Source organism: Enterococcus sp. AZ011 (assembly GCF_050548355.1).
GTDB lineage: Bacteria > Bacillota > Bacilli > Lactobacillales > Enterococcaceae > Enterococcus > Enterococcus faecalis.
The window spans coordinates 618,701-676,371 of the sequence record NZ_CP172959.1 but is presented as its reverse complement, the minus strand read 5'-3'; the positions used below and the strand labels follow the sequence as shown (position 1 = coordinate 676,371).

Annotated in this window: 45 protein-coding genes (2 of these 45 running past the window's edge); 16 read left to right on the top strand and 29 right to left on the bottom strand. The window is 37.0% G+C overall.

Going from position 1 to position 57,671, the window contains the following annotated elements; translation table 11 throughout:
- The 4 genes in view from mvk to fni are tightly spaced (at most 2 nt apart) and all read left to right on the top strand, a layout consistent with a single transcriptional unit that may run on beyond the window.
- Positions 1-926, top strand: the 3' portion of a protein-coding gene (mvk, locus tag IGL36_RS03275; RefSeq protein ID WP_002397947.1) for a mevalonate kinase. The gene continues 19 nt to the left of window position 1, outside the view; the window shows 926 of its 945 coding nt (coding positions 20-945); the start codon falls outside the window, past its left edge; its stop codon occupies positions 924-926.
- On the top strand, positions 926-1,921 hold the full coding sequence (gene mvaD, locus IGL36_RS03270) for a diphosphomevalonate decarboxylase (protein ID WP_002355778.1): 996 nt from the start codon (positions 926-928) through the stop codon (positions 1,919-1,921). The genes mvk and mvaD overlap by 1 nt, the downstream gene beginning before the upstream one ends.
- Positions 1,922-1,923: 2 nt before the next feature.
- Positions 1,924-3,030 carry a phosphomevalonate kinase gene (locus IGL36_RS03265; protein ID WP_002355777.1) on the top strand — a complete coding sequence of 369 codons (1,107 nt, stop codon included), beginning with the start codon at positions 1,924-1,926 and terminating at the stop codon, positions 3,028-3,030.
- The gene (gene fni / locus IGL36_RS03260; RefSeq protein ID WP_002381302.1) at positions 3,014-4,057 is read left to right on the top strand and encodes a type 2 isopentenyl-diphosphate Delta-isomerase; all 1,044 of its coding nucleotides are present in this window, start codon (positions 3,014-3,016) and stop codon (positions 4,055-4,057) included. The genes IGL36_RS03265 and fni overlap by 17 nt, the downstream gene beginning before the upstream one ends.
- Positions 4,058-4,101: 44 nt before the next feature.
- Here the strand turns inward: fni and adhE are convergent, their stop codons facing one another.
- The 5 genes from adhE to IGL36_RS03235 all read right to left on the bottom strand — a co-directional run bounded on the left by adhE (position 4,102) and on the right by IGL36_RS03235 (position 10,292).
- Complete coding sequence (gene adhE / locus IGL36_RS03255) at positions 4,102-6,699, bottom strand: bifunctional acetaldehyde-CoA/alcohol dehydrogenase (protein ID WP_002388933.1); 2,598 nt, start codon at positions 6,697-6,699, stop codon at positions 4,102-4,104.
- 156 nt (positions 6,700-6,855) lie between these two features.
- Positions 6,856-7,161 (bottom strand): post-transcriptional regulator, encoded by a 306-nt coding sequence (locus IGL36_RS03250; RefSeq protein WP_002364719.1) that lies wholly within the window; start codon positions 7,159-7,161, stop codon positions 6,856-6,858.
- Positions 7,162-7,422: 261 nt separating this feature from the next.
- Positions 7,423-7,821 carry a preprotein translocase subunit YajC gene (gene yajC, locus IGL36_RS03245; RefSeq protein WP_002383336.1) on the bottom strand — a complete coding sequence of 133 codons (399 nt, stop codon included), beginning with the start codon at positions 7,819-7,821 and terminating at the stop codon, positions 7,423-7,425.
- A 60-nt stretch (positions 7,822-7,881) separates the two neighbouring features.
- Complete coding sequence (tgt, locus tag IGL36_RS03240; protein ID WP_002355772.1) at positions 7,882-9,027, bottom strand: tRNA guanosine(34) transglycosylase Tgt; 1,146 nt, start codon at positions 9,025-9,027, stop codon at positions 7,882-7,884.
- Positions 9,028-9,185: 158 nt separating this feature from the next.
- The gene (locus IGL36_RS03235) at positions 9,186-10,292 is read right to left on the bottom strand and encodes an iron-containing alcohol dehydrogenase family protein (RefSeq protein ID WP_002355771.1); all 1,107 of its coding nucleotides are present in this window, start codon (positions 10,290-10,292) and stop codon (positions 9,186-9,188) included.
- 170 nt (positions 10,293-10,462) lie between these two features.
- Here IGL36_RS03235 and IGL36_RS03230 point away from each other — a divergent pair, with 170 nt between their 5' ends.
- The 3 genes from IGL36_RS03230 to IGL36_RS03220 are packed head-to-tail and all read left to right on the top strand — an operon-like array spanning position 10,463 to position 13,811.
- Complete coding sequence (locus IGL36_RS03230; protein WP_002358820.1) at positions 10,463-11,926, top strand: ABC transporter permease subunit; 1,464 nt, start codon at positions 10,463-10,465, stop codon at positions 11,924-11,926.
- Positions 11,919-12,641 carry an amino acid ABC transporter ATP-binding protein gene (locus IGL36_RS03225; RefSeq protein WP_002355769.1) on the top strand — a complete coding sequence of 241 codons (723 nt, stop codon included), beginning with the start codon at positions 11,919-11,921 and terminating at the stop codon, positions 12,639-12,641. Before IGL36_RS03230 ends, IGL36_RS03225 begins: the two co-directional genes overlap by 8 nt.
- Before the next feature lie 15 nt (positions 12,642-12,656).
- Entirely contained in the window at positions 12,657-13,811 is a 1,155-nt protein-coding gene (locus tag IGL36_RS03220) for a pyridoxal phosphate-dependent aminotransferase (protein ID WP_002397948.1), read from the top strand.
- Between the two features lie 46 nt (positions 13,812-13,857).
- On the opposite strand, the gene IGL36_RS03215 is transcribed toward IGL36_RS03220, so the two are convergent.
- From IGL36_RS03215 to IGL36_RS03140, 16 genes are all read right to left on the bottom strand, one after another.
- On the bottom strand, positions 13,858-14,169 hold the full coding sequence (locus tag IGL36_RS03215; protein WP_002397949.1) for a hypothetical protein: 312 nt from the start codon (positions 14,167-14,169) through the stop codon (positions 13,858-13,860).
- A gap of 15 nt (positions 14,170-14,184) precedes the next feature.
- Positions 14,185-15,045, bottom strand: a complete 861-nt coding sequence (locus tag IGL36_RS03210) for a hypothetical protein (protein ID WP_002397950.1) — start codon at positions 15,043-15,045, stop codon at positions 14,185-14,187.
- Positions 15,035-17,101 (bottom strand): cellulose biosynthesis cyclic di-GMP-binding regulatory protein BcsB, encoded by a 2,067-nt coding sequence (locus IGL36_RS03205; protein ID WP_002396451.1) that lies wholly within the window; start codon positions 17,099-17,101, stop codon positions 15,035-15,037. Before IGL36_RS03205 ends, IGL36_RS03210 begins: the two co-directional genes overlap by 11 nt.
- A 14-nt stretch (positions 17,102-17,115) precedes the next feature.
- Positions 17,116-18,378 (bottom strand): glycosyltransferase, encoded by a 1,263-nt coding sequence (locus tag IGL36_RS03200; protein WP_002355764.1) that lies wholly within the window; start codon positions 18,376-18,378, stop codon positions 17,116-17,118.
- Positions 18,375-19,958, bottom strand: a complete 1,584-nt coding sequence (locus IGL36_RS03195; protein WP_002355763.1) for a hypothetical protein — start codon at positions 19,956-19,958, stop codon at positions 18,375-18,377. Before IGL36_RS03195 ends, IGL36_RS03200 begins: the two co-directional genes overlap by 4 nt.
- Positions 19,948-21,468 (bottom strand): hypothetical protein, encoded by a 1,521-nt coding sequence (locus tag IGL36_RS03190; RefSeq protein WP_002404998.1) that lies wholly within the window; start codon positions 21,466-21,468, stop codon positions 19,948-19,950. Before IGL36_RS03190 ends, IGL36_RS03195 begins: the two co-directional genes overlap by 11 nt.
- A 13-nt stretch (positions 21,469-21,481) precedes the next feature.
- On the bottom strand, positions 21,482-22,690 hold the full coding sequence (locus IGL36_RS03185; RefSeq protein ID WP_002385036.1) for a hypothetical protein: 1,209 nt from the start codon (positions 22,688-22,690) through the stop codon (positions 21,482-21,484).
- An 81-nt stretch (positions 22,691-22,771) separates the two neighbouring features.
- A complete protein-coding gene (dnaI, locus tag IGL36_RS03180; RefSeq protein WP_033605475.1) occupies positions 22,772-23,701 on the bottom strand; it encodes a primosomal protein DnaI in 930 nt (309 codons plus the stop codon).
- Entirely contained in the window at positions 23,701-25,110 is a 1,410-nt protein-coding gene (locus tag IGL36_RS03175; protein WP_002364727.1) for a replication initiation and membrane attachment family protein, read from the bottom strand. Before IGL36_RS03175 ends, dnaI begins: the two co-directional genes overlap by 1 nt.
- 15 nt (positions 25,111-25,125) lie before the next feature.
- Positions 25,126-25,608 carry a transcriptional regulator NrdR gene (gene nrdR, locus IGL36_RS03170; protein WP_002381296.1) on the bottom strand — a complete coding sequence of 161 codons (483 nt, stop codon included), beginning with the start codon at positions 25,606-25,608 and terminating at the stop codon, positions 25,126-25,128.
- A gap of 179 nt (positions 25,609-25,787) precedes the next feature.
- The gene (coaE, locus tag IGL36_RS03165; protein ID WP_002397955.1) at positions 25,788-26,387 is read right to left on the bottom strand and encodes a dephospho-CoA kinase; all 600 of its coding nucleotides are present in this window, start codon (positions 26,385-26,387) and stop codon (positions 25,788-25,790) included.
- Positions 26,384-27,226: a DNA-formamidopyrimidine glycosylase gene (gene mutM / locus IGL36_RS03160; RefSeq protein WP_002397956.1), complete on the bottom strand. Its 843-nt coding sequence runs from the start codon at positions 27,224-27,226 to the stop codon at positions 26,384-26,386. Before mutM ends, coaE begins: the two co-directional genes overlap by 4 nt.
- A gap of 99 nt (positions 27,227-27,325) precedes the next feature.
- A complete protein-coding gene (gene polA, locus IGL36_RS03155) occupies positions 27,326-29,974 on the bottom strand; it encodes a DNA polymerase I (protein WP_002355755.1) in 2,649 nt (882 codons plus the stop codon).
- Positions 29,975-30,161: 187 nt separating this feature from the next.
- Positions 30,162-31,073: an aldo/keto reductase gene (locus IGL36_RS03150; RefSeq protein ID WP_010716825.1), complete on the bottom strand. Its 912-nt coding sequence runs from the start codon at positions 31,071-31,073 to the stop codon at positions 30,162-30,164.
- A gap of 68 nt (positions 31,074-31,141) precedes the next feature.
- Positions 31,142-32,566: a helix-turn-helix domain-containing protein gene (locus tag IGL36_RS03145; protein WP_002404996.1), complete on the bottom strand. Its 1,425-nt coding sequence runs from the start codon at positions 32,564-32,566 to the stop codon at positions 31,142-31,144.
- A 123-nt stretch (positions 32,567-32,689) separates the two neighbouring features.
- A complete protein-coding gene (locus tag IGL36_RS03140; protein WP_002397961.1) occupies positions 32,690-34,834 on the bottom strand; it encodes a heavy metal translocating P-type ATPase in 2,145 nt (714 codons plus the stop codon).
- Positions 34,835-34,958: 124 nt separating this feature from the next.
- Between IGL36_RS03140 and IGL36_RS03135 the strand changes: the two genes are divergently transcribed.
- A complete protein-coding gene (locus IGL36_RS03135; RefSeq protein WP_002397962.1) occupies positions 34,959-35,657 on the top strand; it encodes a helix-turn-helix domain-containing protein in 699 nt (232 codons plus the stop codon).
- A 69-nt stretch (positions 35,658-35,726) separates the two neighbouring features.
- Here IGL36_RS03135 and IGL36_RS03130 read toward each other — a convergent pair whose 3' ends face one another.
- Positions 35,727-37,733, bottom strand: a complete 2,007-nt coding sequence (locus IGL36_RS03130; RefSeq protein WP_002381294.1) for a KUP/HAK/KT family potassium transporter — start codon at positions 37,731-37,733, stop codon at positions 35,727-35,729.
- A gap of 333 nt (positions 37,734-38,066) precedes the next feature.
- The gene (locus IGL36_RS03125) at positions 38,067-40,712 is read right to left on the bottom strand and encodes a calcium-translocating P-type ATPase, PMCA-type (protein WP_002355749.1); all 2,646 of its coding nucleotides are present in this window, start codon (positions 40,710-40,712) and stop codon (positions 38,067-38,069) included.
- A gap of 822 nt (positions 40,713-41,534) precedes the next feature.
- Here IGL36_RS03125 and IGL36_RS03120 point away from each other — a divergent pair.
- Positions 41,535-41,840, top strand: a complete 306-nt coding sequence (locus IGL36_RS03120; protein ID WP_002355748.1) for a helix-turn-helix transcriptional regulator — start codon at positions 41,535-41,537, stop codon at positions 41,838-41,840.
- Between the two features lie 343 nt (positions 41,841-42,183).
- On the opposite strand, the gene queA is transcribed toward IGL36_RS03120, so the two are convergent.
- A complete protein-coding gene (gene queA, locus IGL36_RS03115) occupies positions 42,184-43,215 on the bottom strand; it encodes a tRNA preQ1(34) S-adenosylmethionine ribosyltransferase-isomerase QueA (RefSeq protein WP_002355747.1) in 1,032 nt (343 codons plus the stop codon).
- A 165-nt stretch (positions 43,216-43,380) separates the two neighbouring features.
- On the opposite strand from queA, the gene IGL36_RS03110 reads away from it, so the two are divergent.
- The 6 genes from IGL36_RS03110 (at position 43,381) to IGL36_RS03085 (ending at position 48,855) form a co-directional block, all read left to right on the top strand.
- On the top strand, positions 43,381-44,271 hold the full coding sequence (locus tag IGL36_RS03110) for a ring-cleaving dioxygenase (protein ID WP_002366267.1): 891 nt from the start codon (positions 43,381-43,383) through the stop codon (positions 44,269-44,271).
- 626 nt (positions 44,272-44,897) lie between these two features.
- Positions 44,898-46,091 (top strand): betaine/proline/choline family ABC transporter ATP-binding protein, encoded by a 1,194-nt coding sequence (locus tag IGL36_RS03105; protein ID WP_002397965.1) that lies wholly within the window; start codon positions 44,898-44,900, stop codon positions 46,089-46,091.
- A 3-nt stretch (positions 46,092-46,094) separates the two neighbouring features.
- Positions 46,095-46,730 (top strand): ABC transporter permease, encoded by a 636-nt coding sequence (locus IGL36_RS03100; RefSeq protein ID WP_002355744.1) that lies wholly within the window; start codon positions 46,095-46,097, stop codon positions 46,728-46,730.
- 2 nt (positions 46,731-46,732) lie between these two features.
- Entirely contained in the window at positions 46,733-47,653 is a 921-nt protein-coding gene (locus IGL36_RS03095) for an osmoprotectant ABC transporter substrate-binding protein (RefSeq protein ID WP_002355743.1), read from the top strand.
- Between the two features lie 3 nt (positions 47,654-47,656).
- Entirely contained in the window at positions 47,657-48,319 is a 663-nt protein-coding gene (locus IGL36_RS03090) for an ABC transporter permease (RefSeq protein ID WP_002363261.1), read from the top strand.
- Positions 48,320-48,390: 71 nt separating this feature from the next.
- Positions 48,391-48,855 carry a GNAT family N-acetyltransferase gene (locus IGL36_RS03085; RefSeq protein ID WP_002397966.1) on the top strand — a complete coding sequence of 155 codons (465 nt, stop codon included), beginning with the start codon at positions 48,391-48,393 and terminating at the stop codon, positions 48,853-48,855.
- A 34-nt stretch (positions 48,856-48,889) separates the two neighbouring features.
- Here the strand turns inward: IGL36_RS03085 and IGL36_RS03080 are convergent, their stop codons facing one another.
- From IGL36_RS03080 to IGL36_RS03060, 5 genes are all read right to left on the bottom strand, one after another.
- Entirely contained in the window at positions 48,890-50,713 is a 1,824-nt protein-coding gene (locus tag IGL36_RS03080) for an APC family permease (RefSeq protein ID WP_002379167.1), read from the bottom strand.
- 297 nt (positions 50,714-51,010) lie between these two features.
- Positions 51,011-52,180: a cation diffusion facilitator family transporter gene (locus IGL36_RS03075; RefSeq protein WP_002391646.1), complete on the bottom strand. Its 1,170-nt coding sequence runs from the start codon at positions 52,178-52,180 to the stop codon at positions 51,011-51,013.
- A gap of 220 nt (positions 52,181-52,400) precedes the next feature.
- Positions 52,401-55,100, bottom strand: coding sequence for a YhgE/Pip domain-containing protein (locus IGL36_RS03070; RefSeq protein WP_010822599.1), 2,700 nt, complete (start codon positions 55,098-55,100; stop codon positions 52,401-52,403).
- Between the two features lie 120 nt (positions 55,101-55,220).
- On the bottom strand, positions 55,221-55,451 hold the full coding sequence (locus IGL36_RS03065; RefSeq protein WP_002355737.1) for a hypothetical protein: 231 nt from the start codon (positions 55,449-55,451) through the stop codon (positions 55,221-55,223).
- 78 nt (positions 55,452-55,529) lie between these two features.
- Positions 55,530-56,282: a tyrosine-protein phosphatase gene (locus IGL36_RS03060; RefSeq protein ID WP_002363253.1), complete on the bottom strand. Its 753-nt coding sequence runs from the start codon at positions 56,280-56,282 to the stop codon at positions 55,530-55,532.
- Positions 56,283-56,455: 173 nt separating this feature from the next.
- On the opposite strand from IGL36_RS03060, the gene IGL36_RS03055 reads away from it, so the two are divergent.
- Positions 56,456-57,671, top strand: partial view of a helix-turn-helix domain-containing protein gene (locus IGL36_RS03055; RefSeq protein ID WP_002404994.1) — the 5' portion only. It continues 263 nt past the right edge of the window; the window shows 1,216 of its 1,479 coding nt (coding positions 1-1,216); the start codon lies at positions 56,456-56,458; its stop codon lies off the right edge, out of view.

The window sequence follows — 57,671 nt, the reverse complement described above, 5'->3', positions numbered from 1 at the left end:
GCCTCGGTCAAGCGACGGGAAAAATCATTTTAATGGGGGAACACGCCGTTGTTTACGGCGAACCAGCAATCGCCTTTCCTTTTCAAGCGACAGAAATCACAGCCGTCTTTACCCCGGCAAAAACTATGCAGATTGATTGTGCATATTTTACAGGATTGCTTGAAGACGTGCCCCAAGAGCTAGCAAATATCAAGGAAGTTGTTCAGCAAACCTTACATTTTTTAAAGGAAGATACGTTTAAAGGCACTTTGACCTTAACAAGTACGATTCCCGCTGAACGAGGAATGGGCTCAAGCGCAGCAACCGCTGTGGCCATCGTTCGAAGCCTTTTTGATTATTTTGATTACGCTTATACATATCAAGAATTGTTTGAGCTTGTTTCCTTAAGTGAGAAAATTGCTCATGGCAATCCTAGTGGTATCGATGCCGCAGCAACAAGCGGCGCTGATCCCTTATTTTTTACTAGAGGATTTCCGCCCACACATTTCTCGATGAATTTATCTAATGCCTACTTAGTAGTAGCTGATACGGGAATTAAAGGTCAAACACGTGAAGCCGTGAAAGACATTGCGCAGCTAGCTCAAAATAATCCCACAGCAATCGCTGAAACAATGAAACAATTAGGTTCTTTTACTAAAGAAGCAAAGCAAGCGATTTTACAAGATGATAAACAAAAATTAGGTCAGCTAATGACGTTAGCGCAAGAGCAACTCCAGCAATTATCCGTCAGCAACGATATGCTGGATCGACTAGTGGCTCTCTCTTTAGAACATGGCGCTCTAGGAGCAAAATTAACCGGCGGCGGTCGCGGTGGCTGTATGATTGCCTTAACAGATAATAAAAAGACCGCACAAACCATTGCACAGACTTTAGAAGAAAATGGAGCTGTTGCTACATGGATTCAATCATTAGAGGTGAAAAAGTAATGCTTTCAGGAAAAGCACGAGCGCATACAAATATTGCTCTGATTAAATATTGGGGAAAAGCCAATGAAGAATACATTTTACCAATGAATAGTAGTTTATCATTAACATTAGATGCCTTTTACACAGAAACAACTGTGACATTTGATGCCCATTATTCAGAAGATGTATTTATTTTAGATGGTATCTTGCAAAACGAAAAACAAACAAAAAAAGTCAAAGAATTTTTGAATCTTGTTCGTCAACAAGCCGATTGTACTTGGTTTGCAAAAGTGGAAAGTCAAAATTTTGTGCCTACTGCAGCTGGTTTGGCTTCTTCAGCGAGTGGTCTAGCTGCTTTAGCAGGGGCCTGTAACGTAGCCTTAGGATTAAATCTTTCAGCAAAAGACTTATCACGTTTAGCGCGACGTGGTTCAGGTTCTGCTTGTCGCAGCATTTTTGGTGGTTTTGCTCAATGGAACAAAGGCCACTCTGATGAAACTTCGTTTGCTGAAAATATTCCAGCCAATAATTGGGAAAACGAATTGGCCATGCTCTTTATCTTAATTAACGATGGCGAAAAAGATGTTTCCAGCCGTGATGGAATGAAACGAACAGTAGAAACTTCTAGCTTTTATCAAGGTTGGTTGGACAATGTGGAAAAAGATTTATCCCAAGTTCATGAAGCAATTAAAACAAAAGACTTCCCTCGTTTAGGAGAAATCATTGAAGCCAATGGGTTAAGGATGCATGGAACAACCTTAGGTGCTGTCCCTCCATTTACTTACTGGTCCCCAGGCAGTTTACAAGCGATGGCTTTAGTTCGCCAAGCACGGGCCAAAGGAATTCCTTGTTACTTTACAATGGATGCAGGTCCGAATGTCAAGGTCTTAGTCGAAAAGAAAAACTTAGAAGCATTAAAAACATTTTTAAGTGAACATTTTTCAAAAGAGCAGTTAGTCCCAGCTTTTGCTGGTCCCGGAATTGAATTGTTTGAAACGAAAGGAATGGATAAATAAGCATGATTGAAGTTACTACGCCAGGAAAGTTATTTATTGCAGGAGAATATGCCGTTGTTGAACCTGGCCACCCTGCCATTATCGTTGCTGTGGATCAATTCGTAACTGTAACTGTCGAAGAAACAACAGATGAAGGCAGTATTCAATCTGCACAATACAGCTCTTTACCTATTCGTTGGACACGCCGAAATGGTGAGCTTGTATTAGATATTCGCGAAAATCCTTTTCATTATGTTTTAGCGGCGATTCATCTAACTGAAAAATATGCGCAAGAGCAAAACAAAGAATTGTCATTTTATCATTTAAAAGTGACGAGTGAATTAGATAGTTCAAATGGACGAAAATATGGTCTTGGTTCAAGCGGTGCGGTAACCGTTGGAACTGTCAAAGCCTTGAATATTTTTTATGACTTAGGTTTGGAAAATGAGGAAATTTTCAAATTATCAGCATTAGCTCACTTAGCCGTTCAAGGAAATGGTTCTTGCGGAGATATCGCCGCCAGCTGTTACGGGGGCTGGATTGCCTTTTCAACCTTCGATCATGATTGGGTCAATCAAAAAGTAGCCACTGAAACATTAACTGATTTGTTAGCAATGGACTGGCCTGAATTAATGATTTTTCCGTTAAAAGTACCGAAACAACTACGTTTACTAATTGGTTGGACAGGTAGTCCTGCGTCCACTTCAGACTTAGTTGATCGAGTTCATCAATCAAAAGAAGAAAAACAAGCGGCTTATGAGCAGTTCTTAATGAAAAGTCGGCTTTGTGTCGAAACAATGATTAATGGCTTTAACACAGGAAAAATTTCTGTTATTCAAAAACAAATTACTAAAAATCGCCAATTACTCGCCGAATTATCTTCACTGACTGGTGTGGTAATCGAAACAGAAGCCTTGAAAAATCTTTGTGATTTGGCTGAATCTTATACAGGAGCTGCGAAATCTTCTGGCGCTGGCGGGGGCGATTGTGGGATTGTAATTTTCCGCCAAAAATCTGGGATTTTACCATTAATGACTGCTTGGGAAAAAGACGGAATTACCCCACTGCCACTTCACGTCTATACCTATGGTCAAAAGGAGTGTAAGGAGAAGCATGAATCGAAAAGATGAACATCTATCATTAGCTAAAGCGTTCCACAAAGAAAAAAGTAATGACTTTGATCGTGTGCGTTTTGTTCACCAATCGTTTGCTGAATCCGCTGTTAACGAAGTGGATATTTCCACTTCGTTTCTTTCTTTTCAGCTTCCCCAACCTTTTTATGTCAATGCAATGACAGGTGGTAGTCAGCGTGCAAAAGAAATTAATCAGCAATTAGGCATTATTGCCAAAGAAACTGGCCTTTTAGTTGCGACAGGATCTGTCTCGGCAGCGTTAAAAGATGCTAGTTTAGCGGATACGTATCAAATTATGCGAAAAGAAAACCCAGATGGACTCATTTTTGCCAATATTGGTGCAGGCTTGGGTGTGGAAGAAGCAAAGCGAGCGCTTGATTTATTTCAAGCGAATGCCTTACAAATCCATGTAAATGTGCCCCAAGAATTGGTCATGCCTGAAGGAGATCGTGATTTCACTAATTGGCTAACCAAGATTGAAGCTATCGTACAGGCCGTAGAAGTGCCTGTCATTGTCAAAGAGGTTGGCTTTGGCATGAGCCAAGAAACCTTAGAAAAACTTACCTCTATCGGCGTTCAAGCAGCGGATGTGAGCGGCCAAGGCGGAACGAGTTTTACACAAATTGAAAATGCCCGGCGGAAGAAACGAGAACTTTCTTTCTTAGATGATTGGGGGCAATCAACGGTCATCTCTCTTCTGGAATCACAAAATTGGCAAAAGAAACTAACTATTCTCGGCTCTGGCGGTGTGCGTAACTCTCTTGATATTGTCAAAGGACTCGCTTTAGGTGCCAAAAGCATGGGAGTTGCTGGGACTATCTTAGCTTCCCTTATGAGTAAAAATGGTTTAGAAAATACCTTAGCCCTTGTACAGCAATGGCAAGAAGAAGTGAAAATGCTTTATACTCTTTTAGGAAAAAAGACGACAGAAGAATTGACGAGTACCGCACTTATCCTCGATCCAGTTTTAGTTAATTGGTGTCATAACCGTGGTATCGACAGCACTGTTTTCGCAAAACGTTAAAGAGACCAGAACATTAATGTTCTGGTCTCTTTATTTGAGTTCTTTTATCCTACATAAGCATCTAAGATAATTTGTTTTAGTTCACTAATTAATGGTTCTTTCGGATTTGCAGTTGTACATTGGTCTTCATATGCAAGTTCTGCCATACGATCAACCGTTGTGTCTAATGTTTCTTGTGAGACACCTTGGGCTTTCAAGTTCATGTCAATTCCGACTGATTTACCTAAGTCTGCTACTGCTGTTGCTAAAGCTTCTACTAATTCTGCGGTAGTATTTCCTTTTAAGCCTAAGAATTTTGCAATGTCTGCATAATCAGTATCGGCGCGGAAGTAATCATATTTAGGGAACATTGCGTGTTTTGATGGATCTTTCGCATTGTAACGAATAATATGTGGTAATAAAATCGCATTTGTACGACCATGTGGAATGCCATATTCCCCACCAATTTTATGAGCAATAGAGTGACAAATACCTAAGAATGCATTGGCAAATGCCATCCCTGCCATGGTTGATGCATTATGCATTTTTTCGCGAGATTCCATATCTGGACGTTTCACTGAATTTTCTAAATGATCGAAAACTAACTTGATTGCTTGTAAACTTAAACCACGTGTGTAATCTGAAGCCATCACGGAAACATAAGATTCAATAGCATGTGTTAAAACATCCATACCTGTATCTGCAGTGACTGAAGCTGGCACAGACATTACGAACTGTGGATCAACAATCGCTACATCTGGTGTTAACGCATAGTCTGCTAACGGATATTTCACGTGTGTTTCACTATCAGTAATAACGGCAAATGGTGTAACTTCTGAACCAGTTCCTGAAGTAGTTGGGATACAAACAAATTGTGTTTTTTCTGGTTTGGCAATTTTATATGTCCGTTTGCGGATATCTAAGAATTTTTGTTTTGCACCAAAGAACTCTGTATCTGGGTGTTCATAGAACATCCACATGCCTTTCGCCGCGTCCATTGCAGAACCGCCACCCAAGGCAATCACTGTATCTGGTTGGAAATCAACCATCATTTTGGTACCTGCATAAACAGTATTTGTTGATGGGTTTGGTTCAACATCAGAAAATACTTCGATTTTCACATCATTTTTACGTTTTTGTAGCTCTTTACGTACGATATCTGCATAGCCAAATTGAACCATACCTGGGTCACAAACTAACATGACACGTTCAACATTTTCCATTTTTTGTAGATATTGTAAAGAATTTTTTTCAAAGAAAATTTTTGGAGGTAATTTAAACCATTGCATATTATTTCTCCGTTTCGCTACCGTTTTAATATTAATTAAGTTAATGGCTGATACGTTTTTAGAAACAGAGTTTTTCCCGTATGAACCACAACCAAGTGTTAAAGATGGAATCATTTCGTTATAAATGTTACCGATACCGCCTTCTGCTGATGGAGTATTCACTAAAATACGACAAGCTTTCATACGTAAACCAAAAGCAACTTGTAACTCTTCATCTTCTGTATGAATTACTGCTGTATGTCCTAAACCACCTAAGTTTAACATCGCTTCACATAGTTCAAAAGCATGCTCTGCATTGTTTGATTTCATCATTGCTAAAACTGGCGATAATTTTTCTCTTGATAATGGATATTCTGGACCTGCACCTTCTAATTCAGCGACTAAAATTTTTGTGCCTTTTGGTACGCTAATTCCTGCTAATTCAGCAATTTTTTCTGCAGAGTTACCGACAATCGCTGGATTTACTGCGTATTTGCCTTCATTCATCACTGCATCTTCTAGTTTTTGTAATTCATTCGGTTTCACGAAGTAAACATTGTGTGCTTCAAACTCAGCTTTGACAGAAGCATAAATTTCTTTATCCACAATGACCGCTTGCTCAGAAGCACAAATCATTCCATTATCAAATGATTTTGAAACAATTAAATCATTAACCGCACGTTTTACTTTAGCCGTTTTTTCAATATAAGCTGGTACGTTCCCAGGACCAACGCCTAGTGCTGGTTTACCTGTTGAGTACGCAGATTTTACCATGCCTGCGCCACCAGTTGCTAAAACAATGGCAATCCCTGGATGATTCATCAAAGCAGATGTTGCATCAATCGATGGTTGTTCAATCCATTGAATACAATTTTCTGGTGCACCTGCTGCAATCGCCGCATCCCGTACAATACGTGCCGCTTCTGCCGAACATTTTTGTGCGCTAGGATGGAAAGCAAAAACAATTGGATTTCTTGTTTTTAAGGCGATTAGTGATTTAAAAATAGTTGTTGACGTTGGGTTTGTTGTTGGTGTGACCCCACATACCACGCCAACTGGCTCAGCAATTTCCATTAAACCGGTTTGTTCGTCTTTGTTAATTACACCCACAGTTTTATCATGTTTAATATTATTCCAAATGTATTCAGATGCATACATATTTTTGATTGCTTTATCTTCATAGATTCCACGGCCAGTTTCTTCGACAGCCATTTTTGCTAAAGGCATATGTTGGTCTAAAGCCGCCATCGCCATTTGATGGACAATGTGATCTACTTGTTCTTGTGTAAAATCTTCCATTGCTTTTAAAGCGACATTCGCTTTTGTTGCTAATTCATCAATCATTGATGAAACATCAACTGTTTCTGTCTTTTCTTTTTTTACTGTTTTAACCATGTTCATCCTCCTAAGAGTTTCATTTTAAAAAAACTTTGTTAACTATTTCACATTCACATCATACAACATAAAACGAATCTTGTAAATAGTTTTTGTGATATTTTTCACAACTATTTATAATTTTTTTTATCTCAAAAAAAAGACCTATTCTTTTTTCTAGAATAAGTCTTCAATATCATGCCAGTCCCTTAAAGGATTTTTTGATGTCTGTGCCAATAATTGTTGATAGTCAAAAAATTCATTCGGCTTAACCTTCTGAATGTCTTTGCGACAGTCTTTGACAGATAAACGGGCTTGCTTTTTCCAACGATAGGTGAGTAAATAAGTCAATAAATCTTCTTCGTTGATGGAAGAATAACCTAGTTCACGAAAATTTTGGCACTTCTTTTTAATACTTTTATTGAGCATTTTTTGTTGTAACCAACTTAATTTTTCCTTTGTCATGGGCTCTTCTCCTTCCAACCAAGCGAAAGATTGCTCACTTTTTAACTATCTTCCAACACTATAAAAAGGAACCTTTTTTGTAAACTTAATAGTTAAAAAGGACTTAGGACGTAAGTCCAAATGACCTACCTTCCTAGTCCTACATTTTAAGATAAACGACACGAGCGGAATAGAAATTATCTCTTCTTATTGGCTTTCTCGTGTGACTACTGGTCACAGTTTCGCCTTTGAAAAGCCTGTTCCGCTCTCTTTAACCATTAAATGAATTAGTTGATTCGTTTAGTCTTTCTTTTCTTTTGAAGGATCTGATGTTTCAGGAACTTCAGTTACTTCTTCTGTGACTGTCTCTTCAACTTCTGTGACTGGTACACTAGTTACTGCTGAATCATTTGTAACAGCAGTTCCAGGTGTTACAGTTCGAATTGCTGCACGGTCAAATTCTAAGACAATACCTTCGCAATCGATTAAAACTGTTTTTTCGTTGATTTCACTTAAAACACCATGTAAACCACCAATTGTGACAACACTATCGCCAGTTTTCATTGCGTTTAGTTGTTTTTGACGTTCTTGCTGTTGTTTCTTTTGAGAACGTGTCATGAAAAACATCATTCCTCCTAAAAGGACTAATGTAAAAATCATTGTAAATCCGCCACCCATTTGTTTCACCTCACTCTGCATTATTCACACTACTAACTGTATCAAAAAAATGCTTGAAGAACTAGTTTTTTCCTCTAATTTTTAGAAACTTTTTGCATTCGCTTTATTAAAGCCATATTCTTCAAAAAACGCTTGTCGGAATTCTAATAAATTGTCGTCCATAATTGCTTGACGGACGTTTTTCATTAAGTCTAACAAGAAGTATAAATTATGATACGATGTTAAACGGATTCCGAATGTTTCATCACATTTAATCAAATGACGAATATAGGCCCGCGTATAATTACGACAAACATAACAATCACATTTTTCATCAAGCGGACGAAAATCTCTTGCATATTGGGCATTTTTAACAACCAAGCGACCTTGTGAAGTCATACAAGTACCATTGCGCGCAATACGTGTTGGTAGCACACAATCAAACATGTCAATCCCACGAATCACTCCATCAATTAATGAATCAGGGGCACCCACACCCATTAAGTAACGTGGTTTATTTTCAGGAATTAACGGTGTCGTAAAGTCTAAGACTCGGTTCATTTCTTCCTTAGACTCACCAACAGATAAGCCACCAATCGAATAGCCAGGAAAATCCATACTCACTAAATCTTTGGCACTTTGACGACGTAAATCTTCAAATCCCGCACCTTGAACAATACCGAATAATCCCTGTCTATCAGGATTCGCATGGGCTTTTAAGCCACGCTCAGCCCAACGAGAAGTCCGTTCAATCGAGCGTTTGACATACTCATAGCTTTCATCAAATGGTGGACATTCATCAAAGCTCATCATAATATCTGATCCTAATTTATTTTGAATATTGATCGCTTTTTCTGGAGAAAGGAACATTTTTGAACCATTTAAATGATTTCTAAAATGCACACCTTCTTCTTCGATTTTCCGCATATCACTTAATGAGAAGACTTGGAAGCCACCTGAATCAGTTAAAATAGGTTGATCCCAGTTCATAAATTTGTGTAAACCGCCTGCTTCTTCGACTAAATCTTCACCTGGGCGTAACCATAAATGGTAAGTATTACTTAAAATAACACCGGCACCCATTTCTTTTAATTCTTCTGGTGACATTGTTTTAACTGTCGCAAGTGTACCTACCGGCATAAACATTGGTGTTGGAAATGTGCCGTGAGGAGTAATTAATTCACCTAAACGCGCACCTGTGTGTTTATCTTTTTTGATTAAACGATAACGAATGGCTGGTTCCGTCATTCATTTCCCTACTTTCTACTATAATTTGTCCTCCCATCATCATACTTTTTTTTTATTGAATTTGCAAGGATTTCTCAAGGTTTCTTTTTTCAAAAAAGGATCCTTAAAAAACAGCAACTAGTTCAAATAATTCAAATGAGCTAGTTGCTGTTTGGCACTTATTTTGTCGCTGTATATTTTTCTAAATCTTGCATCGCTTTTTTCACAATTTCAGGGGTAATTTTTTGTTTCATATAATGAATCGTTTCGCCTTCTATACAAGCACGTTCTGCTACTTCTTGATACTCGGCTTCAGTTAAGTCCATCTCCATTTCTTTTAAAGAAATAGGCAAACCTAGTTGGTGATAGAAAGGAATCAATTCAGCGATTTCTTGCCATTTCTCTTCAATGGCTAATTGAACAAACACACCATACGCCACTTTGTTTCCATGCAATTGTCGATGGCTAGCTGGCAGCAAAGTTAGTGCATCATGAATGGAATGGGCACCCGCTGTCCGACCATAATCATCGCCAAAGCCACCCACCATTCCACCAATAATTAAATTCGTTTCGATGACATCAATAAACGATTGATTTAATTGCTGCTCTTCCATCGCTTTTAAAGCATTGATACTTTCATTTAACAAAATATCGCGGCATTTTTCCGCGGCAAAATGAGAAACTTGAATAGGTAACACTTGGACGTCTAACTGCGAAATAATCGCATCTGCTTCGTACCATTTAGCTAATGTATCCCCAATACCTGCCACCATTAAGGACCGAGGCGAATGCAATAACACTCTTGGTTCTACCAACACCAAAGCGTTTGCTTGCGGAAAAACGTCATACCGTTCCATTGCTCCATCTTCTCGATACATTACACTCAATGGCGTACACGGCGCACAAGTAGCTGCTAAAGTGGGTAAAATAATGACCGGTAACGCCATTTTGTGTGCTAAGGCTTTGCCCAAGTCGGCCACTTTTCCTCCACCAACAGCGACGATGGCCTCTAAATGATTGTCCAGCACTTGCGCTTCTAACTCTTGCACACGTTGATCTGTACAAACACCTCCATAGTTTTCAAAAACAGCTGTTACTTTTTGAAACGTCGGAAAATACGGTTTTGCCGCTTGCCATGACTCAGTCCCGTGTAAAATGAATACACGATGAATATTTCTGCATAATAGTTGTCCTTCTAATAATTCCCACGAACCAATTTCGCAAAGATACTCTTGTGGTGTCCCTCTCACAATTAATGATTGTTCCATCTTGAAAATCCCCTTCATTTTTGACTTTTGAAAATTTTTTTGAAAAAGTTGTATTTTTTCAACTCTACTACTTTTCCTTTTACATATTCTATGATATGATAAACCACATCATAACACAATAAATTTTTATACATTTATTCGCTTTTTTTGAATATTTATAAAAATAATACAAAAAGGAGTTTACGCAAATGACCAAATGTAAAAAATGGCTACAGACGATTTTACCAATTTTATTCTTGTTGCTCTCATTATTACCTATTAAAGAAACTTTTGCAGCCGAAACCGATCCAGTCTATGACAAAATCATCCAAAAGGGAGAACTAGTTGTCGGCTTATCCGCAGACTATGCCCCTTATGAATTTCATGCAAAAGTAGATGGTGAAGATAAAATTGTCGGTTTTGATATTTCTATTGCTCAAAAAATTGCCGACGATTTAGGCGTTAAATTAAAAATCGAAGAACTAGGCTTCGATGCTCTGTTAGGGGCCTTAAAAACTGGCAAGATTGACATGGTCATCTCTGGCATGTCGCCAACGCCTGAACGATTAAAAGAAGTAGCTTTTTCTCAACCATATATGAACGTTCAACAAAGAGTCATTGTTCGGAAAGAAGACAAAGATAAATTTCATTCCACTAAAGATTTCGAAGGCGTTCGTGCAGGTGCCCAAAAGCAAACGACACAAGAAGAATTAATTAAAACCGAATTAACCGGTGCTGTCCCTACTTCTCTTCAAAAAATTCCAGATTTAATTATGAATCTAAAAAATAATAAATTAGATGCAGTCGTTATGGAAGAACCGGTTGGCGAAGCCTATGTTTCTCAAAATGAGGATTTAGCTTTTGCTGATGTTACCTTTGAAAAAGGCTCAAAAGATACTGCCGTTGCTTTTCCTAAAGATGCGCCCGTTTTGACGGAGAAAGTAAATGCCTCTATTAAACAAATTAATGATCAAAAATTAATGGACGGTTATAAAAAAGAAGCCAATCAATTAATGTTCCAAAAAGATCAAAGCTTTTTACAAAAGTATGGAAAGTTCTACCTTAACGGTGCAGGCTATACCATTTTCCTAGCTTTCATTGGTGTTTTGTTTGGTGCCATTTTAGGGGCATTACTTGCCTTAATGAAGTTAGCCAATTCCAAAATTTTACGTGGCATTGCCATTGCTTATATTGAATATGTTCGTGGCACTCCTTTGCTTGTTCAAATTTTTATTGTCTATTTCGGGACAGGCGTTCTTGGTTTAGACTTATCAAAAGTAGCAGCTGGTTGTATTGCCCTTTCTTTAAACAGTGGTGCATATGTAGCAGAAATTATTCGTGCTGGTATTCAGGCAGTTAATAAAGGACAATTGGAAGCTGCTCGTTCTTTGGGAATGAATCAAAACCAAGCAATGCGATACATCATTTTCCCACAAGCTATTAAAAATATTTTACCAGCGTTAGGCAATGAATTTGTTACAGTAATTAAAGAATCTTCCGTTGTTTCAGTCATTGGTGTTTCAGAACTAATTTTCCAAGCTGGCAACGTTCAAGGAGCAAGTTTTAAACCCTTCTTACCTTACTTAATTGTATCGTTAATTTATTTCGTCCTAACCTTTACTATCTCGCGTCTATTAGGTGTTGCTGAAAGGAGAATGAGTACTAGTGATTAACATTAAAAACTTACAGAAAACATTTGGAAAAAATGAAGTACTTAAAGGAATTGACTTAGAAATTGAAGCTGGTGAAGTTGTCGTAATTATTGGCCCTTCTGGTAGTGGTAAAAGTACTTTTTTACGTTGCCTGAACTTATTAGAAACACCAACTGGTGGCAGCGTTGAATTTGAAGGAAAAAATTTATTAGATAAAAATACCAACATTGATCAACTTCGTCAAAAAATGGGAATGGTATTCCAAAATTTCAATCTTTTCCCGCATAAAAATGTCTTGGAAAACTTAACGATTAGTCCTGTTAAAGTAAAAAAAGAAGCCGCTGCTGAAGCCACAGAACATGCTCTTTCCTTACTGGAACAAGTTGGTTTATCAGATAAAAAAGAAAATTATCCCGCTCAACTTTCTGGTGGGCAACAACAACGGGTAGCGATTGCTCGTGCTTTAGCCATGCGCCCTGACGTGATGCTGTTCGATGAACCAACTTCTGCCTTAGACCCTGAAATGGTGGGCGAAGTGCTATCCGTTATGAAAAATTTAGCTATTGAAGGGATGACAATGGTGGTGGTTACCCACGAAATGGGCTTCGCAAAAGAAGTTGCGGACCGTGTCATTTTTATGGATGCAGGAATCATTCAAGAAGAAGGCACACCTGAAGAAATTTTTGATGCGCCACAAAACCCAAGAACACAAGATTTTCTAAGAAAAGTTTTATAAAAAGGAGCACCTGGTATGGATCGCAAGAATATCGCAACACGTTACCAACAACCTAATGAAAATTTACTCATGGATATTGCAACATTGGCGAAAAAGACCCCAAATTTAATCGATTTATCGATTGGTGACCCTGACTTAATTACCGATGAGCGGATTATCGAACAAGCAGCTAACGATGCCAAAAATGGGCATACAAAATATACCGCTTCTGATGGTAGCGAGGCATTCATTGAGGCGGTCATTCAGTTTTATCAGTCACATTATCAATTATCTTTTCAACCGAATCAAGTCCGGGCCACAGTTGGCGCTCTGCACGGAATGTACCTTGCCTTACAAGTGATTCTAAATCCTGGAGATGAAGTGATTATTCATGAACCTTATTTCTCTCCTTATAAAGACCAAGTCCTTTTAGCAGATGGCGTTCCTGTCTTTTTACCAACCTATGAAGAAGATGGTTTCCAAATTGATGTAGCTCTTTTGAAAGAAAAAATCACGCCTAAAACCAAAGCGATTATTCTTAATTCACCGAATAACCCGACAGGCGCTGTTTTTTCTGAAGAAACTTTCAGAGAAATTGCACAGGTAGCGATTGAACACAACTTATACATTCTTTCAGATGAAGTTTATGAAGCCTTTTGTTTCCAAGAAACGTTTACTCCCATGGCTACGTTTGCTCCAGAAAATACTATCACTTTTGGTAGCTTTTCAAAAGCCTTTGCAATGACTGGTTGGCGTATTGGTTATATGATTGCCCCAGACTATATTAACGAAGTAGCCAAATTAATTAATGAAGGCGTTACGTATTCTGCGCCTACGTTGTCACAGCAAGCAGGAATCTATGCGTTACAACATTTTGACGAATTTGTAGACCCAATCGTTGAAGTGTTCCAAACACGTTTAGAGTATGTGGCCCAGCGAGTAGCAAAGATTCCTTTCCTTTCGCTTCATCCAGTCAAAGGAAGTATTTACGCCTTCATTAATATTCAAAAAACAGGACTAACTTCCGTCCCTTTTGTGGAAAAGCTTTTAAAAGAGACACAGGTATTAGTGATTCCTGGAAAAGCATTTGGTGAAACAACAGGCGATGAGTACATTCGTTTAGCCGCAACACAAAATTTAGATTTATTAAAGGAAGCGTTCGATCGAATTGAAAGAATGACCTTTGAATAAAAAAGCTTCTGCATTAGCTAATAATCATAGCTAATGCAGAAGCTTTTTAGATTTCTTCTATCAATTCAATCGCTTGCCCACCAACATGCGGTGGAATCGACATAGTCATCGGTGGCAAGCCCACGACTGTGAAACGGACTTTGGTCCCTTTTTTCAAGTAAGACAGTGGGATACTTTCCTCTAACTGTTCAACAAGTATGTTTAAAATTACCCCTTGAGAAAATAAGGGCACAATGGATTCTGGATCACTTTCTGCTTGGATATTTTCTAAATGTAATCGCATTGACAATGGCTGCGTCTCATTTAACACACCAGCCTCTGCTAATTTCCCTGTAAAAACAGCAATTTTTTCAGTCATTTGTTTGCCTCCTTTTTAAACATCATATTGAAGAGAATTAATTCCATCCCCTAAAAATTCTGAAGCGTTGTTAAATTCGGCAGGATCATATTTGGTATAGGAAACTTGTAATGTCAAAGTAATATTCCTTAAGGTTTCAGAATGGGCAAATTTCTCTTGAGCTTGTTGTTTGAATTCTTTTCTAGTAGTGTATCCGTCATCCCCATCGCGGAAAATTAATAACGCCCAAGTCGGCGGTGTGCCGTCGATAAAGTATGGTAAGAAGCGATCATCCGTTGTCTCTTTAATCGCCGCTGTCACGATTTGTAGCAATTCATTTTTTTGTTCAGGACTTAATAAGTTACGAATACTTTCCCAATAGGCCACTCGGATCACGACTAAATATAACGGCGCTTCATAACGTGTAGAAATATCAGAAAATAAATCGAATCCTTCCTCGTACATTTTTGCTGTTCTTAAATTAGTTACTGCATCTAACGCATTTAACCGTGAAGTTTCTTTACGTAAGCGAATATTTTCTTCTTGAATCATACGAATTTGATAAGTCACTGCATAGATTGTTAAACAGTAGAGCGGCGGCATGATTAGCCAAAATAATGAGCCATAGCTAAACAAATCATGATAGACATACTGATATACAACATAAGTCAATTGTAGAAAAATAAATATAAGCGAAAATGTTAACCCCGCTGTAATTCCTACAAAATAGGTAACGATAATTAAGATAACTGAAATTAATAGACAACTTAAGTCCACAAAGAAATCATTCGTTCCTAAGGCCATAAAGATGGTTGTGCCGACAACCAAAACAATTCCTACTAACAAAGTTAAATCCAAAAGTAAGGTCACTCGTTTTTGATTCACTCTATTCCCCACCTTTCAAATTCTTCTTCACGATGAAGAACGCACTTAATCCAATAATAGTCATACCAATTAAGAAGACAAATAGATAAATCATTAATTTATGATTATTGACAATTCGTTTACCTAATGATTCGTTGCTAACGTTGCTTACACGTTTTTTGAAACGATAATCATAGCGACGATAGTTCGGATCGACCACAATGGCATCTCCTTTGTACATAGAAGTATTCTTCTCTGTATTCACTTGTGTAGAGGCTAAAAAGACACCTTGTGATTTAGCTCCTGTTAAGATTAACGCCGCGGCTTTCGCATTATATGGAGAAAACATTAACTGCGCCGTACCGATTTGTTTACCATAATCTTTTTCAATGCTCAGTTTCTCGTTTGAAACAAAACGTGTGAAGTCCTTATCATAATGGAAATATAACTGATCGTTTAACTTACGAATCATCGGATTATCCTTAGGCGTACCAAAAATAATCAAGTTATGATTTTCTAATGCCGCATTTTTAGGCGCTTTTTTATAATACGTAATCTCACCGACATTACTTTCGGCATAATTACCAATTAAGTTAAATAAATTGGTCAACACTTTAAAATAGTTGTCGTCCATTTTTTCTGGTAATAAAATCGCTAAATCAGCAAAAGAACGGCTTCTGATAAAAATGTTCGGATAGTTGTTAAATAATATGTCATTAAGTTCTTCTGTTTGAATAAACGCATTCGAATTATTTTCAATAAAGGCCCATGGAGTCTGACCATTTCGCAAAACTTCTGGTGATTTAACATTCAAATCAAAAGCAACTTTTAAAACAAAACTATCAGCAATTTCTAAGTTCTTTGGAAATTCGAGATTTAATTCATCACCGTTCGCACGAGCAGCGGTTAATTTCTTGCTGCCAATTGGTTTGTCATTGGCATAGACCGTCACTAAAGAAGAATCAAAATCTAAGTTTTCAGCGTATTTAAAATGTAAATGCACGCGACTTCCATTGGCATTGTTTCGATCCACTGGTAAATTGACAAAGTACGTTTGTTCTTGGTGATAGGCCCCTTCTAGCTTGTCCCCCGTTGAGGTTAATGGATAATTTCCATCAAATTCTAAAGTTGAACTAAACGTATCGGTATTCTCATCAACTGTTGTCTCTTCTTTATCTGTTTGGGTCATTAATTCATAGTTTGCTAAATAACGTCCTGCACGAACAAGTAAGTCCTCATCTTTAGAAGTAGCTACTAAAACATGCTTATCTGATTGATTGAAAAATTTTAAGACAGCCTGGTCCTCCACACGTTTGCTATCAATTTGACTTTTATACTGATCTGGTAATTTATCATAGCTGGCAATAATCAACTGATAGGGTGCTGACTGTTCTTTGTTCAAAGAAGCCATTGGCAACAATTCTTCTGAGGTAGTAATCAAACGAGCAGCACCAGCTAACGCATGGGTCGCTGCAGCTAATTCTTTTTCCGATGCATTTTCTGGTGTCAAAATAACACTGTGTTTATTCGCAATCGTGTCTGCTCCCACAAAATGATTATAAAAAGAATGAATCGTATTCTCTGGTAATTGTAAATCGTATTGGAAGTTTACGTTAGATCCTTCATACATCGTTAACCAATTTGCTGGAGTTTCAATTAAATTATACATGTCGTTTCCTGCCTGATTAATAATTTGGCCCTCAACAGTCAATGTATTTGTCTCTTTAATCAGTTCCAAAGGGATTTCAATCGTCTTTTGTTGAATACCAGTCGTATTTTCAGGACGCCAAGAATAAAACTTCACACCATTCACTGCCACAGTTAAATCTGAGGTCTGATTATTTTTTAATTGTGTGATTTGGTAGGTCATATTGAATGATGCTTTTTTAACGTTCCAATAATCAATTTTTGTAAAATACATGGTGCTACGGACAGAAGTACCTGTTAAAGAGATTGTTTTATTTTGAAAAGGTTGTGTAAAGGTATGGTTGTCTTGTTCTTTGTTTTCGGCGTATACGGTCGGACTTGCGACACCAATCAGAATTGCCAGAAAGAACAACCCTATTAAAGTGACTGTTTTTTGTTTCATTGCACGTTTCCTCCTTATTTAAATCGTTCAGTTTTGTACCATTTTGTTTGTGTTTGTTTATGAAAAACATTTTCTTTAATATACATCACCATGCCATAAGCGGCGACTACTAGCCACATCTGACTGTATGTAATATACATCAAGGCAATAATTAAGATATTCTCTAAAGTCATTTCGCCTTTTTCGGTCGTAATACTGACAAAAGTACTGAAAATAAATAACAAAATCGCTAACAACCACAAGGAATTGCTAAATCCTTGCAGGGTCGTTGTTAAGTAACCAGACATTGATAAAACTAACATGATGTCTGACAAAACGAGCGATGTCATTAAGAGAAAATAAATGGACAAGAAATATAAAATATCAAAACGGATCCGACTCGCTTTAGGATTAAACAATAATTTAGCATTTTTAACAATGACATAAATATTGCCTTTGACCCATCGCGTCCGTTGTCGGAACCAAACTGACAAAGTTTGCGGCTCTTGCTCCCACGTCACTGCTTTTGGTTGAAACTTAATTTTATAGCCCATCATATAGATGCGGAAACTGATTTCTGTATCTTCGGCTAACGCTTTGTCATCCCAGCCGCCAATGGCTTCAATAATACTACGACGAACAATGAAATTTGTGCCAGGAATCGTGCATAACTTAAATAATTGAAAACGACCGGCTTGTGCCATCCATTGAAAGGCCAGTGTTTCGATATTAATAAAGCGTGTCAACAAGCTTGCATTGCGATTTCTCGTTCTAAATTTACCAATAACCGCGCCGTATTCCTCACTAGCGATTAACTCTCCAACTAAATAACGGAGTGCATTCGGTTCAGGTGTATTGTCCGCATCATAAATGGCAATCACGTCCCCCTTGGCTTGCTTGAAACCAATGTTTAAGGCATTAGACTTACCTTTCCCACCTGTTATATTGTCTGTATTAATAATCTGCAAATTTCGATTAACCGCCTTTTTTTGGACATTCGCTAAAAGCTCAGCACTATTATCACTTGAGTTGTCATTAATCACAATAATTTCATAGCGATCTTGCGGATAATTAAAATTCAATAACGCTTCAACTGTCCGCACAATGACAATTCCTTCATTATGGGCCGGCACCATAATTGAAACAAACGGCGCGTCTTCGTCCTCTACAGGTGGTGGTGCGACAGGATCTGTTTTTAAATAATAAACATAGCCAAAAATAACTAAGAGAATATTTACAATTAGTAGACTCCAAATAATGATAGTTGCTGTTAACATTACAATGTCAGCAATGGTCATTTGTCTTCCTCCTTATTAATATATTTCGACCGATAATTCTTTCGTCCAATCATAAACAAAATAATCAGGATGATTAAAGTCAGCGTGACAACGCCAATCAAAATATTGTTTGTAATACTGAAAAAGAATGAAAATAAGCCTGTAAATCGTTGTTTTTCAACTGTTGAGGCCCCTGTATCAGCCAAACCATTGACAATTTGATTGTTTAAGAAGAACCGATTATTCCGAAATTCGATTTTCTGCGTTTGTGTTTGAACAGTGAAATGTTGATCCGCTTCTGAAACACTAAACACTATTGGTGCTTCCTTGACTTCTTGAATTAGATGATCCACTTCTTTTTTAGAATTTGGAAATGAAAAACTAATGGTGGTGGGCATTGGAAATCGATAGTCATTCGGATTATCTTTATCCGTCCATTCAATCCCCGATAAATAATCATACGGTAAATCAAACAAAGCATTCTTATAAGTGATTGATTCTCCCGTTTGGTTCCGATAAAAAACGCGTTCAATCGGCGGATTTTCTCTTAGAATCACTGTATCACTAATTGCTAGACCATCCTCTTGGTATTGAAGGTCTTGATTCCAGTATCCTGGAGCAGAAATGCCTACTGGATAGACATGTCTGTCGACCAATAAACTAATCTGCTGCTCCATCAATTGTTTCAAAGCACGTTGGTCATTTAAATCAACATTGTTAACGACCGGTGTTTCTAAGAAAATAACCCCCGTCGAAGCAAACGCACGTAACGCATTCGTAAATAGTTTATAAGGTAAAATCGTATTGTTTTGTGAAACGCTCGTACTGGATAAAATATAAGGATACGTGGTTTTAACTAATTCTTCTTGCAAATAGGTTGCCACAGACATATCTCTTAACGGGTTAAAATCAGAAATCGTCAAAAACGGCCGTGACATTTTTTCACTTTCCAGCCATTGACTAATTACGTCTAAGCTTTCTAAAAAAACAGCGCCTTTGCGTTCAAACATTGGTAGAAAAGCATGCCCATTCTCAATTACACCAAATGGATATTCTTCTGGTGCTAATTCTTGTGTTTTTAATCGGCCAACCGTCTGACCTTGCGTATTTTCCAGCACAACTGATTGATCTTGAAAAGGCAATACTTGAGAAAAACGGTTTTTTTCATCTTCTAACCGATATTGACGATGACTTAATTCTTTCCATGTACCGCTAAAATATTGTTTTTCATCGTCACGCATGTTTCGACCAATGTGTAATTGTTTGCCTTTAAAATGAACTCGATCTGCTAGAAAATCAGAGGCAATAACGCCGGCTTGTTCAGGCCAATTCACCATAGAAATCAAACTGTCATAGCCATCATTTAGCAATTCTCCAGGCACATAGTCTGACACCGCCACACTCTGAACTTCTACTCCAAAACTCGTCAACACTCGTTGTAAAGCATCCACATCATTTTCTTTTTTCCCAGCAATATTCAAGCTGTCATAGACAAGTAAGACATGTTTACTTGGTGCAGCCAGCGCCGGTTTGGCAAAGCCACAAAAAACGAAAAAGAGTAAGAAACACACCCAGCCAATAAGATATTGTTTATTTTTCAATTCCCTCTACCTCCCCAATGACTTGTGGTGTTGTATCTTGCCACATTCGTTTACCAATAACATCAGAAACAATTTGTAACAAGAGAAAATCTAAAAATACTGAGACTAAAAACAAATGACGTACTAAGTCACTATCCCCATCAATAATAATTGTTGAAATGAAAACAACTAATAAATTAAGATAAATCCCTGTCATTAAAAAGAAGCGAAAAACTAATCTGGGTTCGTTTCTCTTGATTCCTCTGTATAAACCAACGCCATATAAACCAAACAGAATCACGCCTAATAATAGATAGAAAGCAAAGTTTTTAGGAAAAAAACTGGCTTTAATACGGTTATACACCATAAAAAATTTAGATTGTTCCAGCGGTGCACGCCCCGTCGTTTTCTCAAAATTCCCCACATTATTAGGCTTTACTAAGTAAACATTTGGGACCGCTGAATTCAGCCCTTGCCATAATTCAGATGGATAATTTAAATAATTCAATAACACCCATCCAAAACTCGTTTTATCAAAAAAATCTTTTTTCATTTGTTCAGAAGTTGGTGACACGGGACTGTATTCTTCAAAGTAGGAACGTCCCTTTTGTAACCCATATTGCGGGTTGATTCCGCCCTCTGACATCCGTTTATCTGGAACCTTACTATCCTTCATTACACCGCGCGTCATACTGTGATATACATCACGTTCATAGATATCGTTAGGAACGATAAAAGCTGCTAACGTTGTAAAACCAATCAACGCAATTAAAAAGGCCGTCATTGACAATCGTTGGTAATGTTGTGACAAGTAGACAAAAAATCCTAATCCAGCAATAATTACGCCAATAATCAGCAAATATTCTTGGCGTGTTGTTCCTATTAAAAGTACTACTGCTTGTGCCAAGATAACCAAAACTATTCTTCTGAGCCAAGTTCGTGGTTTCGTCACCCGATAAAAATAGACTGAAAATGCTAAGACACTCACAGAAAGTAAAAAACTCGTCGCTTCTGTATAAAAGGAATTAAAATAAATCGTATAGGAGGTATCCCCCAAGATGAAAATAACCAACAAGGAGATAAGATAACTTTTTTTCAAAGATACGCCTTCGGTTAAGCCTCGTACCAGAATATAAATTGACACTAAAAAACAACTAAGATAAACGAAACCTAAGAAACGAATATCGAAAAGTGTTTGACTATAAAAAAGTTTATTAAGCCAAATGGCAATGGTGATGAAAAATTGTTGAGTGGAAACAAAGTGCGTCGTTGTTTCATTAAAATAACGCATAATTGAAAAGTCCTTAACAAAATAGGCCACATTGTCGTAGCTATCACCATTGACACGATAAAGACTATTTGAATTTAACACACGAAAATACTCGCCATTATCTCCCAAGCCATTAATCGGATAAACAAATAACAAAATGCTTGTCACTAACCCAATCCCTAAAACGGCCAAAAGACTTGGAGAAATATAACGGCTCAACCATTCAAAAGCCGAGTTCATGTATTTTTTGATCTTTTCCATGCTTTCACCTCATCTAGAAATCATAGGCCAAAAGAGCCATTAAGTTATTATAGGAATAGACTTGTTTCGTAACTTTATCACCAAATCCTCCATAAATCGGACTGCTTGAATCCATAATTTGAAAATTATTAAGTACTGTAATTGCCGCACGATACAACTCTTTGTCATTTTCGGCAACACCAATTAAAGCCGCTATCGCATAACTAGCTGCAGATTGATTTTTATCCACGGGCGATCCATTTAAATCATACGAGTTAAAAAGCGTTCCTTGCTGAACTTGTTTTCGTACAAAATCAATACTAGTCTGTTTCGCCATACCCACTTCACTTAAATGAACAATCGTTAATAAAGATTCAATAATATTAAGTGTTCCGTTGTTTTCGTATTTATTTGTTTGATGATTAAACTTCGTTTGATAAAGAGGTAAATCATCAGAAATATAGCCATCGTCTATTAATTGGTAATGATACTGCAAGTAGTCTGCTGAAATCCCAAATTCTTTGTATAAATAACCCAGCGTAATTAAGTCAATATAAAACAAAGAAGTTTCTGAAGACTGTTGTTTTGATTTACTATCATAAAAATCAATTAGAATATTATCTTTCATAGAGGTTTTCATAAAACTCTTGCCTAATTTTTTAATTTCTTGATCGTACTGATCTGTTTTAAAATGCCCCCCTGCTTCAATTAATGAACGAATGATCCGTAAATCATCAATCGAGGCATTGACATTGTACTTATTGCCTTGCTCGTCAATTCGGTAACTAAATTGGACGCCGTCGTAAAAGGTGTCTTTCGTCTGCTTGTAAAAATTATCAAAACGTCCCTGCGTATCAAAAGCTAAATTACGCAAATATAGACCCGAAGACTCACTTAGCAACTCATGTCCTGTGGCGACATCTTTGCGTTCAGCATCTGGTAAATAATTGGTTAAAAAGCCGCCGTCTGTTTTGAGCCGGGTTTCAATAAAAAACTTCAACAAATCTTTGCGTTCAGCGGTTTCTTTTGTGTGAAATTCATGTTTTGTTAAAAAATGTTGTTTGTCTGTCGACATTAAGCGTTGAATTTTTGGATTCACTTTTTCCACCTCTACTTTATAGGATTTTTCTCTAAACAAAAGAAAATATCCTCCCAGAAGCACCACGAATACCCCAATAAAAATCCAAAGTTTTCTCTTCATTGTTACGCCTCTTTTCCTCACTTCTTTATTGTCAGTGTACACAAAAGTACTTGTTTTTGCGAAACTTACGCTACCTCTTCAAGCGCAAGAAAAAAAGCAATCCATAAAAATAAAAGGATTGCTTTAACCGTTTCGTCGATCATTTCCTGTCATCGTAATCTCTTTTGACAGATAACGCACACGTTCCATAATTCGTCTGGCTTTTAGCGGCTCTTGTTCTCCTCGTTGCGTCACGGTTAAATGCTCTTCTAAAGCTTTTAAATCTAGATTGGAAGAGAAAAAAGTAACTAATTGTTCTTGCATTCGGTATTGCAAGATTACGCTTAAAACGTCGTCACGAATCCAACTAGTCATGGATTCCGCACCAATGTCATCAATCATTAATATAGGGGATTTTTTTACTGCATCGAGCTTTTCACCAACTTGATCGCGACCAATGGCTTGCTTCATTTCTACTGTAAATGTTGGAAAATGAACAATTGTCGTAGTAAATCCACGTTCTGCTAAAGCATTAGCCATCGCACCTAATAAGAAAGATTTTCCTACACCGAAGGGGCCTTGTAAATAGAGCCCTTTATGAAATTCTTTTGGTGTCGCAGGATATTCTCTTAAAAATTGCACTGCTTCTGCTAACGCTTTGGCTCGACCTTGAGAAGATGGATCGAAATCTCGTAAATTTGCTTCTCGGACATCTTTTGGCATGTCCATTGCCCTTACTCGATTGCGAATTTCTTCTTCCTTCTGACGGGCGATTAAATCAGCCGTTGGGACATACGTTACATCAATGTAATGAAAATTCAACATTAATCTTGGCTCATAGCCTGGGGCAATCATTGCCGGATCGTTTAATTGAAATTTCTTTTTTTCTTGAACAAATTCATACAGCTTAGCATAACTTTTACGAATATCTTCATCGCTTAAACGCTCTCGGTTTGCTTGTATAAAGGCTTGAACATCTTGATCTTTCAATACTTCGTTAACCAGTTCTTCATATCGTTCATTGATGTCACGCTTCTGGATAATTTTTGACATTTCTTTTCCTACGTCTTCCATCATTGGTCACCTCCTTGGTTTAAAAATTCTTGAATTTGTCGATCTAACTCGGCTTGTTCTTCTGGGGAAAGTTTTGTTTCATCGTTTGGCTGATCTGCCCATTCTGGCAATCGCTCTTGTCGAACAGTTTGGCGTTTCCCTGAATAATTTTGTTGTCGCTGTTTTTGTTTGGTTTGGCTTTGTTTTGCCAATTCTCTGACATGTTCAATTGCTTTTTCTGGTGAATGAATGCCACTTTGTCCCCATTCATTCGCAATTCGATTCACATACTCCGCTTTTAAAGTCGGTTGTTGTTGAATATTGTAAACATAGTTAATCAAAATATTAATCACACTAGTCGGTAAGCCTGATTTGGCAACCAAATATTTCACTAATGAACGTTCTTGTGGTGTCGTATAGCCGCCTCGACTATTTTTTAAAGCTTCTAAATATTGAATAGGCGGATTCTTTTCACTATCCATAATCATTTGAATATCCAGTTCAGAAAAACCATTCATTTTTAATGTGTTATATCGATACGTTTGTTGCTCTTCCACCGTCAATTGTGCTTGCTTGTTTGTCACTACGTTTGTTGGTTGTGGTTTTTTATCAGGATCAAACGCTTGATGAATCGTTCGCACTAATTCCTTAGGCAAAATTCGACTTGTATAATAGTCAAATGATTTCGAAGCAAAGTCTACCATATCTAACTCATTGATGCCATATAATTGATGAAAAACATAGACTTCTTCTTGAAAACTAGCCTCATCTTCAGGCAGTTGTAAGCCTAAACGGTGCAAACCTTCCACAAAATAGTGCCAATCAAAAGAATCCGTTGATACAGAAATTTTCTTCGATTTTTCTTGTTGAGAAAAAGTTTCTTGAATCGTTGTCAATCGGTTCGCTTCGGAAACAATTTGTTCTTCTTTAAAGGCATAAACCTCTTGAAAGCTAGCGGAAACATTTTGATAGCCCTCTGTTTTAGTAGGATGCGGTTGGAACTTTTGCACTAATTGATCAAATTTCCGTTGTCCAACCCGATTAAATAACACTAAAGCTAACACTTCATCTTTAAAAAAACGAGCGGCTGTTTCAGGTGCTTTTAAATAATATAAATAACAATCTCCTAATTCCCGATCTGTTTTTTTATACGTTTCTAGCAACCCAATGCCTTCTAATTTGTAGCAAGCTTCTTCTAATTGTTGGCAACTCAAGTCCAGCAAACTAATTAAATCTGCATGAAACAGCGAGCCATTCTCCTCTGAGTCTGTTGTTTCAGATAACAAAAGCCAATATAAACTAAACGCATTGGCGCCGACAATTGGTTGATATAAAAAGGTTAAAACCTCTTTCTCTTGATCAGAAAGCGGTGAATCAATAACCGCTTGAAAAATATTTTTTGGTTGGATTCTTTGCCGATTTCCTTTCAAAGAAAGACCTCCTTTTTAATTTTCTGAGTCAGGAGAAGAAGATTTTGCTTTGTCGACAATGTCCTGTAACTCTTTCAAAAACACGCTCATATCTTTGAATTGTCGATAAACACTCGCAAAGCGGATGTAGGCAATTTCATCTAGATTGACTAAATCTTCCATCACATATTCACCGATAAGCGTTGTAGAGACTTCATTTTCCCCTAAACTACGCACTCGATTTTCAACATTATCGACAATTTGAACCATTTGTTCCATAGCAACGGGTCTTTTTTCCGCAGAGCGAATGAGCCCACGCAAAATTTTATCACGATTAAATTCTTCACGATCCCCATTTTTCTTGATTACAAGTAATGGCGCCGCTTCAATTCTTTCAAATGTAGTGAACCGATAACTGCAATTTTCACATTCACGACGACGGCGAATTGCACGTCCATCATCTGCTTGACGGCTATCAATAACACGGGAATTATTATGATGACATCTTGGACAACGCATAACGTTCACCTCTTCTATTCTGTATAATTTTTGTTGCCTATATTATAACATGAAATTGCGCTATTACTAGGTCTTTAGAACTGGTTCTTCGTTGAATCTTTGCCATTTTTTAATAAAAACAAAGACTTTCACTGTTTTTTCTGAAATTTTCAAAACATTTTACGTCATTAAAAAAATATTCACTTCTCTTCAGTTTGTTCCTCTAGCCACTTCTTCACTTGTTGTTCCGTTTCTTCTCTAGTTCCTTGATTATCAAACACGATATCTGCTCGTTCTTTTTTCATTTCAATCGGCCATTGGCTAGCAATTCGTTGTTGTGCTTCTTCTTCTGTTAATTGGTTTCGGGCCATCAGACGCTCTTTTTGAATCTTTTCTGGTACATATACCACAGCAACTTGATCCATGATCGCCTCATAATGAGCTTCATAAAGCAGAGGAATATCAACAATAACCAGGGCGGCTTTCTTTTTAACTTCTTCAATTTGACGTAAAATTTCTTTTCTTAAAAAAGGTTTCAGCGTTTCATTTAACAGCTCTCTTTTTTGAGGATTAGCGAAAATTAATTGTCCTAACTTTTTCCGATCCAATTCACCAGTTGTTAATACTATTTCTGGTCCGAAAGTTTCAACGATTGCGGCTAAGGCTGGTTGCCCTTTTGCAACAATTTCTCGGGCGATAATGTCGCCGTCAACAATTGGATAACCCGCTTTTTTAAAAAGAGCAACAACCGTACTTTTACCTGTCGCAATCCCTCCTGTAATGCCTAAAACTTTTGTCATTTCAATCGACGACCTTTCAATTGTTGGCATTGTGGACAATAATGCGTACCACGTTGTGCCACTTTTGTTTTAACAATTGGCGTACCACAACGATTGCAAGGTAAGCCTGTTTGCCCATAGACATTCAACGCTACTTGAAAAGTCCCTGCTTCTCCTAACGCGTTTAGATAGGTGCGAATGGTGGTTCCACCTGCTTCAACAGCGCGTGCCAAGACGTCAATGATTGCTTGATACAACGTAGCAACTTCCGCAGGTTTTAAGGAATCTGCTGGTTGTTCTGGATGGATTTGCGCTTGCCAAAGTGCTTCATCTACATAAATATTCCCTAAGCCCGTCACTAGCTTTTGATCTAACAGCAATGGCTTAATTGCTTTATGATGCTTTTTCAAGCCTTGTTGAAAAGTAGCTAATTGGAAAACGTCTGGTGTTGGCTCTGGGCCCAAAGCTAAAATCCCTTTATATTGATGACCTTGATTCTTAGGAACCAATGTCATACGGCCAAATTTCCGTACATCTAAATAACGTAATTGCGTGCCATCTGTAAAAGTAAACATTACATGGGTATGTTTGGCAATTTCATCATCAACCTGATGAAATTCATATTTTCCTTCCATCCGTAAGTGAGAAATCATATCATTATCAGACAATTTAAAAATCAGAAATTTTCCTCTTCGCTCAATTCCTTCAATCGTTTGACCAGCTAATTGACCTTGAAATACATCAACTTCTGGTGATTCAATAATTCTTGGCCAAAAAACAATGACTTCTTGAATGGTTTTTCCTACAACAAGTTTTTCAAGTCCTTTTCGCACTGTTTCTACTTCTGGTAATTCTGGCATTATTTTTGCTCCTTTATATAAAGAGGTCTGAACGCTTAGATACCAACGTCCAGATCCTACTTATCCTTATTTTATTCATCGTTCTTAATGGGTAAGCTATTATTTTGCTTCATACCATGTTTTTCCCCAACTGCTATCGGTGATAAGTGGCACATGTAAGGAAACTGCGTGCTCCATCACTTCTTTGACGAGTTGATTTAATTGTTCTAATTCTGATTCTGGTACTTCAAAAACTAATTCATCGTGCACTTGTAATAACATTGTCGCTTGTAATTTTTCTTCTTTTAAACGACGCGCCATTTCAATCATCGCAATTTTTAAAATATCTGCGGCACTTCCCTGAATCGGTGTATTAATCGCTGTACGTTCAGCGAACGAACGTAGATTAAAGTTTCTTGAATTAATATCACTTAAATAACGACGGCGATGATACAATGTTTCCACATAGCCTTTGTCTTTGGCATCGCGGACAATCTCTTCCATGTACTGTTTCACGCCTGGATATTTTTCAAAATAGGTGTCAATATATTGTTGCGCTTGCTTTCTAGTAATGCCTAAGTTTTGGGACAAGCCATAATCACTGATACCATAGACAATTCCAAAATTCACCGCTTTAGCTTGACGACGCATGTTAGGTGTGACATCTTCTGCTTTTTCAACACCGAAAACTCGCATTGCAGTGCTGGCATGGATATCTTGTCCTTCCACAAACGCTTCTTTTAAATGCTCATCATTAGAAATATGTGCGAGCACACGTAACTCAATTTGAGAGTAATCAGAAGAGAAAATCAACCAATTATCCTCTCTTGGTACGAAGGCTTCTCTAATTTTTCGGCCTTCTTCTAAACGGATAGGAATGTTTTGTAAATTGGGATCTACTGAGCTTAACCGTCCTGTTTGGGTCAGTGTTTGTACATACCGAGTATGAATTTTATTATCTGGCTGAATTACTTTTAAGAGTCCTTCAACATAGGTTGATTGAATTTTGGCAATTTGACGATAAGTTAAAATATCTGCCACAATTGGTGCTTGTTCTTTTAGTTGTTCTAAAACATCCACCGCTGTTGAATAACCAGTTTTCGTCTTTTTGATCACAGGTAAGCCCATTTTTTCAAATAAAATAACGCCTAATTGTTTAGGTGAGTTCAAATTAAATTCTTCGCCAGCTTCTGCATAGATTTTTTCTTCGATTTCTTTCAGACGTTCTGAAAATTCTACCTGCATTTCTTTTAAGCGCGTGGCATCAACACGGATTCCAGTTATTTCCATATCGCCTAAAATACGAGAAAGTGGTAATTCCATTTTATAGAATAAATCAGCTTGATTCTTTTCTGTTAATTCGCTATCTAATTTGCTTGTTAAAAATTGAATTGCTTTAATCTTACGTGCTAAGTGACCAAAGAAAACTTCTTCGTCCTCTGGCAAGCCTTTTTTGGCCCCTTTTCCATAAATGGCTTCATCAGATTGAATCGCATCATATCCGTAATGTTGTGCTACGCCTTCAATATCCGCGTTATTGTCATTGGTATCAAGTAAATAAGCAGCCAATAAAACATCAAAGGCAATCCCTGTCATTTTTCCTACATAGCGATTTAACGCAACATATGTCCGTTTTGCATCGTAGACATTTTTTTTACGTGTCTCATCCATCAACCAGTCGATAAATGGCTGACTTTCAAAAACAGCTAAATTATTCGTGGTATAAATCTTCTTGTTATTGCCCCAAGCAAGGCCGACAATCGGTGACGTATGATAGTTATCTTCCATCATCTCAACATAAAGAGCCATATCGTCTGTAAACATTTCATTGGTTAACTGATCTTCGACTACTTCAAATAAAATATCTTCCATTTCAACAGGTTCTTCTGTAATGTCCAACTTAGCTAAAAATTGTTTAAAGTCCATTTCTTTATAAAAAGGAACCAATTTTTCTAAGTTTTTTCCTTCATATGCCAAGTCTTCCACATTGACTTCGACTGGTGCATTGACTTCAATTGTCGCTAAACGTTTAGAAAGAAAGGCTTGCTCTTTATCATTAATCAAGTTTTCTTTCATTTTGCTTTTTTTCATTTCATCAATATTCTCATAAACCCCTTCAACTGAGCCATATTGTTTTAACAGCTTAATCGCGGTTTTCTCACCGATTTTCGTTACACCTGGAATATTATCCGACGTGTCGCCAGCCAACCCTTTCATATCAATAATTTGCTTAGGCGTTAACCCATCATATTTTTCAGCAATATGCTCAGGCGTATATGATTCAATATCGCTAACTCCTTTAACAGTGATATCTACTTTGACAGTGTCCGTCGCTAATTGTGTCAAATCTCGGTCCCCTGATAACACGACAACATCAAATTCATCTTTATCAACTTTGTTGGCTAATGTACCAATAATATCATCTGCTTCATAGTTAGGTAGTTCATAATATTTTACGCCTAAACCTTCTAAAAGTTCACGAATATACGGCATTTGTTCTTTAAATTCCCCCGGTGTTTTTGAACGTCCGGCTTTATATTCTGAATAAAATTCTGTTCTGAATGTGGTTTTCCCTGCATCAAAAGCGACTAAAACATGAGTAGGCATTTCTTTTTGCATTACATTTTCAAACATATTGTTAAACGCATAAATAGCATTTGTATGCAAGCCGTTTTTATTTTTGAATCGTTCTAATGAGTTATGTAGCGCAAAAAATGCACGAAAGGCTACACTGTTTCCATCAACGAGTAATAATTTTTTTTTGGTCATTTTTTTCCCCTCATCTTTAGCAAACTAGTTTCCTTTCTATTTTAACAAAAAACTACAGAATTTGCAGTAGACGGCGATTGCAGAATGAAAGAAAAAGGTATTTGACATAGTTCCTTAGTGACAACTATATCAAATACCAAAATCAATCAGCAATACACGCTGGATCTTCACAAGTATGAGAATCTTTTTACGGCAAAACATTTCCCGCTGCACGATAAATATCGTACCAATCTTCGCGACTAATCACAATGTCTGCTGCTTTAGCAATTTCTTCAATTCTACCAAGATTCATACTTCCTGCGATGACTTGCATATTAGCAGGGTGGCGCAGAATCCAGCTGCTGGCTAAGCCAGTTGGCGTTGTTTGATATTTTTCAGCCAATTCGCTTAATTTTTGATTTAACTCAGGGAATTTTTCATTTCCAATAAAGACACCTTCAAAATAACCATATTGGTACGGTGACCATGCTTGAATAGTCATTTGTTTCAACCGTGAATAATCTAAAATACCATGATCATAATCAATGCTTCCTGATATTTCCATATTTGTTTGTAAGCCTTGATTCACCATGCCAGTATGCTTGATGCCAAATTGTAATTGATTAGCTAATAATGGTTGCTTAACAGCTGTTTTTAAAAGTTCAATTTGTCCTGGCGTTTGGTTACTTACACCAAAATAGCGAACTTTCCCTTGTTTTTCTAATAAATGAAAAGCTTCAGCTACTTCTTCTGGTTCCACTAAAGTATCTGGACGATGCAACAATAATGCATCGACTGAATCTACACCTAAACGCTGTAAACTCCCTTCGACCGCTTCTAAAATATGTGCTTTCGAAAAGTCAAAAAAGCCTTGACGAATTCCACATTTTGTTTGTATAAAAATATCTTCACGACGAATGGTACTTTCTTTTAAGGCCTTACCAAAAATGGTTTCGCAGTCGCCGCCACCATAAATGTCGGCGTGATCAAAAAATGTAATGCCATGATCATAAGCAGTTTCAATTACCTGTTGAGGATTTTCAGCACCATTTAAGCGCATACATCCTAAGATAACCGAAGAAACTGTTTCGTCACTTGTACCAAATTGCAGTTGTTTCATTTTAATATCCTCCTCATCCATTCCTCTTACTTCTTCATTTTAACACTATTTAGACAAAATTGGACTTCTTACGGTAGATTCGCTTCGACTTTTTCAAAAAAAGCAGGAGATAATTCCTCTGGCAAATAAACCACTGTCTTAGAAGAAAGCGCTACGTTCATCTGAAACAAATGATTGACAATTAAGAGGTGTGCTTGGTGAAGTTGATACGTTGGTTTTCCATGAATAATTGTAATATTCTTTTTTTCACTGAAATAGCTTTTTATAGATTGCCCCAACGCTCGTTCCTTTTCTGGAGGAAAGTCCGTCAATAGGCAAATAATATATTTTTTTTCATATAAAATCGGGTTAAATAAATCTAGGATGTGATAAAAATAGCAACTCGTCAATTCCCGTTCTTTTACTGAAGTAAAGACTGGATATAGGCGTTTTAAAAGCCTAATAAGTTTTTGTAATCTGTGCCAGGTTTGTTGATAACGAGCAGCGAGTGTTTGTTCCTGTTTATGAGCTGGCAACCATGCTTGTCCGTCTAATAAACTATTCATATGCGTACTTAAAAATCGACATAAATGAATTTCTTGATAATTAAAATGATGTTGTGTAAAATTTCTCCTAATTTCTTTCATAATAAAAATAGCTGTTTTTAAGCATAAACTTTCTATTTTCATTTGCTCATGAATAAAATACTTTCGCGCTCTCTTGCCAAAACAACCACCAAAATGTGCTTCAAGAATCACAAATAACGCTTTTTGTTCTTTAAGAGACATAAAAGAAGTGCTCAACACTTCCACACGAAATAAATAAAAAAAAGCACTTGTTTGTTGAAATAAATTAGCCTTTGGCACTAAAATTTCATGCCCGCCTCGGTATCGTTTCTCCCAAATATAAATTAGCCAACTAAGATGATTCTGTTGTGCTACATTTAAATCCAACTCAAAAAAGGTAATGATTTTCCGAGTCATTTCTCTGTTTTCTTCTAGACAGCTTTCTTGAAAAAACAAATAAAAACAAAGGATTAACTGTCGAATTTGCCATTCATTGCCAGTTAAATCGTAATGTTTTTGACGTACAATAATATCAAAATTAACTAGCCAACGTCGAATATTAGAAAGTTTCTTCCGAAGAGTTGATTCCTGTAATCCCAATACCTGGGTCAATTGCGCATAATTGATTCGCTCTTCAATTAGACAACGTAAAATATAAAATTCGGGAATAAAATAACAAAATTTTTGTCTAAACCGAGCCAAGCCACAAACGCATAATTCACGATATTTTACAATTCCTTTGGTCGTTGTATAAATCTTACAAAGCCCTTCTATCTTAAACGTTTCCTGCTTTTTTTCAAAACGTTGAATGTAACAATGGATGGTTTTGTCGCTCACCTTTAGTTTTTCTGCAGCCATCAAAACAGAAAATGTCTGCTCTTGTTGCAGTAAATCCAACAATTCCAACATATTTTTATGTTCAAAAGACAATAATTCCTTGAAATCCATATATCGTCCCCTTTCACTCCCTTGTTATAAGAATACGTCAAATAAGGCAAAAATTTTTTTAAGAAGAAAAAAATAGAGAACAAAAAGTATTGATTACTTTCCGCTCTCTACAATTATATCGAATTATTTTTTTGAAATATGCAGTGTCATAGCATTTGCTGCTACAATAATTGTACTTAATGACATCAAGACAGCACCTACAGCTGGATTTAAAACAATCCCAAGTGGTGCAAGGACCCCAGCCGCTAAAGGAATGGCGACAATATTGTACCCAGCTCCCCACCAAAGATTTTGGATCATTTTACGTCGTGTTTGTTTGGCTAAATCTAAGAACCTTAAAATATCTTTAGGATCACTATCCGTCAGTACAACATCTGCCGAATCAATTGCTACATCTGTACCAGCTCCTATCGCAATGCCGATTGAAGCACGGGCTAAACTTGGTGCATCGTTAATACCGTCTCCTACCATCATGACCTGATGCCCCTCAGTAAGATACTGCTGCACAATTTTTTCTTTATCTTCTGGTAAGAGCTCTGCGTAGTATTCCTTCATTCCTAAATAATTAGCAACTGCACTGGCAGCTGTTTGATTATCCCCTGTTAACATGACTGGCGTAATTCCTTGCGCTTGTAACTCTGCAATAAATGTTTTAGCTTCTGGTTTGACTTTATCTCCTAAAGCAAGCAGTGCGACTAATTGACCAGCGATGATTAAATAGCTCAAGGTGTTTCCTTGCTCTTGATAGTTTGTTTTAATTGTTTCATCGAAGGTTAACTGTAACCGTGCAACTTCTTTTTCATTGACTATTTTGACTTCTTGGTTTTGAACAGTAGCAACCAGTCCTACGCCTGATAAAGCTTGCAGATTATGGGCTTCATAAGGTTGAACGGCTTGTTTATTTAAATAATTCATGATCCCAATTGCCAACGGATGGTTTGCATTTTTTTCTAATGCTCCAATATATTTAAGTGCTTCTTCTCTAGTGAATTGCTTACTCATTAATTCTAAGCCAGTAACTGTAAATTGTCCTTCTGTTAAAGTACCAGTTTTATCCAGCAACACATATTCAACCTTATTGGCTTGTTCTAATGCGTTCCGATTTTTTAAAAGTAAGCCATTTTTAGCAGCAATGGAGGTACTTCTAGCAATCACTAAAGGAATTGCTAAGCCTAACGCATGGGGACAGGCAATAATAAAAACTGTAACCATTCGTTCAAATGCTAGCGATAAATCTTTCGTCGCCATTAACCAACCGATAAATGCTAACACACCTACGAATAAGGCAATATAGAATAACCACTTGGCTACACGGTCTGAAATGGATTCTAGTTTTGATTTTTCCGATTGCGCTTGTTTAACCATCTCCATAACTTTTGACAGGTAACTATTTTCACCCGTGCCAGTTACCGAAATTTCAATCATTCCGTTGCCATTGACTGCTCCACCAATCACGGAGTCGCCAATGTTTTTTTCTACTGTTTTTGATTCCCCTGTAACCATCGATTCGTCGACTGTTGTGCTTCCTTTCAAAATTTTACCATCTGTCGGAATTTTATCTCCCGAACGAACAATCAAGCGATCGCCTTCTTGGACATCTTGCAAAGGAATTTCTTCTTCCCCATGTTCAGTCATTCGCTTGACTGTGTCAGGCAACAGTTCAGCCATTTTTTTCAAGGCATCACCAGCATTAGAAATAGCATTCATTTCAATCCAATGGCCTAAAAGCATAATAACAATCAGAGTGGCTAATTCCCAGAAAAAGTCCATCACGTGGGCCTGATTCGTAAAATGATTCATGTAAAACGCATATAAGCTGTAAAAATATGATACCGAAATCCCCATCGCAATTAACGTCATCATTGCCGGACTCTTTTGCTGTAATTCCATTTTAGCGCCACTTAAAAATGGTTGTCCACCATAAAAAAATAGCACAGTTGCTAAAATTAAGACCAACCAATCAGAACCTGGAAAAGTAAATTGAAAAGGTAATTGAAAACCCATCATTGGTGAAAGAACAATAATCGGAATAGCTAAAATCAATGACAGCCAGAATTTTTGTTTAAAATTCCCCATATGCATTGAATGGTCCATTCCCTTCATTCCTTCATGTTGGTGTGACATAGCCATTTGTTCATGCGCCATGTCATGATTCATGTGATTCATTTTATCGTGGGACATTGTTGGCTGTTTTTCCTGATGTTGTTCATGATTATGTTTTGCTGACATATGATCCCTTCTCTTCTTAAGTATTTTCATCTTAAGCATAGCACAAGATGAAAATTGTTAGAAATAATTACTTTTTTTAGTTTAGAAAAAAAAGAGCCGAATTTTGCGTATGTATATTTTAAGAACACCTTATCCTCATATTTATTACAAAAGGAGTGTTTCAATGAAAATTACTACAAAGCAAGTCGGGGCACGCATGCGTGACGCTCGAAAAAAGAAGAAGTACACTTTACGTTATTTAGCCAATAAAATTGGTTTATCTAGTGGAAGTACAATTAGTAACTGGGAACTAGGTTTGAATTTACCCAATAAACGATACTTAAAAAAAATCGCTAAAGCCTGCGATACAACAGTAGATTGGCTACTTTATGGTGATTTCGATCGATTTGTGCGCCAGCTATTAAAAGAAAATTTTCAAAATAAACAACTGCTAAAACCACCTTTTTTTACTCAGTTGATGGGACGTTTATCTGAAGAACAGCTATCCTATCACGATTCCTTAAAAATTATGATTCAAGCGCAAAAGTTACAGCAGTCCTTTTATGCTTTTCCTTTAACAGTAGAAGCCCCCTCTCATTCCCAAGAGAGTATTTCTATTTATGAACCAACAACTGCAGAAGAACAGTCTGACCAATCTTATTATCATCCGTTTATTTTGTCAGAACTCCATGAATTATTTACACATTCTCAAAATCCAGAATTGGATTATTCTCTGATTATCGCTTTTCTTCCTTTGTTAAAAGTAGATCAATTAACTGAACCTCAAAAAGAAGTCTTACTGGCCATCTTTAAGCGGATGAATTCCTTTAAAGACCAAACGCTTTTAAATGAATTCTTTGTGGAATTACAGTATTTACTCTGATTCTACAAAAAAGATTGAGCCATGTATCTCAAGGACTTAGGCTCAATCTTTTAGTTAAATTTCTTCTATTTATGAACGATTCTTTCGTTCGACTAAGTGCGTTTTCCGTTGTGGGCCAATGATTAAAGGAACGGATTCATATTTGACTTCACTGTATTCCAAGCCAAACCAACTTTCAGGAGAGGTAGTTAAGTTTTTGATAGCTAATTTTGCCTGCATAATTTGTCGATCCCATTTTTTCAGTTCAGAAACGTTAGATAATTCTTCTTGAATTAATACAAATTGGAAATCGCCAACTTCTCTTCCTGGCGTTAATGAATAACGTTGTGGCTGTTTTGGCAAGCGGCCTGTTTTCATCAAGTCATGAACAATTTGTCTTAAATATACATTCACTTCTTGAGAAATATGGAAGCCTAAATATAGCTGAACTTGCACAATAAAATCAGTTCCTAGCATGTCAACAGAATACTCTTGAGTAAAGGGTTCATCTGTTACCTGAACATTAACAAACCAATAAACATTCGCTCGTTTTGGTTGTTTGTCCAAAATCGAATAAATAATATTACGATTAATTTCACCGTCCACTCGATCGGAGGTTAAAAAGACCACGTTGGTTTGATACATAGGTACAGACGTATCTTCTTTCAAAGCTTTAAGTTGTGGTACATATTTTTCCAACGACACTTGTTCCGCCGTCGCTTCCTTAATCTCGTTGCCGCGTTCCCAAATAATCATGATGCATAACAAGAAGACTGCCATTCCCACAGCAACATATCCACCATGGAAAAACTTCGCAGCACTTGAAAAGAAAAAGACAACTTCAATGGCAGCAAAGAACAAGGAAATTAGATACGCAGACCAAGCTGGAATTTTATCCAAAAGATAAAACAACAATAAAATGGTTGTCATTAACATCGTAATCGTAATCGATAGACCATACGCAGCTTCCATGTGTGTCGATGTTCTAAAAGCCAGCACGATTGCTGAACAAGCTAACCACAAAATTAAATTTACCGCTGGAATATACATTTGACCGATATTGCTCCCAGGATAAATAATTTTAAGTCTTGGTAATAACTTCAATTTAATCGCTTCAGAAACTAAAGTATACGAACCTGATATTAACGCTTGCGAAGCAATCACTGCGGCGATTGTTGCAAAAACAACGCCAAATACGAGAATACCTCGTGGAATCATTTGGAAAAATGGGTTAATTTCAGCTAATGCCTGCATTTCAGGGTTTTCTTTGACCGTTAACAACCACGCAGCTTGCCCTAAATAATTAAGAATCAAACAAATCTTAATATACGGCCAGCTAATGCGGATATTCATTTTTCCTACATGCCCTAAATCAGAATATAAAGCTTCAGCACCAGTTGTAGCCAAGAAAATATTCCCTAAAATAAATAGACCTAATTTATTTTCTGGACTGACTAGTAATTGCAAAGCATAATATGGATTTAATGCACGAATAACCGTCCAATCTTGGCTAAAATTCATTAAACCAATGATGCCTAAAAAAGTAAACCACAAGAACATAATCGGCCCAAAAGCTTTCCCGACCAATTCTGTTCCAAATCGTTGAACAGAAAAAAGAATTAAAATAATCGTCAACGTAATAACCACTATAATCGTTTGGTCATTGCCAAAACGTTCAAAAAATGCCGGAATTCCCCGTAAGCCTTCAATCGCTGTCGTCACTGTCACAGCTGGGGTCAAAACGCCATCAGCCAGTAAAGCGGCACCGCCAATCATTGCGGGAATAATCAAATACTTACTTTTTTTACGAACCAATGTATAAAGAGAGAAAATCCCACCTTCTCCATGGTTATCAGCATTTAAAGCAATAACAACATATTTAATCGTGGTTAAGATAGTCAATGTCCAAAAAATTAACGAGACCGAACCTAAAATAAACGATTCAGAAACCCGTGCCAAGCCACCATTATCTCCTACAATGGCTTTCATTACATATAAAGGGCTCGTTCCAATATCTCCATAGACAACGCCCATGGCAACTAAGATCCCTGCCATCGTAAATTTCCGACGATCAAACCCCTCTGCTTTGTGTAACACAATACTTTCCTCCTACAAAAGAAATGACTTCGTTTAGTTTAACCAACAGCTCCATAAAAACTTTTAAAACTCTTTATTATATAACGTTTTATATATCTTTTTCATTAGTCAAAAAGCGCTTTTTGACTAACGATGCTACTCACTATAATACGTTTTAAATCGTTTAGCAAGTCTTTTTATTAGAGAATGTCCATCTTAGATAAGAAACCCACCTATTTTGAAAAAAGGAAAATCAAAAATAAGTGGGGCAGCAGTCGAAACGACTGCTGCCCCACTTGCTAACTATTAAGATAATTTTCTGAACAAAGGTAGCTTCTTTTATTCCTGTTAAATTTAAATCACTTCTTCTTCCTCTTCGACTTCAGAGAAATGGAACTTAATCATTTCATTGACGAAAATTGGCACAAAGGATAGGAAAATTGCTAACATCCAATGATTTAAACTAATATGCACTAATCCAAATAGTTCTTGTGTGAATGGTAATAAAGCAATGGTTGTGGTAATTAATAATGCTAAAACGACCATTTCAAAGAGCGACTTGTTGCTTGATAATTTTACACGGAAAACAGAGTTCGCACTACGAACATTAAAGACATGTAAGATAGAGGAATAAGCTAAGATTAAAAATGCCACTGTTTGTCCAACTTCATAGCTGTTTGAAACATAGGCTGAAACACCTGGTACAAAGGCACCTAGGTAAAAACCAAACAAAGTAATGACTGTGAACACTGCTGCATTAATCCCAATCTTTTGCCATAAGCCTCGTGCAAAAATCCCTTCGTTTTTAGGGATTGGTGCCTCATCCATAATTCCTTTTTCCGCTGGTTCTTTTCCTAATGCAAAACCAGGTAACCCATCTGCGACCACGTTAACAAACAACAGTTGAACTGCAGTAAATGGCGCACCCCAACCAAGTAACATGGCAATTAAAACAATAAAAATCTCAGAAATATTACAGCTTAACAAGAAGTTAATGGCTTTACGAATATTTCGGTACACGGCACGTCCTTGCGCAACCGCATCAACAATAGTTGCAAAGTTATCGTCCGTCAAAATCATATCTGAAGCGCCTTGGGCCACATCTGTTCCAGTAATCCCCATTGCGCAACCGACATCACTAGCTTTCAAGGCTGGCGCATCATTCACGCCATCTCCGGTCATTGCTACAACAGCGCCAGAACGTTGCCATGATTGAACAATTCGAATTTTATCTTCAGGGGTTACACGTGCATAAACGGATAAATCTTTAACCCGTTTATCTAATTCTTCATCACTCATTTTTTTCAGTTCTGAACCAGATAAGGCTTCACTTTTATCTTTTAAAATTCCTAATTCTTTAGCAATTGCACTGGCTGTTACCACGTGATCACCAGTAATCATGACTGTTTTAATTCCAGCTTTTTTCGCACGAGCAATGGCGCCCTTACTTTCTGGACGTGGTGGATCAATCATGCCAATTAAGCCTAACAAGCGAAGATTTTTTTCTAAAGCCTCTGATGTAATTTCCTTGGGTGGTTCATCATATACGGCATAACCGACAGCAATAACTCGTAACGCTCGTTTTCCGAAACGATCATTAACAATAGCCGCTTGATCGACATCTCCGAAACCAAAACGAGGTAGTAACACATCAAAGGCTCCTTTAGTAATTGAGATGTACTTTTTCCCCCATTGATGGACCGTAGTCATCATTTTTCGTTCTGAATCAAAGGGAATTTCACCAATACGAGGATATTTTTCTTCAAGTTCTTCTTTAGTATGATAATTTTCTTCGACAGCACGAACAATTGCCGCTTCTGTCGGATTCCCTGTAACAGTTAGTTCATCGCCTTCTTTTTCCACAATGACATCTGTACATAAAGCAGCCATTTTCAATACTTCCATGGCTTCATCGGTCATGGCATCTTCCGTATCCGTTACTTCATCACCACGATGCCATACTCGGCGGACGCGCATTTTATTTTGTGTCAGTGTTCCTGTCTTATCAGAACAGATAACATTCGCAGTTCCTAGCGTTTCTACTGCTGGCAATCGACGAATAATCGCATGTTTCTTAGCCATTTTTTGAACACCATATGCTAAGGTTAACGTTACAATCACGGTTAGTGTTTCTGGTACAGCTGCCACCGCTAAGGAAACGGCTGTCATAAACATTTCAAGAAGCGGTTCTCCTTGCAGTTCACCAATAATGAAAACAATTGCTGCAGCCCCTAAGGCTAACAAACTAATACGTTTGCCTAATTGATTCAAGCGTTTTTGTAATGGTGTTTTTTGCTGATCGCTGTTATTCAGTAACCCAGCAATTTTACCCATTTCTGTATTCATTCCTGTTGCAGTTACTACTGCTCGTCCGCGGCCATTCACAACGGTACAGCCTTTGAAAATCATATTTATTTGATCTCCTAAGCCATCATCGTCATGCCCCACGTATGTAGGATCTTTTTCAACAGGTTCACTTTCACCTGTTAGTGCTGACTCTTCTACGCGCATTTGAGAAGCTTGAATAAGTCGTGCATCGGCTGTAATCATTGAACCAGCTTCAAGAACTAGAACATCTCCTACTACTAGTTCTTCAGCATCGACTTCGATTACCTTGCCATCTCGTAAGACTGCACTACTTTGCTTGTTCATGTCTTGTAAAGCCGCCAGAGATTTTTCAGCATTTCCTTCTTGAACAATGGCTAAAACAGCATTGATAATCACAATTGCAATAATTAAGATTCCTTCAAAATATTCGCCATGTTCTGTTACGATTGCTGTATAAAACGAAATTGCCGCAGCAACTAATAAAATAATCGTTGTAAAATCAGATAAACTGTGAATAAATTTCTTTAACACAGAATCCTTCTTAGCCTCTTCAAATTGATTGCGGCCATTTTCTTTCAGCCGTTGTTGGGCCTCTTGTTGTGTTAACCCAGTTTCAGTATTGACTGAAACTTCTTTTGTGACAGTATCGACAGATTGCTTGTAAGCTTCCATCCTATTCCCCCTCTAATTTTTTCTTCCTATATAATAGTGTCTCTATTAAATATAACATGATTTTTTTTGAACACGCAACTTTTTTCATCTTTGGCTTAGCGTTCTCTCATATGTCCAGAAAAAACTGGTATTTTCGTTGTTGCTACAGCAATGTTTCTATTTGATTATGGGAATTTTATGAAAAAAGAAACGAATTCAGCCAAAAAGCAATGGACATTTTTTTCATTTTGTCTGATAAAAAAATAGTTTATTTCTATATATTCAACACAAAAACAACAAAAAATACAATGTTATTTGGTTCGCATGATTATTTATTTTACATGTTATAAAATAACCAGAAAAATATTATATTTAATCTTATTAATAAGTGTTATAATTTGCAAACGCTTCCAAAAAGTGCTATTCTTTAAGTGTAAGGAGGACATGCAAATCAATTGGTTGAAGATTTTCTCAGTAGATAAAAATCGGTAAACTCAAAGTTGTTAGAATTGCAAGATTCACCTGTAAACAATACGTGTAGAGTAATTGTTAGTGATAACTCGTATCGGAAAATAGGGAAAGGTTATAGAAGGATGGAGTTTCTATAAAGCATTTACCCTATCTGTTATCACCTAACGCAAGTTATCCACCATCCAAGCGTCGAAACTGTATGAAAACAAGGTTTTAGTTTCACCACATCACGTTCACCTTTTGCTTTACATGTATCGCGAAATGTAAACACTTATTCAACCAATTGATGTCTTCCCGTTAACAAGGCCGAGCTTAAATTTAAGCTCGGTTTTTTCTTTTAGGCAATAAAATATATTTGTATCAAATAATCATATGTGTTATATTCAAGGTGCACATTCTATTTTATCTTCTTTTAAAGGAGGGAATGCTATGCGAAAAAAGAAAAAATCTTCGTTTGAAAGTTCAATTCATGTTTATCGTGCTATGGCTCGTATGACCCAGCAAGATTTGGCCAATCGAGTCGGTGTCTCTCGACAAACAATTATTCAACTGGAACGAAACAAGTACAATCCTTCATTACTTCTTGCGCATGACATCGCGAACGTCTTTGGCGTAACCATTGATGATGTGTTCACCTTCAAAGAAACACTGAATGACGATGTAGAACAAGAAGCCTAAACAGTATAAGCTGTACTTAACAAGACAATTTTTCTGATTGTACTTGGAGTTGCCGAGGTACAACTTAGTACCGGCAATACGAAGAAAGCCCTTCTTCGTATTGTTGTTTCAATAATTAATCTTTGCTTACATAAAAAAGAACGGCGCAACCGTGGTTGCGCCGTTCTTTTTATTCTAAGATTGTCTACTAAGCACTTTTGTCCTAGTAGCGTTTTGGTTTCTAACTTTATTATTTACAGGGGAAGAAAAAATAAAGCACACCTTTACTGTGATTCCAAAAATCACGTGTTTATCATAATATATTTTTGTTTCAATCCCAAGTATTCTGCTCACAAAGTGTCGCTTATTTAATAAACATTGCATCGCCAAAACTAAAGAAACGATATTTTTCCTCAATTGCATGTTGGTAAGCAGCCAATGTTAAGTCTTTTCCTGCAAAGGCACTCACAAGCATCACTAACGTAGATTTTGGTAAATGGAAGTTCGTTGAAAAAGCCTCTACGACTTTAAATTGATACCCTGGTGTGATAAAAATATCGGTCCAGCCACTGTCAGCCTGGATTTCACCATTAAATTTTGTGCCAATTGTTTCCAACGTACGAATAGAAGTTGTTCCAACCGCAACAATCCGACCGCCTGCTTGGCGTACTTCATTTAATTGCTTAGCCGCTTCTTCAGTTAAACGATAGAATTCGCTATGCATATGATGTTCTTCTATATTATCAACGCTCACGGGACGGAATGTTCCTAAACCGACATGTAAAGTTAAATAAACGAGATGAACACCTTTTGCTTTGATCTCTTCTAATAGTTCTTTTGTAAAATGCAAACCCGCTGTTGGTGCTGCAGCTGAACCATTTTCTTCAGCATAAACCGTTTGATAACGATCTGGGTCATCTAGACGTTCTTTGATATATGGCGGCAATGGCATTTCTCCTAACGATTCTAAAATTTCTAAGAAAATACCATCATATTTAAATTCAATGATTCGACCACCATGTTCCAACTCTTCTTTAACCACCGCTTTTAGGCGACCATCGCCAAATTGAATTTCCGTGCCGACTTTTGCACGTTTCGCGGGTTTAATCAAGGTTTCCCATGTATCGCCTTCTGTATTTGTTAAAAGTAAAACTTCCAAATGACCGCCTGTTTCAGGTTTTTCTCCATATAAACGGGCCGGCAGTACCCGTGTATTATTCATGACTAATGCATCCCCAGGCTGTAATTCATCAAGAATATCATGGAAATGTTTATCCTCCATGTCCCCTGTTTCTTTATTTACAACTAATAATCGTGAACTAGCGCGATCTTTTAGTGGGGTTTGAGCAATTAATTCTTCTGGTAAATCAAAATCAAAATCTTCTGTACTTAGCATTTCCGTCACTCTTTCTACTAGTTTTTATCTTGGTTATTCTAACACTTTTTCTTGTTTCTGGCTATGTCAGCCTTCTGAATCAAACTAAATAGTTGTCAAAAAATGTCAGAAGCACTATACTTACTTTAAGTAAGTATACATAGTTATTTAGAGGAGGAACTCAAAATGCATGCTCAATTTCATCATGTTTCACTATTAGCGCGTCATGGTCAAGAAAACCAATCATTCTATACAAAATTGTTAGGCTTACGCTTTGTCAAAAATACCGTCAATCAAGACAACAATCGCATGCCTCATTATTTTTATGGCGATTATCAAGGCACACCGGGAAGCTTAGTAACTTTTTTTATCGTGCCCTTATTAGGCAACCGCTATGAAGAAAAAAATTATTTAGCCACGATTGGCTTAAAAATTCCCCAAAACAGCCTTTCCTTTTGGGAACAACGTTTAACAGAAAACAAAATTCCATTTAACAAAAAAGAAAAGAGCCTACATTTCAGTGATCCAGATGATACGCATATTATCCTGACAGAAGTTCCTGAAAATCCATTAAAAGAAACACTCGTTGTTTCTAACGACATTCCAGCAGCGGTTCAAATTATCGGTTTGACCTCTACTGAATTTCATGTGCCAGATTCTGAAAAAACCTTGGCCTTTTTTGAAACATTTCTTGGTTGGCAAGCAGTTGGCAATACGATTATTTTAAGTGAGACGGAAAGCTTTTCTGTTCATCAAACAACGTCGGATAAAACAAGCCGAATGGGGCGTGGCAGTATGGATCATATTGCTTTTTCTGTAGCTGATGATGAAGCATTACAAGAACTACACACGCGCGCTTTAGCACAAGGCTGGGAGATTGAAATGTATGTAAGTCGTGGATATTTTAAAAGTTTATACATTCGTGAACCAGGCGGGAATCGGGTTGAATTTGCTACTTTGACTCCTGGCTTTACATTGGATGAGCCTCTGGAACATTTAGGGGAAACGTTGGCTTTACCACCTTTTTTAGAACCAAAACGGACTGCAATTGAAGCCAACCTCTACAAAGACATGTAACCAACGCTTTAGAAAACAACGGAAGACGGACGTAATAATCGGTGACAAAATTACGTCCGTCTCTCTTCCCCTATGTTTGAATGTTTGAACAAGAGAATAAAAAATGACCTTCAGATTTTTCTGAACGTCATTGCACATTCCATAAAAAGCATCCTTCGTTCTTCCACTTCTTACTCCTTAAAAAAACTGGTAATTTTTTCAAAAATTCAGTAAAATAAAAGTGATCAATGGTTTCCATTGATTGAACGGGCAACTTGATGGTCCACTTGCACAGGTGACTATTCAAGGCTTCGTGATTTAGTTGCCGCTAAATCATGAAGCGCCTTTTTTTATTTTATTCCCTTGTTCTCTTTCCATTCTAATGAAAAACTCAGCTCCCGTCAACTTGCTATAAAGGACACTTTTCTTTGTTATAGCGGCTTTTTCCCCTTCTCAGAATACTCTTTTTAACATCTTGTTTCGTTCAGATAACTTTTACTAAACAATAGTTATCTTTTCTTTTTTTTAGAACGAATTAAAAAAATTTTACCGCCTTCTTTTTCCCATTAAAAATAGATTACATTTGTCGAAATCGCATTTTTATAGCATACTAGTAATAAGATACATTTTCAAAATATTTAGTTGAGGTGAGTAAGTTGATAGAATTTCAGCATGTATCAAAATTTTATAAAGGCGGAAAAGTCGCCGTTGATGACATTAATTTGTCTTTCGATAAAGGTGAATTTATCTGCTTCATCGGAACAAGTGGTAGTGGAAAAACAACATCAATGCGGATGCTTAACCGCATGACCGACCCTTCAAAAGGAAAAATTTTAATTGATGGCCAAGATATTCAAAAAATCAATCCTGTAGAGCTACGTCGCCAAATTGGCTATGTCATTCAAAATATCGGCTTGATGCCTCACATGACCATTCGTGAAAATATCGTTTTAGTGCCTAAATTATTAAAAGTACCTGTGGAAGAACGCAATAAGATAGCCGAAAAAATGATTGATTTGGTTGAGTTATCACGAGAAATGTTGGACCGCTATCCCAATGAACTTTCTGGCGGACAACAACAAAGAATCGGCGTTGTGCGGGCTTTAGCTGCCAATCAAGATATTATTCTAATGGATGAACCTTTTGGTGCTTTAGATCCTATCACCCGTGATTCATTACAAGATTTAGTGAAAGATTTGCAAGAACGTTTAGGAAAAACTATTGTCTTTGTTACCCATGATATGGATGAAGCGTTGAAATTAGCAAATAAAATTGCCATTATGAGCGAAGGCAAAGTAATTCAATTTGACACACCAGATAATATTTTACGTCATCCAGCCAATGAATTTGTAGAAGAACTCATCGGAGAAGATCGCCTATTACAAGCCAAACCTGATTTCACCACTGTTGATGAAGTCATGTTAAATTCAGCTATTACTATCACGCCAGAAAAATCTTTACAAGAAGCGATTAAATTGATGCGTGAAAAACGGGTTGATACCTTATTAGTTGTTGATAATTCCCATGTGCTTAAAGGCTTTATCGATGTTGAAACATTAGATCAGCAACGTGGCAAAGCTTCTAGTGTCGGTGATATCTTGAATAAAGATGTCTTCTTTGTTCAAAAAACCGCTCTTTTACGTGATGCTTTACAAAGAATCTTAAAACGTGGCTTAAAATATGTGCCAGTCGTTGATGAGCAAAAACGAGTGGTGGGCATCTTAACACGTGCTTCCCTTGTTGACATTGTTTATGATGTTATCTGGGGCGATGAAACAACGATTAGTGAAGCTGTAGAAGCAAAACAAAGCGAGTCCGAAACTGATAAAGAGGAGGCGTAAGCAATGAGTAGCTTCTTTCAAGAATATGGATCAGAAATGATTTCAAAAAGTATTGAACATATTTATATTTCATTCTTTGCACTTTTATTAGGGGTCGCTATCGCTGTGCCCGTTGGCGTTTGGTTAACACGTTTGCCCAAAGTAGCCAATATTGTCATTGGTTTAACAAGTGCCTTACAAACGGTTCCTTCGTTGGCTTTATTAGCTTTGATGATTCCAATTTTTGGTGTCGGCAAAACACCCGCTATTATCGCGCTATTCATCTATTCCCTTCTACCTATTTTAAGAAACACGTATATCGGAATGAAAAATGTCGATGAAAATTACCGAGATGTTGCTAAAGGCATGGGCATGACCAATTTACAGTCTATTTTTAGTGTTGAATTACCCATTGCCATGCCAACAATTATGGCCGGCATTCGTTTAGCTGCTGTCTATGTCATTGCTTGGGCTACACTGGCTTCTTATATTGGTGCAGGTGGTCTTGGTGATATGATTTTCAGTGGATTAAATAACTATCAGCCAGAATTAATCTTTGGTGGGACTATTCCAGTAACTATTTTAGCGCTTTTAGCAGATGTTCTTCTTGGATTATTAGAAAATCGTTTAACGCCAAAAGCTTTAAGGGAGGGCGAATAATGATGAAAAAGAAACTCAAGTTAAGCTTACTCTTCTTAAGCAGTTTACTTTTATTGGCAGGTTGTTCTTTACCTGGTCTCGCTTCAACTTCTGATGATAACACTGTCGCCATTACAGGTGGGATTACTTCAGAAGCGCAGATTTTAGGGAGCATTGTAGCGGATATGGTTGAGCATTACACAGATAAAAAAACAAATGTGATTAACAACTTAGCCACTACTACCATCAATCACCAAGCAATGTTAAACGGAGATGCCTCAATTTCTGCAGCTCGTTATACTGGTACTGACGTGACCACTACGCTGGGCTTACCAGCGGAAAAAGACCCTAAAAAAGCGTTTAACCTAGTTCAATCAGAATTTGAAAAACGTTATCAACAAACTTGGTTCCCTTCATATGGATTTGAAAATACTTATGTATTCTTAGTTACAAAAGAAACGGCTGAGAAATACAATTTAAAAACAGTCAGTGATTTAGGGAAAGTCGCAGACAAATTAGTTGCTGGTGTCGATACTGCGTGGATCACACGTGAAGGCGACGGTTATGAAGGCTTTAAAAAGGAATACAACTTCCAATTTAAATCTATTTTACCAATGCAAATTGGCTTGGTGTACGATGCAGTCAACGCTGGAAAAATGGACGTTATCTTAGGTTACTCAACAGACGGCCGGATTGGTAGTTACGATTTAGTCATGTTAAAAGATGACAAGCGCTTCTTCCCGCCTTATGATGCCGCTCCTGTGGTTAGTGACAAATTATTAAAAGAAACGCCGGAAATCAAAGATGTATTAAATCGCTTAGATGGTAAAATTTCTACCAAAAAAATGCAAGAATTGAACTATCAAGCAGATAATGATTTAATTGAACCTGCGGTCGTAGCCGAACGTTTCTTAAAAGAAAATAACTATTTTGAGGGGGAGTAACAGATGAATAATATGAATTTATTCCAACAATTTATCTACTATTTCCAACAAAATGGCGGCTACGTCTTTCAACAATTTTTACGTCACTTTTTAATTTCGATTTATGGCGTAATCTTTGCTGCAATTGTCGGGATTCCTATCGGGATTATGATTTCACGTAAACGTAGCTTAGCCAACTGGATTATCCGTTTAGCGAACATTATCCAAACAGTACCAGCTTTGGCAATGCTTTCGATTTTAATGTTGGGGATGGGCTTAGGTGTCAACACGGTGGTTGTAACGGTCTTCCTTTATTCTCTCCTGCCAATTATCAAGAATACGTACACTGGCATGATTCAAGTGGATCGCAATATTTTAGATGTTGGTAAAGGAATGGGTATGACAAAAGTACAACTTCTTTATATGGTCGAGTTACCTTTATCTGTTTCAGTAATCATGGCAGGTATTCGAAATGCGTTAGTCGTCGCAATCGGGATTACTGCGATTGGTGCTTTCGTTGGTGCTGGTGGTTTAGGGGATATTATTATTCGTGGAACCAATGCCACAGATGGTGCTTCTATCATTTTAGTCGGTGCCTTACCAACGGCCTTTATGGCGATTATCACAGATTGGGTTCTAGGGATTATTGAACGGCGTTTAGACCCAGCTAGCAAACATTCCAATTAATAAAAAATACAGAGCAGATCCAACATTGTTTCTTTTCAATGGGATCTGTTCTTTTATCTAGGAGATCAATAATGTCTAACTATACTATTATCGATTTAAACCAACAACCACACTTAATTCCGTCAGCTGCTCAATGGTTTAGCCAAAAGTGGCAAATCCCCGCTGAAGCGTATCAAGGAAGTATGCAGGAAATGCTAACTAGCGAAAACCACGTACCACATTGGTGGGTCTGCTTGAATAAACAGCAGGACATCGTTGCAGGCGTGGGCGTAATTGATAATGACTTCCACCATCGTGCAGACCTTACGCCAAACCTTTGTGCATTGTATGTCGAACCAACATTTCGTCACCAAGGCTTAGCAGGAATTCTTTTAACAACAGTTGGTGATTTTCTTGCTAATTCTGGATTTAAAAAGCTTTATCTGCTTACAGACCATACTACTTTTTATGAAAGATATGACTGGGAATTTTTGACAATGGTAACCACCGAAGAGCAGTCTTGCGCTAGAATTTATCAAAAACAATTACGTCAATAAAAAAATCTGCCATCAAAAGATGGCAGACTTTTTTTTATTTTTTCAAGTGATAACTATAGGTAGCCACAATAATATTTTCCCGCCACGCTAAACGAATCCGCAAGCGTAAACTTGTTTGGTTATGCAAAATATTTTGCCAACGTTTATTTGGTACAAATTGTGGTACTAAAACTGTTGTACTATAGTTATGCTTCGTGGCATTTTTACTAACCAAATCAACATAACGTAAGATAGGGTTTTGCAGTGAACGATACGAAGAATGGACAATTGATAGACGAACGTCCGGGAAGTGTTTTTTAAACTCTTCCTGAATTTCTTTTTCCTTCTCAACGTTTTCATCCATTGAGACATGCATGGCAACAACATAATCACCAATGGAACGCGCATAGTTCAAGGCGCCGACATTTGCCTTGGTTACGTTTCCTACTAAAACAATAACTGTATTCCCGTCAAACTCATGCAACTGTGCCCCATCTTCTAAACGTAGCTGTTCCGCCACATTTTTATAGTGAGTGTTGACCCGATAAAATGCATAAATCAACACTGGCATAATAATAAAGAACGGCCAGATGTCCCCTAATCGATAAATAAACAAAATGGCGATAATCGCGAAAGAGATAAAGGCGCCGACAATATTAGCAATTGATTTTGGCAACCAATTTTTAGTTTCTTTTCGCCATTTTACAACCATCCCCGATTGAGACAAAGCAAACGGAATAAACACACCAATTGAATACAATGGGATTAAACGTTCTGTGGAACCTTGGAAAATCAATAATAAAACAATGGAACCAGCAGCTAAAGTTAAAATACCGTTTGAATAGCCTAAACGGTCGCCACGATCCATATACATATGCGGCATAAACTTATCTTTGGCTAAGTTATAAGCCAAAACTGGAAAGGCTGAGAATCCTGTGTTAGCGGCAACCGCTAAAATTAAGGCTGTCGCAAACTGTAATAAATAATATAAAATATTTTGACCAAAGACCGCTTTCCCAATTTGTGAAAGAACTGTCACTTCTTCTTTTGGCACAATCCCATACCAATAGTTAATAAATGTAATCCCCACGAAGAAGAACCCTAAAATCGTTGCCATTAACGCTAACGTCCCAGCAGCATTTTTTGCTCGTGGTTTCTTAAAGAATGGCACTGCATTACTGATTGCTTCAACCCCTGTTAAGGAAGAAGAACCAGATGAAAAAGCTCGTAAAACTAAGGCAATAGAAATTCCTGGAACCACGGCTCCTGGTAAAGCTGTCGCATTCAATGGCTGTGCACCAGTCACAATTTTAAATAGCCCAACAACAATCAGTAATGTAATAATTGCGATAAAACTATACACTGGCAACATTAAGAACGAAGCAGATTCTCGCAGGCCTCTCAAGTTCATTAAGGTAATCAATATCACAATCCCAATAGAAATTGCTACTTGATGACCATATAACGCTGGAATCGCCGATATAATCGCCTCTGCGCCCGCTGAAACTGAAACGGCTACTGTTAGCATATAATCGACTAACAACGAACCACCAGCCAATAAACCTGCATTTCTGCCGAGGTTTTCACTACTAACAACGTATGCGCCGCCGCCATGCGGATACGCATGAATAATTTGTCGGTACGACAATGTTAAAGAAATAAGTAAAATAATAACAAATGCAGCAATTGGCAATGAATACCAAATCGCAGCCGCCGACAAAGTAACCAGAACCACCACTATTTGTTCTGTACCATACGCAATGGATGAAAGTGCATCAGAAGATAACAACGCAAGCGCTGCAAATCTACTTAATTTATGTTCATCATTTTCGGCTGATTTCAATGGTTTCCCAATGAACAGTCGTTTTAAATCCGCCATTTTTTTCGACTCCTTTTCTCTAGAGTGACCCGCTCACTTTTTTCATTATTTTTTATCAAACAAATCCATATGCTACGCTTCTCACAATGAAAAGTCAATTGATTTTTGTTACTGAAAAAGATAAAAAAATCACCATCTTTTTTTAATCAGACACTCATTTACAGTCCCCCGCTTCCTTTATCTTATCAAGAGAATCCAGATAACAAAAGGATTTGCATTCTCTAAACAAAAAAGCGAGAGCTAAAAGTCTATTTGACCTTTTGGCTCTCACTTAAAAACTTAGTTAATTATTCCCTTTTATTGTAACAAGTACGTATGATCGAAGGTAATTTCCACTTTATAACGACCAATTTTTTCATAAACTTGCCGTTGAATTTCCACACCCAGTTCAAATTCAGATAATTTTGATTCTGTAGGCAAAACCAAGTCGAACAAAATCTTCGGCTCTTCACCATGGGTAACTAAGCGGATATCATGGACTTTTAAAGACGCATCAAAAGAACGAATAATCTTTTTGATTGTTTGATGAACAAATTGTTGTGTTGGGTCATATAAATTCACTGGATCAATATGACAAACAAGATTAACATCCAACTCTTCTTTAAACTTCGCTTCAATCGCATCGATTGTCTGATGGGCCTTATTTAAATCCCAGCGATCATCAATTTCAATGTGAACAGACGCAAACGTTTGGCTGGGACCATAATTATGAATCAGTAAATCGTGATATCCTACAATTGTTTCCATTTTTGATAAGACATTCTTCATTTCATCAATTTCTGTTTGGCTCGGACGCATGCCCATCAACTCATTAATAAATTCGCGAATTAACTGCAAGCCACTATAAATAATATATGCAGCAATTAAAAAACCAATATATCCATCAATTCGCAAACCAGTGACGCCTTCAATAAATGCAGAAACCAAAACAGCTAATGTAGTATAAACATCATTAAAGCTATCCTTAGCAGAAGCAACTAATGCTTGAGAATCAATTTTTGCTGATACTTTTTTGTAAAACAGCCCTTGCCAAATTTTAATCCCAATTGATAAAGCTAAAACAGCAAATAAAATGGGTGTCACCTTGATTGATTCTGGATGCAGGATGCGATCCACGGAGGTCGTTAGAAACTCAAACCCAATAAACGTAATCACTAATGATACAAGCATTCCACTAATATATTCAAAACGTTCATGGCCATAGGGATGTTCTTTATCCGCTGGCTTACCAGCAATATAAAAACCGACTAATGTTAAAACTGAAGAAATAGTATCGGACAAGCTATTAATGGCATCTGCCATGATTGAAACACTACCTGAAAGCAAGCCAATCATAAATTTACTAACGAATAAAAATAAATTAGAAACAAGCCCAATCCGCCCGGCAAAAGCACCGAATGCTGTTCGTTTTTCCAATTTACGACGTTCAATTTTTTTCTCATATCGTTGAAGCAATGCTTGAATCATTTTACAACCCCTACCCACTTTTTATTTCTTAAAAAAATACTATAAAACCTTTTTATACATTTGTACACAAAAAACCTCACTTTCTGAGGGAGATTTTATTATTTAGCATTGCCAAAAAGTCAAAAGCAAGAGCCCCCAAAACTTCTTTGTTAGGGTTACCTTGAAAATAAAGAAAAACAAAAAGCCGAAAACGCTAGAGACGTTTTCAGCTTTTTGTTTTTTAATGGAATAAATGGCTCTTTTGTGCTAAAGCCGCAAATTTTTTCGATCTGTGTTCCAGATGTGGATAAAGAATTGCGCCGCCAATACTAAAGACGACTGAAATCCCCACCATAATCCAAATGGCAAACCAAGCATTTGGCCAGTAAATGCCTCCTGCTGATTCCCTTAGCAAGTTCACGGCATGCGTAAACGGCAAGAACGGATTAATCATTTGGAAGAATTTACCTGAGACTTGAATTGGGTAGTTCCCACCCCCACCAGAGATGGATAGTACCAAGATTATTATCGCAATTCCTTTCCCTACATTGCCAAAGAGAGCAACGAGCACATAAACCATTATCATAAACGTAATGGCAATCAATACCGCAAACCAGACGCTATACGCTGGATTACGAACATCTACGCCTAACGCAAAGTAATTACCTAAGGTTACAATCAGTGCTTGACCAATCCCCATGACAATGAAGGTAAACATCCGTGCTGAAAATTGTTCCCGTTTAGAAAAGCGTTTTTTATCTTTTCCTTCAAGATAAACATCTGTTGTCGCAACACTTGAGAATAACACAGCGCCAACCCATAAACACAAAGCTGTATAGAATGGGGTACTTGCCGAACCATTATTAGCAATCGGATAAACAGCATGTTCTTTGACTTCAACTGGTTGTGTAAAGAAGTCACTTTCTTTATTGGCATCTAATTTTAGTAATTTAAGAATTTCACCTAAATCAACTTCTTTTTCACCTTTACGGATTGCATTCGCTGCTTTGTGTAATCCTGTTTTGATATTTGGCCAATCATTAATAATCAGCTCGTTGGCTTTGTCTAAGGCCGCTTCAACATCTGGCATTTTCTCATTGACTGTTTTCAAGGTATTCGTTAAATCTTTTCGGATACCTGGATAGTCATTTTGCATAAAGGCTGCCGCTTTGCTGACTTTGTCTTGAATGACTGGTAAATCGTTTTTATACAAATCAGCACCACGATTAATGCCATTGACAATGGTTTCCATATTGCCATTCAACATCGTATTCGCATCATGAATTTCTTGTTTAATTGCCGGCATTTCGGCTTGATATTTTTCTAATAAAGAAATCGCATTAGTGACCGTTTGACTTGTTGAGCTCAATAATCCTTCAAAGTCAATTTGTTGCGCTTTGTTTAGTTGACCTTGAGCGTTTTGGATGGTAGCAATTAATTTACTTGTGACTGTATTAACAGTGTTACTAATTTCATCTGGATGAATATCCAGCAATATATCTGATATAGTAGATGAGAAATCTTGAATATCTTTCAAAGTTTCACGTAATTGGTCAACACTTATTGCATTAAAATCAATACCATCCACTCGTTTTTTAAGTTCTGTTAAAACCTTAACCAAATGTTCCAGTCTTGAAATGGGACCTGCTAAACTATCATTACCCGCCGCTTCCTGTAATTTAGTTAATGTTTCAATTAACTGATTAGCTGCTGCAATTTGTTTTTCCAAGCTTTCAGAAAAACGAGTAACAATTTCACCAAGTTGTTGTCTCTCTTCTGGGGTTAGCTCATTATCAGCAATTAGTTGATCAATTTGGCCAGCTATCGAATTGATATTAGAACTAATCGTTTTTAAAGACTGAATTGAAACTTCAACGCTATTCGTAATGCTTGGTAACGCCTCTTGCAATTTATTGGCGCCATCTAATGTTACATTCCCTAAATCATTGGCTTGATCACCTAGTTTACGAATATCTGGTAACGCCGTTTGAACTTGTTGAATGATTTCTAATCCTTGTTTTGCTTCTTGGATTCCTTCGCTCATTGTTTGTTCCACAGAGGCAAAGTCTTCATCAATCATAGCAATTTGTCGGCCAGCGTTTTGAATTTCTGGAATTTTTTCTTGTAACGTCAAAATAACACTAGCTTGTTCTTTGATGCTTGGCATTTTACCATTTAGCTCAACAATCTTCTCTCCTAAAGCATCAACTTCAGGTAAATATTTCATCGCATCGTTGGCTTTCGCTAATTTTTCTTTTAGCTCAGGCATCTTACCATGTAAGTCAGTGACTTGTTTCGCGTACGTGTCAATGGTTCCAATGTTGGCATCTGTATCTAAAATCATGCTCTTAACTTTTTGAATGCTGACCATGTTTTTATCAATATCATAGCCAATATCATTGAATGTTTTGATTAACGTACTACTTGCCGTTTTAATGAATTCTTCCGAAATTTGTGACTGAATGGAAGAAGCGCCTTTTGACGTAATTTTCGGCGCAATTGCATTAATTTTTTCGTTAATTGAGTATTCAATTTTAGGTTTATTGATATCACCAGAAGTAAAACTTAGCAAATCCTTGGAAAAATCTTTAGGTAAATAAATCCCGGCAAAATATTTTCCTGATTGGACTCCTTTGTCTAATTCCTTTTTCGAATCAACAAAACGCCAACCTAATTGCTTGTTTTTCTTCAAGTTTTTCAAGACTTCATCACCAATATTGACCGATTTATCTTGAAAAGTTGCTGTTTGGTCATCACTATAGACCGCTATTGGTAACTCTCCTGTATTTGAATACGGATCCCATAGTGCTTTAATGTTAAACCATGCATATAATGATGGAATAATCATTAAGGCAACAATCAAAAATGTTGCTACTGGGTTTTTAAAAATTCTTTTCCAATCTAAAATAAATAGTTCCCATGTATTTTTTATATGTTTCATAAAATCACCTGCTTTTTTTTGTGCCTGAATAACTTTAGCATAAAATACAAGAGAATAACAAACAAAAGCTTGAATGTTACGACACATTTTTAAAATGTCGTAAGTTCAAGCTAAGTTTGTTTATTTCATATTTTTAGAAAATTCCGAAACGACTTGTTTAACTTCATCAATGGCTTCTGGTTTTAAATAAGCCAAAAGTTTTGGTGCTTTTGTCATCAAGTACATTTTATCTAATTTGCCTGTTTGTTGGCGTTCAAACATTTCTGCAAGTAGCGCTTGCATTTTTTCTTTTTTATCTTCTTTTGTTCGATCTAGTATGAACGTTAAGAATTGTTCTTGTCCTTCTTTCATTCCCTATCCCTCCTTACAAACAGATTCTTTTCTATTATAAAACTTCTTTTTTAGAAAGGATAGTCCTTTTTTTAGGATCTATGATTTTGTGTACAGACTTAGCATGTCTTTTTTGGCGGATAAAGGTAAGCCGAGTCCCTCTTTTAAATAGCCCTCTACCGAACCAAATTCTTTTTCAATCGCCTGTAAAGCGGTCGCTAAGTACTCTTTTTTCACATAAAGCAGCGTTTCTAATTGTTGAATTTCTGCTGGAGGCGTTCCATTTGCTTGATATTGCGCAATAATTTGCTCGTTAGCGGTTTTTCTTTGCTCGTTCGTCTTTAAATAATCTTCTAAAATATAAGAATGTTCCACACCTAAAGCACTTAATATCAAGGCTGCGCCGATTCCTGTTCGATCTTTTCCTGCGAAACAATGAAATAAAATAGCTTCCTGTGGATAACTTAAAAAGTTTTCAAAAAATGTTTGGTAACCTTTGCGCCCCGAATTGGAAAGAACCATTTCCTTATAAGCCATGTCCATAGCTTCATCGGGTGAACCAACCGTTTTAAGCATTCCTTCTAATGAAGCAGTCTGCGCCTGAATATCGGCCAAAATATCTATATGTAGATAGTTGGTTCCTTGAATTGAATCATCTGGTCGTTCTTGCGTTTCCGCTGCACTTCTAAAATCATAGATTCGTTTAATTTGATAGTCCTCTACCAGTTTCTGTTGATCCGCTTGTGCAATATTGACGAGTTCACCACTCCGAAAAAAATGCCCTGTCTTGACAACTGTGCCTTGTTGCGTTGGAAATCCTCCAATATCTCTAAAGTTCACCACGCTGTTCATGTTCTATCGCTCCTTCATTTTAATTATTTTGTTATCATTTAAATACTTTGTTTTTTCTTTTTATTTCTTTTTCTCAACGATAATAAAAAACACCTCAAAAAACAATCTTTTTATCAGTTGTTTATTGCCATTTTATCATAGATACAGTATTCTTAAAAGAGAGGTGAGTAACGATGCTAAAACGAGATTTTTTAGAAAAGCCTTATGATTATATGAATGATATTTTATTGTTCCTATATAATAATAAAGGTCAAGCGACACGAAATGAATTAGTAGATTTTTTCAATATTAGTTTACCAACATTGAATGAGTATCTTTCTTTTTTAGAGCAATTTTTGAAAGAAGAGCAACTTCAAGAAAACCTCACCTTAACTGTATTAGGTGACACTCTATATCTAAATAAAGCGCCTACCTTTTCCATGAAAGCAATGATCATGTTGTTCTTAGATAAATCTATTAAGTTTCACATGGTCCAGCAACTCCTCCATAAAAATGAAATAAATGGCGGGTATTTCCAACAGAATTATGCCATTAGCTCTGCTACCTATTATCGAAAAATTGTTGAATTAAATGACTTACTCAATGAGTTTAATTTACGTATCAAACGAGGAAAACTTGTCGGCGAAGAAAAACAAATTCGCTTTTTCTTTTTTAATTTTTTCTGGTTTATCTTTGAAGAAAAAACAGATTTAGAAAAAGAACTGGCCAATCAATACCTAGGATTAATCGAGATATTACAAGAAATCCCCAGAATTACCTTTGACCATACAGAAATTCTCCAAATTAAACTTTGGATGAAAATTTCTTTTCGTCGCATGGTTTTAGAACCCCTGCCAACGATTAGTCCACATGATGTCCAACTCGATCGACCTTTATTTGAAGAAATTAATTTATCTATACATACATATATGAAAAGAATCGACCGTCCATATACAATCAATGAAGCCTATATGTTTTATGACTTTTTTTGTTCCATGCATAATTATTCTGCGAATGCTGCTTTCGCCTTTCGTTTAGCAAAACAACAACGAATTGAAAAAACGTATCTTAACGAAATGAACCGGGTCATTTTAACGTACCTTAAAGCACGTGGTTATTTATCCCATTACGTGCTGCCTATTCGGCTACTTTATATTGAAAATTTACTTTTCCAATTACATGCGCAACTCTATTATTTTTCAGGATTTATTTTACCCTTTGATTATTGGACAATTCAGTCACTTTTGAAAGTCGTACGTCATCCTTTTAGCGAAAGTGAAGTTTACGAATTAGTGGAGATCGCTACAACGAACTTTGCCACAAAAGCCACTGCTTCTAAGTACCAAAATCAATTTACTGAAATTAATTATACACTTATTTTGAATCACATTGCTGAATTAAATGAAAAAA

Coding starts and splice junctions, on each gene's coding strand:
- mvaD (WP_002355778.1), top strand. CDS start 926: ATGCTTTCAGGAAAAGCACGAGCGCATACAAATATTGCTCTGATTAAA.
- IGL36_RS03265 (WP_002355777.1), top strand. CDS start 1,924: ATGATTGAAGTTACTACGCCAGGAAAGTTATTTATTGCAGGAGAATAT.
- fni (WP_002381302.1), top strand. CDS start 3,014: ATGAATCGAAAAGATGAACATCTATCATTAGCTAAAGCGTTCCACAAA.
- adhE (WP_002388933.1), bottom strand. CDS start 6,699: ATGGTTAAAACAGTAAAAAAAGAAAAGACAGAAACAGTTGATGTTTCA.
- yajC (WP_002383336.1), bottom strand. CDS start 7,821: ATGCAGAGTGAGGTGAAACAAATGGGTGGCGGATTTACAATGATTTTT.
- tgt (WP_002355772.1), bottom strand. CDS start 9,027: ATGACGGAACCAGCCATTCGTTATCGTTTAATCAAAAAAGATAAACAC.
- IGL36_RS03235 (WP_002355771.1), bottom strand. CDS start 10,292: ATGAAGGGGATTTTCAAGATGGAACAATCATTAATTGTGAGAGGGACA.
- IGL36_RS03230 (WP_002358820.1), top strand. CDS start 10,463: ATGACCAAATGTAAAAAATGGCTACAGACGATTTTACCAATTTTATTC.
- IGL36_RS03220 (WP_002397948.1), top strand. CDS start 12,657: ATGGATCGCAAGAATATCGCAACACGTTACCAACAACCTAATGAAAAT.
- IGL36_RS03215 (WP_002397949.1), bottom strand. CDS start 14,169: ATGACTGAAAAAATTGCTGTTTTTACAGGGAAATTAGCAGAGGCTGGT.
- IGL36_RS03205 (WP_002396451.1), bottom strand. CDS start 17,101: ATGAAACAAAAAACAGTCACTTTAATAGGGTTGTTCTTTCTGGCAATT.
- IGL36_RS03200 (WP_002355764.1), bottom strand. CDS start 18,378: ATGACCATTGCTGACATTGTAATGTTAACAGCAACTATCATTATTTGG.
- IGL36_RS03190 (WP_002404998.1), bottom strand. CDS start 21,468: ATGGAAAAGATCAAAAAATACATGAACTCGGCTTTTGAATGGTTGAGC.
- dnaI (WP_033605475.1), bottom strand. CDS start 23,701: ATGGAAGACGTAGGAAAAGAAATGTCAAAAATTATCCAGAAGCGTGAC.
- nrdR (WP_002381296.1), bottom strand. CDS start 25,608: ATGCGTTGTCCAAGATGTCATCATAATAATTCCCGTGTTATTGATAGC.
- coaE (WP_002397955.1), bottom strand. CDS start 26,387: ATGACAAAAGTTTTAGGCATTACAGGAGGGATTGCGACAGGTAAAAGT.
- mutM (WP_002397956.1), bottom strand. CDS start 27,226: ATGCCAGAATTACCAGAAGTAGAAACAGTGCGAAAAGGACTTGAAAAA.
- polA (WP_002355755.1), bottom strand. CDS start 29,974: ATGACCAAAAAAAAATTATTACTCGTTGATGGAAACAGTGTAGCCTTT.
- IGL36_RS03150 (WP_010716825.1), bottom strand. CDS start 31,073: ATGAAACAACTGCAATTTGGTACAAGTGACGAAACAGTTTCTTCGGTT.
- IGL36_RS03145 (WP_002404996.1), bottom strand. CDS start 32,566: ATGGATTTCAAGGAATTATTGTCTTTTGAACATAAAAATATGTTGGAA.
- IGL36_RS03140 (WP_002397961.1), bottom strand. CDS start 34,834: ATGCTTAAGATGAAAATACTTAAGAAGAGAAGGGATCATATGTCAGCA.
- IGL36_RS03135 (WP_002397962.1), top strand. CDS start 34,959: ATGAAAATTACTACAAAGCAAGTCGGGGCACGCATGCGTGACGCTCGA.
- IGL36_RS03125 (WP_002355749.1), bottom strand. CDS start 40,712: ATGGAAGCTTACAAGCAATCTGTCGATACTGTCACAAAAGAAGTTTCA.
- IGL36_RS03120 (WP_002355748.1), top strand. CDS start 41,535: ATGTGTTATATTCAAGGTGCACATTCTATTTTATCTTCTTTTAAAGGA.
- queA (WP_002355747.1), bottom strand. CDS start 43,215: ATGCTAAGTACAGAAGATTTTGATTTTGATTTACCAGAAGAATTAATT.
- IGL36_RS03110 (WP_002366267.1), top strand. CDS start 43,381: ATGCATGCTCAATTTCATCATGTTTCACTATTAGCGCGTCATGGTCAA.
- IGL36_RS03100 (WP_002355744.1), top strand. CDS start 46,095: ATGAGTAGCTTCTTTCAAGAATATGGATCAGAAATGATTTCAAAAAGT.
- IGL36_RS03095 (WP_002355743.1), top strand. CDS start 46,733: ATGAAAAAGAAACTCAAGTTAAGCTTACTCTTCTTAAGCAGTTTACTT.
- IGL36_RS03090 (WP_002363261.1), top strand. CDS start 47,657: ATGAATAATATGAATTTATTCCAACAATTTATCTACTATTTCCAACAA.
- IGL36_RS03085 (WP_002397966.1), top strand. CDS start 48,391: ATGTCTAACTATACTATTATCGATTTAAACCAACAACCACACTTAATT.
- IGL36_RS03080 (WP_002379167.1), bottom strand. CDS start 50,713: ATGGCGGATTTAAAACGACTGTTCATTGGGAAACCATTGAAATCAGCC.
- IGL36_RS03075 (WP_002391646.1), bottom strand. CDS start 52,180: ATGATTCAAGCATTGCTTCAACGATATGAGAAAAAAATTGAACGTCGT.
- IGL36_RS03070 (WP_010822599.1), bottom strand. CDS start 55,100: ATGAAACATATAAAAAATACATGGGAACTATTTATTTTAGATTGGAAA.
- IGL36_RS03065 (WP_002355737.1), bottom strand. CDS start 55,451: ATGAAAGAAGGACAAGAACAATTCTTAACGTTCATACTAGATCGAACA.
- IGL36_RS03060 (WP_002363253.1), bottom strand. CDS start 56,282: ATGAACAGCGTGGTGAACTTTAGAGATATTGGAGGATTTCCAACGCAA.